Source organism: Streptomyces sp. NPDC005962 (assembly GCF_040629205.1).
Lineage (GTDB): Bacteria > Actinomycetota > Actinomycetes > Streptomycetales > Streptomycetaceae > Streptomyces.
On record NZ_JBEXVE010000035.1, the window covers coordinates 1 to 57,671 of the forward strand.

General features: G+C 70.9%; 33 protein-coding genes (1 of these 33 running past the window's edge). 17 read left to right on the forward strand and 16 right to left on the reverse strand.

Annotated features, from left to right (window positions below; all coding sequences use genetic code 11):
- The 4 genes from ABZ370_RS37390 to ABZ370_RS37405 all read right to left on the reverse strand — a co-directional run.
- Window positions 1–16,253, reverse strand: a 16,253-nt coding sequence (locus ABZ370_RS37390; protein WP_358630716.1) for a type I polyketide synthase, incomplete at its 3' end; no start/stop codon positions are given.
- A 304-nt stretch (window positions 16,254–16,557) separates the two neighbouring features.
- Entirely contained in the window at window positions 16,558–18,099 is a 1,542-nt protein-coding gene (locus ABZ370_RS37395; protein WP_358630719.1) for a PH domain-containing protein, read from the reverse strand.
- Entirely contained in the window at window positions 18,096–18,596 is a 501-nt protein-coding gene (locus tag ABZ370_RS37400; protein ID WP_358630722.1) for a PH domain-containing protein, read from the reverse strand. The genes ABZ370_RS37395 and ABZ370_RS37400 overlap by 4 nt, the downstream gene beginning before the upstream one ends.
- 69 nt (window positions 18,597–18,665) lie before the next feature.
- A complete protein-coding gene (locus ABZ370_RS37405) occupies window positions 18,666–19,313 on the reverse strand; it encodes a hypothetical protein (protein ID WP_358630725.1) in 648 nt (215 codons plus the stop codon).
- 171 nt (window positions 19,314–19,484) lie between these two features.
- On the opposite strand from ABZ370_RS37405, the gene ABZ370_RS37410 reads away from it, so the two are divergent.
- Window positions 19,485–20,729, forward strand: coding sequence for a sensor histidine kinase (locus ABZ370_RS37410; protein WP_358630727.1), 1,245 nt, complete (start codon window positions 19,485–19,487; stop codon window positions 20,727–20,729).
- Complete coding sequence (locus tag ABZ370_RS37415) at window positions 20,722–21,390, forward strand: response regulator transcription factor (protein WP_358630730.1); 669 nt, start codon at window positions 20,722–20,724, stop codon at window positions 21,388–21,390. Before ABZ370_RS37410 ends, ABZ370_RS37415 begins: the two co-directional genes overlap by 8 nt.
- 21 nt (window positions 21,391–21,411) lie before the next feature.
- Here the strand turns inward: ABZ370_RS37415 and ABZ370_RS37420 are convergent, their stop codons facing one another.
- The 9 genes from ABZ370_RS37420 to iolC form a co-directional block, all read right to left on the reverse strand.
- On the reverse strand, window positions 21,412–24,225 hold the full coding sequence (locus ABZ370_RS37420) for an AAA family ATPase (RefSeq protein WP_358630733.1): 2,814 nt from the start codon (window positions 24,223–24,225) through the stop codon (window positions 21,412–21,414).
- Window positions 24,226–24,340: 115 nt separating this feature from the next.
- A complete protein-coding gene (locus ABZ370_RS37425) occupies window positions 24,341–25,102 on the reverse strand; it encodes an alpha/beta fold hydrolase (RefSeq protein ID WP_358630736.1) in 762 nt (253 codons plus the stop codon).
- A 122-nt stretch (window positions 25,103–25,224) separates the two neighbouring features.
- Window positions 25,225–27,339: an FUSC family protein gene (locus ABZ370_RS37430; RefSeq protein ID WP_358630739.1), complete on the reverse strand. Its 2,115-nt coding sequence runs from the start codon at window positions 27,337–27,339 to the stop codon at window positions 25,225–25,227.
- A 74-nt stretch (window positions 27,340–27,413) separates the two neighbouring features.
- Complete coding sequence (locus ABZ370_RS37435; RefSeq protein WP_358630742.1) at window positions 27,414–27,857, reverse strand: hypothetical protein; 444 nt, start codon at window positions 27,855–27,857, stop codon at window positions 27,414–27,416.
- 161 nt (window positions 27,858–28,018) lie between these two features.
- Window positions 28,019–29,515, reverse strand: a complete 1,497-nt coding sequence (locus ABZ370_RS37440) for a CoA-acylating methylmalonate-semialdehyde dehydrogenase (RefSeq protein WP_358630745.1) — start codon at window positions 29,513–29,515, stop codon at window positions 28,019–28,021.
- Window positions 29,516–29,543: 28 nt separating this feature from the next.
- Complete coding sequence (gene iolD / locus ABZ370_RS37445) at window positions 29,544–31,421, reverse strand: 3D-(3,5/4)-trihydroxycyclohexane-1,2-dione acylhydrolase (decyclizing) (protein WP_358630747.1); 1,878 nt, start codon at window positions 31,419–31,421, stop codon at window positions 29,544–29,546.
- Window positions 31,418–32,332 (reverse strand): 5-deoxy-glucuronate isomerase, encoded by a 915-nt coding sequence (gene iolB, locus ABZ370_RS37450; protein ID WP_358630750.1) that lies wholly within the window; start codon window positions 32,330–32,332, stop codon window positions 31,418–31,420. The genes iolD and iolB overlap by 4 nt, the downstream gene beginning before the upstream one ends.
- Window positions 32,333–32,365: 33 nt before the next feature.
- Entirely contained in the window at window positions 32,366–33,244 is an 879-nt protein-coding gene (locus ABZ370_RS37455) for a deoxyribose-phosphate aldolase (protein ID WP_358630752.1), read from the reverse strand.
- Between the two features lie 43 nt (window positions 33,245–33,287).
- Entirely contained in the window at window positions 33,288–34,235 is a 948-nt protein-coding gene (iolC, locus tag ABZ370_RS37460; protein ID WP_358630755.1) for a 5-dehydro-2-deoxygluconokinase, read from the reverse strand.
- A gap of 292 nt (window positions 34,236–34,527) precedes the next feature.
- Here iolC and ABZ370_RS37465 point away from each other — a divergent pair, with 292 nt between their 5' ends.
- The 8 genes from ABZ370_RS37465 (at window position 34,528) to ABZ370_RS37500 (ending at window position 42,051) form a co-directional block, all read left to right on the forward strand.
- The gene (locus ABZ370_RS37465) at window positions 34,528–35,538 is read left to right on the forward strand and encodes a sugar ABC transporter substrate-binding protein (protein ID WP_358630758.1); all 1,011 of its coding nucleotides are present in this window, start codon (window positions 34,528–34,530) and stop codon (window positions 35,536–35,538) included.
- Between the two features lie 7 nt (window positions 35,539–35,545).
- A complete protein-coding gene (locus tag ABZ370_RS37470; RefSeq protein WP_358630761.1) occupies window positions 35,546–36,616 on the forward strand; it encodes an ABC transporter permease in 1,071 nt (356 codons plus the stop codon).
- 5 nt (window positions 36,617–36,621) lie between these two features.
- The gene (locus ABZ370_RS37475) at window positions 36,622–37,530 is read left to right on the forward strand and encodes an ATP-binding cassette domain-containing protein (RefSeq protein WP_358630764.1); all 909 of its coding nucleotides are present in this window, start codon (window positions 36,622–36,624) and stop codon (window positions 37,528–37,530) included.
- A gap of 174 nt (window positions 37,531–37,704) precedes the next feature.
- Window positions 37,705–38,625, forward strand: a complete 921-nt coding sequence (locus tag ABZ370_RS37480; RefSeq protein WP_358630767.1) for a sugar phosphate isomerase/epimerase — start codon at window positions 37,705–37,707, stop codon at window positions 38,623–38,625.
- A gap of 61 nt (window positions 38,626–38,686) precedes the next feature.
- The gene (locus ABZ370_RS37485; protein WP_358630770.1) at window positions 38,687–39,706 is read left to right on the forward strand and encodes a Gfo/Idh/MocA family oxidoreductase; all 1,020 of its coding nucleotides are present in this window, start codon (window positions 38,687–38,689) and stop codon (window positions 39,704–39,706) included.
- A gap of 92 nt (window positions 39,707–39,798) precedes the next feature.
- Window positions 39,799–40,656 (forward strand): sugar phosphate isomerase/epimerase, encoded by an 858-nt coding sequence (locus ABZ370_RS37490; RefSeq protein ID WP_358630773.1) that lies wholly within the window; start codon window positions 39,799–39,801, stop codon window positions 40,654–40,656.
- A 23-nt stretch (window positions 40,657–40,679) separates the two neighbouring features.
- Window positions 40,680–41,702, forward strand: coding sequence for a Gfo/Idh/MocA family oxidoreductase (locus tag ABZ370_RS37495; RefSeq protein WP_358630776.1), 1,023 nt, complete (start codon window positions 40,680–40,682; stop codon window positions 41,700–41,702).
- 139 nt (window positions 41,703–41,841) lie between these two features.
- Window positions 41,842–42,051, forward strand: a complete 210-nt coding sequence (locus tag ABZ370_RS37500; protein ID WP_358630779.1) for a MerR family transcriptional regulator — start codon at window positions 41,842–41,844, stop codon at window positions 42,049–42,051.
- Between the two features lie 39 nt (window positions 42,052–42,090).
- On the opposite strand, the gene ABZ370_RS37505 is transcribed toward ABZ370_RS37500, so the two are convergent.
- Window positions 42,091–44,442 carry an MMPL family transporter gene (locus tag ABZ370_RS37505; RefSeq protein WP_358630782.1) on the reverse strand — a complete coding sequence of 784 codons (2,352 nt, stop codon included), beginning with the start codon at window positions 44,440–44,442 and terminating at the stop codon, window positions 42,091–42,093.
- Between the two features lie 176 nt (window positions 44,443–44,618).
- On the opposite strand from ABZ370_RS37505, the gene ABZ370_RS37510 reads away from it, so the two are divergent.
- From ABZ370_RS37510 to ABZ370_RS37520, 3 genes are all read left to right on the forward strand, one after another.
- Window positions 44,619–45,269, forward strand: coding sequence for a TetR/AcrR family transcriptional regulator (locus tag ABZ370_RS37510; protein ID WP_358630785.1), 651 nt, complete (start codon window positions 44,619–44,621; stop codon window positions 45,267–45,269).
- A gap of 139 nt (window positions 45,270–45,408) precedes the next feature.
- Window positions 45,409–45,630: a heavy-metal-associated domain-containing protein gene (locus tag ABZ370_RS37515; protein WP_358630788.1), complete on the forward strand. Its 222-nt coding sequence runs from the start codon at window positions 45,409–45,411 to the stop codon at window positions 45,628–45,630.
- Window positions 45,627–47,915, forward strand: a complete 2,289-nt coding sequence (locus tag ABZ370_RS37520) for a heavy metal translocating P-type ATPase (RefSeq protein ID WP_358630791.1) — start codon at window positions 45,627–45,629, stop codon at window positions 47,913–47,915. The genes ABZ370_RS37515 and ABZ370_RS37520 overlap by 4 nt, the downstream gene beginning before the upstream one ends.
- Before the next feature lie 370 nt (window positions 47,916–48,285).
- Here the strand turns inward: ABZ370_RS37520 and ABZ370_RS37525 are convergent, their stop codons facing one another.
- On the reverse strand, window positions 48,286–49,590 hold the full coding sequence (locus ABZ370_RS37525) for a citrate synthase (RefSeq protein ID WP_358630794.1): 1,305 nt from the start codon (window positions 49,588–49,590) through the stop codon (window positions 48,286–48,288).
- Between the two features lie 174 nt (window positions 49,591–49,764).
- Window positions 49,765–51,972, reverse strand: coding sequence for an ATP-dependent RecD-like DNA helicase (locus ABZ370_RS37530; protein WP_358630797.1), 2,208 nt, complete (start codon window positions 51,970–51,972; stop codon window positions 49,765–49,767).
- 221 nt (window positions 51,973–52,193) lie between these two features.
- Between ABZ370_RS37530 and ABZ370_RS37535 the strand changes: the two genes are divergently transcribed.
- The 4 genes from ABZ370_RS37535 to ABZ370_RS37550 all read left to right on the forward strand — a co-directional run.
- Complete coding sequence (locus ABZ370_RS37535) at window positions 52,194–53,210, forward strand: LacI family DNA-binding transcriptional regulator (RefSeq protein ID WP_358630800.1); 1,017 nt, start codon at window positions 52,194–52,196, stop codon at window positions 53,208–53,210.
- A gap of 116 nt (window positions 53,211–53,326) precedes the next feature.
- Complete coding sequence (locus ABZ370_RS37540) at window positions 53,327–54,880, forward strand: sugar ABC transporter ATP-binding protein (protein ID WP_358630927.1); 1,554 nt, start codon at window positions 53,327–53,329, stop codon at window positions 54,878–54,880.
- Complete coding sequence (locus ABZ370_RS37545) at window positions 54,870–56,819, forward strand: substrate-binding domain-containing protein (protein WP_358630803.1); 1,950 nt, start codon at window positions 54,870–54,872, stop codon at window positions 56,817–56,819. The genes ABZ370_RS37540 and ABZ370_RS37545 overlap by 11 nt, the downstream gene beginning before the upstream one ends.
- 188 nt (window positions 56,820–57,007) lie before the next feature.
- Window positions 57,008–57,671, forward strand: the 5' portion of a protein-coding gene (locus ABZ370_RS37550; protein WP_358630805.1) for a ribokinase. 263 nt of this gene lie beyond the right edge of the window; only the first 664 of its 927 coding nucleotides appear in the window; the start codon lies at window positions 57,008–57,010; its stop codon lies beyond the right edge, outside the window.

Consider the following 57,671-nt stretch of genomic DNA (forward strand, 5'->3'; position numbering starts at 1 on the left):
ATGGTGTGCGCGTTGGTACCGCTAATGCCGAACGCGGACACGCCCGCGCGACGCGGACCGCCGGTCTCCGGCCACTCCACCCGCTCGGTCAGCAGCGAGACCGCTCCCGCCGACCAGTCCACGTGCGGCGACGGCTGATCCACATGCAGCGTCTGCGGCAGCACACCGTGCCGCATCGCCATCACCATCTTGATGATGCCCGCGACACCGGCCGCCGCCTGCGTGTGACCGATATTCGACTTGATCGAGCCCAGCCACAACGGCTGCCCGTCAGACCGCTCCCGGCCGTACGTGGCCAGCAGCGCCTGCGCCTCGATCGGGTCACCCAGCGTCGTCCCCGTACCGTGGGCTTCCACCGCGTCCACATCACCAGCGGACAGCCCCGCACCCGCCAGCGCCTGCCGGATCACCCGCTGCTGCGACGGACCATTCGGCGCCGTCAGACCATTCGACGCACCATCCTGATTGATCGCCGAACCCCGCACGACCGCCAGCACCGGATGCCCATGGCGCTGCGCGTCCGACAGCCGCTCGACGAGCAGCATGCCCGCGCCCTCGCCCCAGCCGGTGCCATCCGCACCGGCCGCGAACGCCTTGATACGCCCGTCCACAGCCAGCCCACGCTGACGACTGAAGTCGATGAAGTTATCGGGAGTGGACATCACCGTGACACCACCGGCAAGCGCCATCGAGCACTCACCCGAGCGCAGCGCCTGCACCGCCATATGCAGCGCCACCAGCGACGACGAACACGCCGTGTCCACCGTCACCGCCGGGCCCTCCAGCCCGAAGGTGTACGCCACCCGGCCCGACACCACACTCGCCGCGTTACCCGTACCCCAATGGCCCTCAAGCCCGTCAGACGCACGCTCAAGGGACAGGTAGTCCTGTCCGTTGGTTCCGGCGAAGACGCCGACCTGCTGACCACGCACCGTGGCCGGGTCGATGCCCGCCCGCTCGAACGCCTCCCACGACGTCTCCAGCAGCAACCGCTGCTGCGGGTCCATCGCCAGAGCCTCACGCGGTGAAACCCCGAAGAACGACGCGTCGAAGTCGGCCACGTCGTACAGGAAGCCGCCCTCACGCGTGTACGACGTCCCCTGCCGGGCAGGGTCCGGGTCGTAGATCCCGGTCAGGTCCCAGCCACGGTCGGACGGGAACTCCGCAATCGCGTCCCCACCCGCCGACAGCAGCTCCCACAGCTCCTCGGGCGAACGCACCCCACCCGGGAAACGGCAGCTCATCGCCACAATCGCGATCGGATCGTCAGCCACGGCAACCGTCGGCGCGACCACACCACCGGTCACCGCCACATCCGCGCCCAGCAGTTCGGTACGCAGATAATCCGCGAGAGCCGACGCCGTCGGATAGTCGAAGATCAAGGTCGCGGGCAGCTGAACACCCGTCGCCGCGATCAGCCGGTTACGCAGCTCCACTGCGGTGAGCGAGTCGAAACCCAGCTCACTGAAGGCCCGCTCGACACCGATCGACTCCGAACCGTCATGCCCCAGCACCGCGGCCACCTGGCCCCGGACCACATCCAGCAGCAACCGGTCCCGCTCGGCCTCACCCAACCCGGCCAGCCGCGCGACCAGCCCACCATCTTCAGACGCACCAGCAGTGCCCTGCCCCGACTGCGCCACATCCGCGAAGTCCGCGATGAAGCGGCTCGGCCGCACGGCGGTGAAGTCCGGCGCGAACCGGGCCCACTCGATGTCCGCGACGGCCACCGCCGCGTCGTCCAGATCCAGCACCCGCTGAAGGGCGGCAACCGCCACCTCGGCGTCCATCGGCGGCAGACCACCACGCCGCAGCCGCTGCTCCAGACCGTCGTCCGCAGCCATACCACCCTCGGCCCACGGACCCCAGGCAACCGACGTAGCAGGCAGACCCGCAGCACGCCGACGCTCAGCCAACGCATCCAACGAGGCATTGGCGGCGGCGTAATTACCCTGACCCGCAGCACCGAACGTGCCACTGATCGAGGAGAACAGCACGAACGCGGACAGGTCCAGCTCACGCGTCAGCTCATCGAGGTGCGCCGCAGCGGACACCTTCGCCCGCAGCACCGTCGTAAAACGCTCGGGGGTGAGCGCGTCGAGCACACCGTCGTCCAGCACACCCGCCGTGTGGAACACACCGGTCAGCGGCGACTCCTCCGGCAGAGAAGCCAGCAGCTCCGCGAGCGCATCACGGTCGGCCACATCACACGCCGCCACCGTCACCCGCGCACCCGACGCCGACAGCTCATCCCGCAGCTCCACCGCACCCGGAGCCTCCAGCCCACGACGACTGGTCAGCACCACATGCTCGGCACCATTCCCCACCAGCCAACGCGCCACATGCGCACCCAACGCACCCGTACCGCCCGTCACCAGAACAGACCCGGCACCCGGCGACCAGGAGTCACCGGTCGACGCGGGCGCTGTGGCCCGTACGAGGCGGCGCCCGAACACGCCCGACGCGCGCACCGCCACCTGATCCTCGCCACCGGCCCCGGCCAGCACCTCCGCCAGCCGCGCCACCGCGCGCTCATCAGCCTCAGCGGGAAGGTCGACCAGACCACCCCAACGCTCGGGCAGCTCCAGCGCCGCGGCCAGGCCCAGACCCCACGCCTGCGCCTGATCCGGGCTGACCGCACCGTCCGAACGCCCCACGGCCACCGCACCCCGCGTGGCCACCCACAACGGCGCACCCACACCCGCGTCGCCGAGCGCCTGCGTCAGCGCCGCCGTACGCAGCAGCGCGTCGCCCTCGGCGAGGGCCAGCAGGGACACCACACCGGTCACGTCGTCGCCGGTCGCCACGGCGGCGGTCAGCTGTGCGGCCACCGCAGTCCGGTCGTCGTCGGCGGTCAGCTCGACCCGCGCCACGTCGACACCACGGTCGTCCAGCATCCCGACGACACCGTCCGCCCACGCGGACCCGGTCGCCTCAGTCGGTACGACGACCAGCCAACGGCCGCTCAGAGAAGCCGTAGCGCGGTCGGTGACCGGCTTCCACGACACCCGGTAACGCCAGCCATCCACCGTCGAGCGCTCCGACTGCCGCCGCCGCCACAACGACATCGACGGCAGCAGCGCCTCCAGCGCGCCATTGTCCTCGGCACCAAGACCCAGCGTCGCCGCGAGCGACTCCAGATCCCCGCGCTCCACCGCCGCCCAGAAACCGGCGTCCACCGCGTCCAGTGCCGTGGCACCGGAGGTGGCGGTGGCCGTCGATACATCCAGCCAGTAGCGCCGCCGCTGGAAGGCATACGTCGGCAGCTCCACGCGCCGCGCACCGGCCCCGGCGTAGAACGCCTCCCAGTCCACGGCCACGCCCCGAACCTGCAACGCGGCAAGGGCACCGGCCAGCGTCCCGGCCTCCGTACGCCCCTCACGCAGAACGGCGACGAAAGCCGTCGCGGCCGCGTCCTCGGTGAGACAGTCCTGCCCCATCGCGGACAGCACACCATCCGGGCCCAGCTCAAGACAGGTGGTCACACCCTGAGCCTCAAGAGTGCGGACACCATCGAGGAAACGGACCGCTTCCCGGACATGCCGCACCCAGAAGTCAGCGGACGTGATCTCCTCAGCGGAGACCAGCTCACCCGTCAGGTTGGACACGATCGGAATGCGCGGAGCCGCATACGACAGCCCCTCCGCCACCTCACGGAACGCATCCAGCATCCCGTCCATACGCGGCGAATGGAACGCATGGCTGACCGTAAGCCGCTTGGTCTTACGCCCCTGCGCCTCGAACGACGCAGCGACCTCAACAACAGCGTCCTCGTCACCCGCGATGACCACCGACGACGGCCCGTTGAGCGCAGCGATGCTCACCCGCTCACCGAGCAGCGGCGCCACCTCGTCCTCCGACGCCTGCACCGCGACCATCGCGCCACCAGCCGGAAGCTCCTGCATCAGACGCCCACGAGCAGCCACCAACTTCGCCGCGTCCGCAAGCGACAGCACACCCGCCACATACGCGGCAGCCAGCTCACCAATCGAGTGCCCGGACAGGAAATCGGGCCGCACACCCCACGCCTCGACCAACCGGAACAACGCCACCTCAACCGCGAACAACGCAGGCTGAGTGAACCCCGTCTGGTCGAGCACCGAGGCATCGTCCCCGAACAGCACATCCCGCAGCGGCCGCTCAAGGTGCGCGTCCAGCGCTTCGCACACCGCGTCCAGCGCCTCCGCGAACACCGGATAGGCCTCGTACAGCTCACGGCCCATCCCCAGCCGCTGGCTGCCCTGGCCCGTGAACAGGAACGCGAGCTTTCCGGCGACCGGCGAGCCCTGCACCACACCCGTGGCCGGTTCGCCGGAAGCCAACGCCTCCAGAGCACGCAGGAAACCCTCACGCCCGTCGGCCACCAGCACCGCACGGTCCTCGAACGCGGTACGCCCGGTGGCCAGCGTGTAGCCGATGTCGGCGAGGTCGTCCATCTCGTCGGCGACGCTCAGCCGATCGCGCAGGCGGCGGGCCTGGTCGCGCAGCGCCTCCTGGCCCATGGCCGACAACGGCCACGGCAGCACACCACCGGGGACGTCCCACGCGGACACCGTGGCCGGGGCCTCGATCGCCGGGGCCTGCTCGATGATGGTGTGCGCGTTGGTGCCACTGATACCGAACGACGACACACCCGCGCGACGCGGACGGCCCTCGATCTCCGGCCACTCCCGCGTCTCCGTGAGCAGCGAGACCGCGCCATCCGCCCAGTCGATCTTCGAGGACGGCGCGTCGACGTGGAGGGTCTGCGGCAGCTCGCCGTGCCGCATGGCCATCACCATCTTGATGATGCCCGCGACACCGGCGGCGGCCTGCGTGTGGCCGATGTTGGACTTGATGGACCCCAGCCACAGCGGCTGGTCCTCGGACCGGTCGCGTCCGTACGTGGCCAGCAGCGCCTGCGCCTCGATCGGGTCACCCAGCGTCGTCCCCGTACCGTGCGCCTCGACCACGTCCACATCGCCGGTCGTCAGCCCGGCGCTGGTCAGCGCCTGCCGGATGACCCGCTGCTGCGACGGACCGTTCGGCGCCGTCAGACCATTCGACGCACCATCCTGGTTGATCGCCGAGCCACGCACCACGGCGAGCACCGAGTGACCATGACGACGCGCGTCCGACAGCCGCTCCACCAGCAGCATGCCCGCGCCCTCGCCCCAGCCCGTACCGTCCGCAGCCGCTGCGAACGACTTGCAACGGCCGTCCGTGGCCAGGCCCCGCTGACGGCTGAAGTCCACGAACGTCTCCGGCGTGGCCATGACCGCCACACCACCGGCCAGCGCCATCGAGCACTCACCCGAGCGCAACGCCTGAATCGCCAGGTGCAGCGCCACCAACGACGACGAACACGCCGTGTCCACCGTCACCGCCGGGCCCTCCAGCCCGAAGGTGTACGCCACCCGCCCGGAGGCAATACTGCCCGCGTTGCCGGTGCCGATGTAGCCCTCGACACCATCCGGGATGTCGGCCGTCCCGGTGAGGTAGTCGTGGTACATGACGCCCGCGAACACACCGACCTGCTGACCACGCACCGTGGCCGGGTCGATGCCCGCCCGCTCGAACGCCTCCCACGACGTCTCCAGCAGCAACCGCTGCTGCGGGTCCATGGCAAGGGCCTCACGCGGCGAGATCCCGAAGAAGTCCGGATCAAAGTCGGCGGCGTCGTGCAGGAAGCCGCCCTCACGCGTATACGAGGTACCCGCGTGGTCGGGGTCCGGGTGGTACAGGCCGTCCAGGTCCCAGCCACGGTCGACGGGGAAGCCGGAGATGCCGTCGCCACCTGTGGCGACGAGGTTCCACAGCTCCTCGGGCGTGCTCACACCGCCCGGGAAACGGCAGCTCATGCCGACGATGACGATCGGGTCGTCGGCCACCGCCGACACCGCGCCCGTAACCCCGGTGGCAGCGGGTGCCACGGCCTCCTCGGCACCCAGCAGCTCCTCGCGCAGATAGCCCGCGAGGGCGGTCGGCGTCGGGTAGTCGAAGACGAGCGTCGCCGGAAGCCTCAGCCCGGTGACCGTCTTCAGATCATTGCGCAGCTCGACCGCCGTCAGCGAGTCGAAGCCCAGCTCCTTGAACGCCCGCCCGGCCTCGATCACATCGGCGCCACTGTGCCCCAGCACTGCGGCGACGCGCCCGCAGACCAACTCCAGTAGCTCACGCTCCTGTTGGGCCCGCGCGAGCCCGGCCAGGCGCCGTACGAGCGAGGAGCCGTCGGCCGTGGCGGCCGCGGTGGCCGCCCGCCGGACCGGGGCCCGCACCAGGCCGCGGAAGAGGGCCGGAACGGTGCCGGTCGCGGTGGCTTCGGTGCGCAGCCCCGCGTAGTCGAGCCGCATCGGGAACAGCACCGCCGTGCCGTCGGCGCGCGCCGCATCGAAGAGGGCAAGCCCCTCGTCAGCGGCGATCGGAGCACCGCCGCCACGCGCGATACGCCGCAGACCCACCTCGTCCAGCCCGCTGCCCATGCCCGCACCGGCCCACAAACCCCAGGCCAGAGCGGTGGCCGGAAGCCCCTGCGCCACACGCTGCTGCGCAAGCGCCTCCAGGAAGGAGTTGGCGGCCGCGTAACTCGCCTGTCCCGGCGCGCCGAACACTGCCGCCGCACCGGAGAACAGCACAAACGCCGACAGGTCAGCATCGCGCGTCAACTCATGCAGATTCAGCGCCGCATCAACCTTCGGACGCAACACCCCAGCCACCCGCTCAGGCGTCAACGAACCAAGAATGCCGTCATCCAGCACACCCGCCGTATGCACGACGCCGGTCAGCGGATGCTCAGCCGGAACCGACCCCAGCACACCAGCCAGCGCGTCCCGATCCGCCACATCACACGCCGCCCACGTCACGACCGCACCGGCCGCCGTCAGCTCGGCAGCCAGCTCATCCGCACCATCGGCGTCCGCGCCGCGACGGCTCACCAGCAGCAGCCGCCGCACACCATGAGCCGAAACCAGATGACGCGCGAAGAGACCACCCAGAGATCCCGAGGCACCGGTGATCAGCACCGTGCCGTCCTCATCAAAGGACGGAACGGAATCGGCGTCGGTGTCGTTGGTGACCGGCACCCGGGCCAGCCTCGGCGCCAGCACCACATCCCCGCGAAGCGCCAGCTCCCCCTCGTCCACGCCCAGCGCCACAGGCACCGAACCGTACGAGTTCTCGTCGCCGTCCACGTCCAGCAACACCAGACGGCCAGGGTTCTCCGACTGCGCGGAACGGAACAAACCACGCACAGCGGCCTGCGACAGATCCACCACACCCGCACCCGGCACGGTCTCCACCGCGCCCCGCGTCACCAGCACCAACCGCGCCCCGACAAACCGCTCATCAGCCAACCACGCCTGAAGCAAAGTGAGCATGCCCTGCGTGGCCTCGTGCACGGCCGGTGCGTCGCCACCGCCACCAAGACCGGCCACCACCACGGTGTCCGGCACGGACACCCCGGCGTCGACAGCCGCACTCAGCGCCGACAGATCGCCATAGGCCGCCACCCGAACCCCGGGCCCGAACCCGTCCTGCAGCGCTCCCGACTCCTCGGCATCCGCGCCGAGCACCGCCCAGTCGCCCGTTGCCGCACCCGCAGCGGCCGCCGGAACCGCCGACCACTCCAGCCGGAACAACGACTCATGCAACCCACCCCGCGCCGCACGCACCTGGTCAGCCGAAGCCGCCCGCAACGCCACCGACTCAACCGTGGCCACCGCACGACCCGTACCGTCAGCCACCAGCAGCGACACCGCATTCGACGACCGCTCCGACAGCCGCACCCGCAGCGCACCAGCCCCGGCCGCGTGCAACTGCACACCACTCCACGCGAACGGAAGCAGCGCACCCTCCGCCGACGCCGTCTCACGGGCAGGGGTGCCGACGCCGATGGCATGCAGCGCGGCGTCCAACAGGGCCGGGTGCAACCCGAACCGCTCGGCCTCGGCGCCCGACGTCAGCGGCGCGTCCTCGGGAAAACCGACCTCGGCGTAGAGGTCTCCACCGAGCCGCCACGCGCCCTTGAGCCCCCGGAACACCGGCCCATAGCCGAGCCCCTCCCCGGCCAGCTCCGCATACAGCCCGTCGACCGCGATCGGCGTGGCACCCTGCGGCGGCCACACACCAAGCTCCTCCAGGTCAGCACCCCGAACGCCGACCGCGAGCACACCGGTGGCATGCCGCGTCCACGGCTCCGCCCCCAGCGCGTCCTGCCGCCGCGAATGCAGACTGAACGAACGGCCACCGGACTCATCCGGCCCCTCCACAACAAGCTGCACCCGCACCCCAGTGTGCTCCGGCAACACAAGCGGAGCTTCCAGAGTCAATTCATCCAACCGCTCACAACCCACCTGGGCGCCCGCCGCGCTCGCCAGCTCCACAAAGGCCGTACCGGGCAGCAGCACGCTGCCCATGATCACGTGGTCGGCGAGCCAGGGGTGGGTACGGGTGGAGAGCACCCCGGTGAGCAGGAGGCCATTGGCGTCCGCGAGCGCGACGGCGGCGCCGAGGAGCGGATGGCCGATGTCGCCCAGCCCGATCGACTCCGGGTCGCCCGCCGCGAGGGCGGCGGCGTTGGGCCAGTAACGCTGCCGCTGGAAGGCATACGTCGGCAGCTCGGCGGGCTCGATGCGGGCGCTCGTTCCGCCGAAGACGGCGTCCCAGTCCAGCGGCACACCACGGACGTACGCACGCGCGACGGCGCCCGTCAGCGCCTCGGCCTCGGGACGGTCCTTGCGGCAGACGGAGACGAACGCGGCGTCCTGGTCGCCGGTCACACACTCCTGCGCCATGGCGGTGAGCACACCGTCCGGACCCAGCTCCACGAACGTGGTGACGCCCTGCGCCTCCAGAACACGCACACCATCGAGGAAACGCACAGCCTCCCGGACATGCCGCACCCAGAAGTCAGCAGTCGCGATCTCCTCAGCGGAGACCAGCTCACCCGTCAGGTTGGACACGACCGGAATACGCGGAGCCTCGTACGACAGCCCCTGCGCGACCTCGCGGAATGCCTCCAGCATCCCGTCCATACGCGGCGAGTGGAACGCGTGGCTCACTGTGAGCCGCTTGGTCTTACGACCCTGAGCCTCGAACGACGCAGCGACCTCAACCACAGCCTCGTCGTCACCCGCGATGACCACCGACGTGGGCCCGTTGAGCGCGGCAATGCTCACCCGCTCACCGAGCAGCGGCAGCACCTCATCCTCCGACGCCTGCACCGCGACCATCGCGCCACCAGCCGGAAGCTCCTGCATCAACCGCCCACGGGCGGCCACCAACTTCGCGGCGTCCGCGAGCGACAACACACCCGCCACATGCGCGGCGGCCAGCTCGCCAATCGAGTGCCCAGAGAGGAAGTCCGGCGTCAACCCCCACGCCTCGACCAGCCGGAACAACGCCACCTCGACGGCGAACAGCGCGGGCTGGGTGAAACCGGTCTGATCCAGTACAGCCGCGTCATCCCCGAACAGCACATCCCGCAGCGGCCGCTCAAGGTGCAGATCCAGATGCGCACACACCTCGTCCAACGCATCCGCGAACACCGGGAAGGCGTCACACAGCTCACGACCCATCCCCAGCCGCTGGCTCCCCTGCCCCGTGAACAGGAACGCCACCTTGCCCTCGGCGACCGAACCCTCGACCAGGCCCGCCGCGGACTCGCCCGCTGCCAGAGCGTCAAGCGTCCGCAGCAGCTCATCGCGGTCACCAGCGCTGAGCACCGCACGCCGCTCCAGAGCAGCCCGGCCGACGGCCAATGCCTGGGCCACATCGAGCAGCCCCGACTCCGGACGCGTCTCGACAAAGGCCCGCAGCCGCGCGGCCTGCTCCCGCAGCGCCTCCGCGTTCTTGGCCGACAGTACGAACGGCAGCACACCGCCCAGACCACGACGCGGCTCGGCCACCTCAACCTGCTCGTCGACCGGCGGCGCCTGCTCGATGATGGTGTGCGCATTGGTACCGCTGAGCCCGAACGACGACACACCCGCGCGACGCGGACGGCCCGTCTCCGGCCACTCCCGTGCCTCGCTGAGCAGCGACACCTCGCCCGCCGACCAGTCCACGTGCGGCGACGGCTCATCCACATGCAACGTCTGCGGCAGCACACCATGCCGCATCGCCAACACCATCTTGATGATGCCCGCAACACCGGCCGCCGCCTGCGTGTGCCCGATATTCGACTTGATCGAGCCCAGCCACAACGGCTGCCCGTCAGACCGCTCCCGGCCATACGTGGCCAGCAACGCCTGCGCCTCGATCGGGTCACCCAGCGTCGTACCCGTACCGTGCGCCTCCACGACATCCACGTCACCGGCCGACAGCCCCGCACCCGCCAGCGCCTGCCGAATCACCCGCTGCTGCGACGGACCATTCGGCGCCGTCAAACCATTCGACGCACCATCCTGGTTGATCGCCGAACCACGCACCACCGCCAACACCGGGTGGCCGTTCCGCCGCGCGTCCGACAGCCGCTCCACGAGCAGCATGCCGACGCCCTCACCCCAGCCCGTGCCATCCGCACCGGCCGCGAACGCCTTGATACGCCCGTCCACAGCCAGCCCACGCTGACGGCTGAAGTCGACGAACGCCTCCGGCGTGGACATCACCGTGACACCACCGGCAAGCGCCATCGAGCACTCACCACTCCGCAGCGCCTGCACCGCCATATGCAGCGCCACCAGTGACGACGAACACGCCGTGTCCACCGTCACCGCCGGGCCCTCCAGCCCGAAGGTGTACGAGATCCGCCCGGACACCACACTCGCCGCGTTACCGGTACCCACGTGGCCCTCAAGGCCCTCGGGCGAGGTGGACACGAGCCCGACGTAGTCCTGCCCGTTGGTCCCCGCGAAGACACCGGTACGGCTGCCACGCAGCGCCACCGGGTCGATGCCCGCCCGCTCGAACGCCTCCCACGACGTCTCCAGCAGCAACCGCTGCTGCGGGTCCATCGCCAGGGCCTCACGCGGCGAAATGCCGAAGAACGACGCGTCGAAGTCGGCCACGTCGTACAGGAAGCCGCCCTCGCGCGTGTACGACGTCCCCTGCCGGGCAGGGTCCGGGTCGTACAGCCCGGCCAGATCCCACCCACGGTCGGACGGGAACTCCGCGATCGCGTCCCCACCCGCCGTCAACAGCTCCCACAGCTCCTCGGGCGAACGCACCCCACCCGGGAAACGGCAGCTCATCGCCACAATCGCGATCGGATCGTCATCGACGGCCACGGCCACATCGCCGGACTCGGCCGTGGCGATCTGGGCGGCGCCGACCAGCTCCGTCCGCAGGTACTCGGCCAGCGCGGCCGACGACGGGTAGTCATAGATGAGCGTGGCGGGCAGCCGCAGATCGGTGGCGGCGCCGAGCCGGTTGCGGAGTTCGACGGCGGCGAGCGAGTCGAAACCCAGCTCCTTGAAGGCGCGCCCCGCCTCGACCGCTTCGGCCCCGTCGTGCCCCAGCACGGCCGCGACGTGCGTCCGGACCAACTCCAGCAGCGCGCCATCCTGTTCGGCACGCGGCAGACCGCGGAGCCGCTCCCCCAGGGGAGAGGCGGAGTCGGCGTCGGTGATCACACGCCCGGCATTCGGCCCGGCCACGGACCGCGGCGGTGCGGCGACCTCCGGCAGGTCGGCGATCAGCGGGCTCGGCCGTACGGCGGTGAGCGTGCCGACGAAGCGGTCCCAGTCGACGTCCGCGACCGTCACGCACGTGTCATCGACGTCGAGCGCCTGCTGAAGTGCGGCCAGCGCCAGCTCCGGCGCCATCGGCGGCAAGCCCTCGCGACGCATGCGCCGCTCCAGCGCATCGTCCGCCGCCATGCCGCCGTCGGCCCATGGCCCCCACGCGATGGACGTCGCCACCAGGCCCTCGGTACGCCGCCGCTCGGCGAGCGCGTCCAGGTAGGCGTTGGCCGCCGCGTAGTTGCCCTGCCCGGCCGCACCCACCGATCCGGTGATCGAGGAGAAGAGGACGAACGCCGAAAGGTCCAGGTCACGCGTCAGCTCGTCCAAGTGGCGCGCGGCATCGGCCTTCGCACGGAGCACCGGGGCGAACCGCTCAGCCGTGAGCGAGTCCAGTACGCCGTCGTCCAGGACACCGGCCGTGTGGATCACGCCGGTCAGGTCCGGAAGCCCGGCCAGCAGCTCCGCCAGCGCGTCCCGGTCCGCCACATCACAGGCAGCCACGGTCACCCGCGCACCCGACTCCACCAGTTCATTCCGCAGCTCCACCGCACCCGGAGCCTCCAGCCCACGACGGCTGGTCAGCACCACGTGCTCGGCGCCACCCGCCACCAGCCACCGGGCCACCCGCGCACCCAGCGCACCCGTACCCCCCGTGACCAGCACGGAACCTGCGCCCGGACGCCACGAACCACCCGACGACGCAGCCGCCGACGCCCGCACCAGCCGACGCCCGAACACACCCGACGCCCGCAACGCGACCTGATCCTCGCCACCGGACCCGGCCAGCACCCCCGCCAACCGCGCCAACGCACGCTCATCAGCCTCAGCGGGCAGATCGACCAGACCACCCCAACGCTCCGGCGACTCCAACGCCGCCACCCGGCCCAGACCCCACAGCTGCGCCTGCCCCGGAACAACGGAGGCGTCGGAACGCCCCACCGACACCGCACCCCGCGTGGCCACCCACAACGGCGCGCCCACACCAGCATCGCCCAGCGCCTGCGTCAGAACAGCGGTACCCAGCAGCCCGTCAGCGCCCCCAAGGGCCAGCAGCGACACCACGCCCGTCACCGCCACATCGCCGACCGAGGCCCGCAGCCGCTCGGCCACCGCGCCCCGGTCGTCGTCCCCGGCGCCCAGCTCGACCTGACGCACCTCGACGCCACGCCCAGCCAGCATCCGCACCACACCCGCGGACCACACACCCTCGGCCTCACCAGCCGGAACCACCATTACCCAGCAACCACCGGCCACCCCGGCCGACCGATCCCGCACCGGCCGCCACGACACCCCGTAACGCCAGCCGTCCACCGTCGAACGCACGGCCTCCTGCCGCCGCCACGACGACAACGCGGGCAGCACCTCACCCAACGACAGCCCCGGGTCCACCTCCAGCTCCGCGGCCAGCGCGGCCACATCGCCACGCTCCACCACATCCCAGAACCGCCCATCGACCACACCACCCGAAGCGGCGACGGCCGCCGTGGCGACAGGGGCGTTGAGCCAGTAGCTCTGCCGCTGGAAGGCGTACGTGGGCAGATCGACCGTCGTCGCGCCCGTACCGGCGTACGGGGTGGCCCAGTCGACCTTCTTGCCACGTACGTACGCCAGCGCCACGGCCGCCGTGAGCGTCTCGGCCTCCGGGCGGGAGGCGCGCAGCACGGGCGCGTACCGAGCGTTGTCGGAGCCGGAGTCGCCGTCGGCCAGGCAGTCCTGTGCCATGGCGGTGAGCACGGCGTCGGGGCCGAGCTCCAGGAAGGTGGTGGCGCCCTTGTCGGCGAGGGTGCGGACGCCGTCGAGGAAGCGCACCGCGTCGCGGACGTGGCGTACCCAGTACTCGGGCGAGCACAGCTCCTCGGCGGTGGCGACCTGCCCGGTGACGGTGGAGACCACGGTGATGCGCGGCGGTGCGTACTCCAGCACCTGGGCGACGCGCCGGAACTCGGCGAGCATGTCGTCCATGAGCGGCGAGTGGAACGCGTGGCTGACGGTGAGCCGCTTGGTCTTCCGTCCCCGCGCCTCGAACGACGCCGCGACCTCGGCGACAGCCTCCTCGTCGCCGGAGACGACGACGGAGGTGGGGCCGTTCACGGCGGCGATCGAGACCCGCTCGCCGAGCAGCGGCGCCACCTCGTCCTCGGAGGCTTGCACCGCGACCATCGCGCCACCGGCCGGAAGCTCCTGCATCAGTCGCCCGCGCGCCGCCACGAGCGCGGCGGCGTCCTCCAGGGAGAACACCCCGGACACGTGGGCCGCGGCGATCTCGCCGATCGAGTGTCCGGCGAGCAGGTCGGGGCGCAGCCCCCAGGACTCGACGAGGCGGTAGAGCGCGACCTCGACGGCGAACAGGGCGGGCTGGGTGTAGTCGGTGCGGTCGAGGAGGGCCGCCTCGGGCGATCCCTCCTCGGCGAAGAGCACGTCGAGAAGCGGGTGTTCCAGCTGCTCTTCGAGGTACCAGCAGGCGTCGTCGAGGGCTTCGGCGAAGACGGGGTAGGTGTCGTACAGCTCGCGGCCCATGCCGAGGCGCTGGCTGCCCTGTCCGGTGAACAGCAGCGCGAGCTTTCCGGCGGCGGGGGCGCCCTGGACGACGGACGGGGCCTCGCCGCCCTCGGCGAGGGTGCGCAGCGCGGCGAGGGCGCCGTCGCGGCCGTCGCGGCCGTCGGCGAGGAGCACGGCGCGCTGGTCGAAGGTGGCGCGGGTGGTGGCCAGCGAGTGGCCGATGTCGGTGAGAGCGAGCCCGGGGTGGGCTTCCAGCAGCGCGTGCAGCCGTGCGGCTTGGGCGCGGAGGGCGTCGGTGGTCTTGGCCGACAGGACCCAGGGCAGCACGGCGGGCGCGGGGGCCTCGGCACTCTGCTCGTCGGCGGCGGGTGCGGCGGCGGGGGCGGGGCCCTCGACACTCTGCTCATCGGCGGCGGGCGGCTGTTCGATGATGGCGTGGGCGTTGGTGCCGCTCATGCCGAAGGAGGAGATACCGGCACGGCGCGGACGGTCGTTCTCCGGCCAGGGCCGTGCCTCGGTCAGCAGCTCGATGTCACCGGCGGTCCAGTCGACGTGCGGGGTCGGCTCGTCGATGTGCAGGCTGTGCGGCAGCACCCCGTGGCGCATCGCCATGACCATCTTGATGATGCCGCCGACACCGGCCGCGGACTGGGTGTGGCCGATGTTGGACTTGAGCGAGCCGAGCCACAGCGGCTGGTCGGCCGCGCGCTCCTGGCCGTAGGTGGCCAGCAGCGCCTGGGCCTCGATGGGGTCGCCGAGGGTCGTCCCGGTGCCGTGGGCCTCGACCGCGTCGACCTCGGCCGCCGACAGTCCGGCGTTGGCGAGGGCCTGGCGGATGACGCGCTGCTGGGCGGGGCCGCTGGGGGCGGTGAGCCCGTTGCTGGCGCCGTCCTGGTTGATGGCCGTACCCCGCACCACGGCCAGCACCCGGTGGCCGTTGCGCTGCGCGTCGGACAGCCGCTCGACGAGCAGCATGCCGACGCCCTCGCCCCAGGCGGTGCCGTCGGCGCCGGCGGCGAACGGCTTGCAGCGGCCGTCGGCGGCGAGACCGCGCTGGCGGCTGAAGGCGATGAACGAGCCGGGGTTGGCCATGACCGCCGCACCACCGGCGAGCGCCATCGTGCACTCGCCCGTGCGCAGCGCCTGGACGGCCAGGTGGAGCGCCACCAGGGAGGAGGAGCACGCGGTGTCGACGGTGACGGTGGGGCCTTCGAAGCCGAAGGTGTAGGCGATACGGCCGGAGGCGACGCTCGCGGCGTTGCCGGTGACCAGGTAGCCCTCGAAGCCCTGCTCGGCCTCGTGGAGGCGGGGGCCGTAGTCCTGGGTCTCGGCGCCGACGAACACACCGGCCCGGCGGCCCCGCAGCGACTGCGGGTCGATCCCGGCCCGTTCGAAGACCTCCCAGGAGGTCTCCAGCAGCAGCCGCTGCTGCGGGTCCATCGCGAGGGCCTCGCGCGGCGAAATGCCGAAGAACGCCGGATCGAACTCATCGGCGTCGTGCAGGAATCCGCCTTCGCGGGTATAGCTGCTGCCCGCCTTGTCCGGATCGGGGTCGTAAAGCCCGTCGAGATCCCAGCCCCGGCTCACCGGAAATTCGGAGATGACGTCTTTTCCGCCCGCGACGATTTCCCAGAGTTCTTCGGGGGAACCGGCCGAACCGGGGAATCGGCAGCTCATTCCGACAATGGCGATGGGCTCGTCGGCGGCGATCGGGAGCGTATCGGAGTCGTCCGAGGGGGCGTCGGAGACATCGTCGGCGCCGAGCAGTTCGGTCCGCAGACGGTGGGCGAGGTCGGCCGGGGTGGGGTGGTCGAAGGCGAGGGTGACCGGCAGCCGCAGTCCGGTGGCGGCGGTCAGCCGGGCGTGCAGGTCGACGGTGGCGAGGGAGTCGAAGCCCAGGTCGAGGAAGGGGCGCTCGGGGTCGAGGACGTCCGGTGCCTTGTCCTTGAGGGCCTGTGCGACGACCTCGCCGACCCATGCGGTGAGGGCTTCGGCACGCTCGGCTTCGGGGAGGGCGGCGAGTTCGTCGCGCCAGGGGGAGGTTCCGTCGGGACCGGCGACCGCTATTTCCGTGTGCTCGGGCGTCAAATCCACGGACTCACTCACCATCACGCGCCCCATTACCTCGCAAGACATACACCTAGACCGTAGGTCAGCCTTACACAGGGCAGGACGGCAGGATACCCCTTCAAACCCCCTATGGACCCCTATTGTTCCTTTGGGGTCCCGTATTCGCCGACCGTCCCGTAATGGCCGCGCTTAGCTCACCAGAATGCATGAGAATTCCGGTGACGACAAGGAGTTCGAGAAAATCAAGGGCAGGTGTTCAGAGGTGGAGGGGCGGCCTTTCGGTCCGCCCCTCCACCTCTCGGGGGATCGCCAGTTGGTCAATGGGTGGTCAGCCGCGGTCCGGGGCCCGCTCGATGAATGGGGCGAGCAGCCCGGGCACCGTGGTCTCGGCGAGGGCGATCCCCTGGCCTTCGGTCAGGTCGTACACGTGGTAGACGCCCTCACCGGCCGAGGTGGTGGCGCCGACGGTGAGGAGCCCCGCCCGGCGCTGGAAGGGCGTGCGGGAGATCTTCCAGCCGATGATCGCCTCGCGCTGGAGGACGACGGTGCGGTGGGCGAACGTCCCGGCGGAGGTGACCAGATAGCGGCCGCGGAGCCCATGGCCGAGGGTGCGGTAGGCGTTGAAGGCGAACGCCACCAGGATCGGCACCAGCGCCACACCGGTGATCACACCGCCGATGACGAGCCCGGTGCTGAGCCACAGCCCCAGCCCCACCGGGACCGCCGCGATCAGGACCGACCAGATGAGGGCGCGGTTGATACGGCGGCGCAGGGCGGCCCTGGGGTGCCGGAGGAGGCCCTCGCGCTCGATCAGGCCGGGCTCGTCCACCGGCAGCGCCTCGGCGGCGACCCGCACGGCCTCGGCGCGCGGGACGGGAGAGGTCAGGGCGCGACGGCTGCGGTTCTCGTCCTCGCCGCCCAGGCCGCTGGCGACGGCGTTGAGCTTGGCGCCCCTGGCCCAGCGCAGCGGGATGGGCTCGACGAGTTCGAGGCCGCGCAGATTTCGTTCCGCGATGGTCACGGAGCGGGTGGCCAGCAGCCCGCGGCGGATACGGAGCGCGCCGCCCTCTTCGCGGCGCAGTTCGTAGCCCGCCCAGTTCTCGATGAACGTGGCGGTGGAGCCGACCATGCCGAGGGCGACGATGACGAGGACGGACACCAGGATTCCGTACCAGAGCGGAACGGAGCCGAAACGGTGCTCGATGTCCTTGACGATGCCGAGTTCGAGCGGGTTGACGTGCATCTCGTTCAGGGTGCGGTACACACTGCCCGCGGCGATGAAGACACCGCCGACGCCCCAGATGGTGAGCGGGCCGTAGCGCAGCCAGGACCAGTCCAGTCGGCAGAGCACACCGTCGTTGTCGGCCGCCGCGGGAGAACGGCCCGCGTCGCGCAGGGCGATGATCCGGCGGCGCAGCTCCAGGGCCTCGGCCTTGGTGATGCCGTCGAGGGCGAGCTTGCGCGCGACGGCGTCGCTCTGCTCCCCGCTGTCGATCCGCAGCGTGGTGAGTCCGAAGACCCGGTGGACCGGGTTGGCGGTGAGGTCGACGCCGCGGATGCGGCCGACCGGGATCGAGCGTTCGCTGCGGAAGAGCAGGCCCTTGCGCAGCTCGAAGCGGTCCTCGGTGAGCCGGTAGCGGGTGGTGAACAGCCGCATCAGCCCGATGCCGCTGATGACCAGGAAGGTCACGAACAGCGACGCGAGGGTGATGATGATCTGGAGGTTGGTCTTGCCTCCGGTGACCGCGAGGCTGGCGAGGAACATGGCCAGCGGTGCGCCGAGGATGGACAGGTTGACCAGGAGCAGCCGGCTGTTCAGCCTCCCCCAGTCCTGGTCGACCGAGGGGGACACGCTGGTATCGGGTGTCATGTGGCGTCCTCCGGCACCGACTCGACGCGCGCGGCCAGGTACTCGACCAGGTCCTGGGCGACCTGGTGGTCGATGCCCTTGATCTTCACCGCGCCCGAGGAGGAGGCGGTGGCCACGGTGACGCCGGAGAGCCCGAACATCTGCTGTAGCGGACCGCGCAGGGTGTCCACCGTCTGGACGCGGGACAGCGGGACGACCCGCCACTGCTGCCACAGCCACCCGGAGGCCGCGTACACGGCCTCGTCGGTGGTCTCCCAGCGGTGCACCCGGTAGCGCCACGCGGGCATGACGGCCATGTAGAGCAGCCCGGGGACGCACGAGATCAGCGTGGCCCACATGAAGAACTCACGCGTCGGGGGGATGGTGGCCCACAGGATTCCGAAGGTGAGGGGCAGGGGCAGGGCGAACAGTGCCGACTGCAGCGTCCACCAGCCGATCGCACGGCGGTCGACCCGGTGACGAGGCGGCCGGAGCCTCAGGTTGTCATGGCGTTCCACTGTTTCACCCTGCTCTTGCTTCGGATGGGGTGCCGGGCGCGGGCCCGGCGGGGTTGGCGGACTATGAAATCAGGCTTCGGCCGACGCCTTGTCCGCGGCCTGCTGGCCGTCCGCCGTCTGCCGGCTGTCCGCGGTCTGCTGACCGACCGGGGCCTGCTGGCTGTCCGGAGCCTGCTGGGGCAGCTGGCCGCTCCCGGCCTCCTGGGCCCTCAGCTTGCGCATCTTGGCCAGCAGGACGGCCGTACGCGTCAGCACCATGGCCAGCGCCATGAAGATGAAGGCGTTGGAGTAGGTGTCCTGACCGGTGATCCCGTACTCGATGGAGAACTTGATCAGGCCCATGGGGAACCAGTGCTCGGCGCCGTAGACGAAGATGATGCGCCCACTGGAGAGGATGATCCACACCACGGCGTAGCCGATGCCGCCGATGGTGTACAGCGCGCCCGAGGCGGCGTCCCGGTAGGCGGGCAGCAGCGCTCCGGCGATCAGACCGCAGATGACACCGATGCCGATGCCCACGAGCTGCAGGGACAGGTCGTTGTCGCCCGTGGTCGGGAAGGAGTGGACGAAGATCGCGATGACCACGGCCACGGCGATGATCGAACGCGCCATCCGCATAGTGGTGATGCGGCGGCGGCCGAGGTCGGTCGCCAGGACGATGGTCAGAATCGTGCCGCTGGCGATCAGCGCGGCCATGAACTGGCTCAGCTGTGGCATATTACGACGTTCTCCAAGCCGATAGGGCGATGTGCTTCGTGGTGTGACAGCTGGCTGTCCCACCGGGATCAACGCTAGAAGCGGGCCATGCGGCGCGCGACGACTGAACGGTGGGTTCCGGCTGTCAACCGACCGGTGGACACGGGGGACACCCGTGGTAGTACTGAGCCCGTGCGCAATCACTCCCCGGGGGACGACTCGCCGACCGGCGCGTATTACGGTCCCGAGTCCGGCACCCGCTGGTTCGGCCTCTGGGACGGCTTCTTCGCCGTCACCTACGTCGTCACCGCCGTCCTGCTCCTCCTCTCGGACGGCTCCCAGGTCGACCACTCCCTCCCGATCGCCGCGCTGACCCTGACCGTGCCCTGGTACGCGGCGGTCGGCCGGTCGCTGATGATCGAGGCGAGCTACGGGCCGCGGAACCTGGTCTTCGCGCTGGGCCTGGTGGCGCTGTTCTGCGCCACCACGGCGTTCAGCCTGATCGGCGCCTTCGCGCTGTTCGCGGTCATTCCGATGCTGATCATGAGCCTGCCGATGGGACCGGCGGTCGCGCTGGCCACGGTGGCCAATCTCTGCCCCGTGCTGGTGGTGGCGGTCATCGGTGAGGAACTGGGCCTGAACGTCTGGGAGGTGGTGCCCATCTCCCTGCTGAGCATCGCGCTGTCGTTGCTGCTGGGCATGTGGATCAAGCGGGTGGTGCGACAGAGCAAGGAGCGCGGGCTGCTCATCGAGGAGTTGCGGCGCAGCCGGGAGCGGGAGGCCCGGCTCTCCCACGAGGCGGGCATCTCCGCCGAGCGCGAGCGGCTGGCGCGGGAGATCCACGACACCCTGGCACAGGGGCTGACCAGCATCATCAGCCTGGTGCAGGCGGCCGAGTCGGAGGTGCGCGGCGCACCGGACCAGGCGGTGAACCATCTGTCGCTGGCCGGGCGGGTGGCCACGGAGTCGCTCGCCGAGGCCCGGGACTTCGTGGCGGCCCTCACCCCGCCCGCGCTGCGCGGCGGCTCGCTGGCGCAGGCGGTGCGGCGGCAGGCGGACGGGCTGATCGCCGAGACCGGCCTGGACGTGCGGTGCTCGGTCAGGGGCGACGAACAGCCCCTGCCGATGGCGGTCAGCGTCGTCCTGCTGCGCTCGGTGCAGGAGGCGATCGCGAACGTCCGCAAACACGCCAAGCGGGCCCGTACGGTGGACGTGGTCCTGGTCTTCGACGAGAACGGCGTCCGGCTGCTGATCCGCGACGACGGCGAGGGCTTCACCCCGGACGGCACGCAGGAAGGGTACGGGCTGCGCGGGATGCAGGCCCGGATGGAGGAGATCGACGGAATGGCGTCCATCACCAGCAGCCCCGGGCGGGGCACCACCGTCGAGGTGAACGTGCCGGCGGCAGCGCTGGCCGGGGAGGCAGTGCATGGCTGACGAAGCGCCGGGCGGACCGGGCGGACGTAGCGGGCCCAGCGCGCCTATCAGGGTTCTGCTGGCCGACGACCACCCCGTGGTGCGGGAGGGCTTGAGCGCCATGCTGGAGTCCGCCGACGGCATCACCGTCGTCGGGCAGGCCGGTTCCGGTGAGGAGGCGGTGGTCCGGGCGGTGGAGCTGCGGCCGGACATCATCCTGCTGGATCTGCGCATGGGCGGGATGGACGGGGTCGAGGCCACCACGCAGATCCTGCGGCAGGCGCCCGGCTGCAAGGTCGTCATCGTGACCACCTACGAGGACGACTCGGACATCCTGCGCGCGGTGGAGGCGGGCGCCGCGGGCTATCTGCTGAAGGGCAGTTCACGCCAGGAGCTGATCGGCGCCGTACAGACCGCCGCGCGCGGCGAGACGGTGCTCACCCCGTCCCTCGCGGGCAAGCTCTTCCGCAGCCGGGTGGCCGAGCCGTCGCCGCTCTCCGGCCGGGAGCGCGAGGTGCTGCGGCTGGTCGGCCAGGGGCTGACCAACGCCGAGATCGGCGGCAAGCTGTTCGTGGCCGAGGCCACGGTCAAGACGCATCTGCTGCGGTCGTTCAAGAAGCTCGGCGTCTCCGACCGCACGGCCGCGGTGATGACGGCCATGGAGCGCGGACTGCTGTCCTGACGGCCCTCAACCTGACGGCCCTCAAAGGGTCCCGGTCAGGCTGCTGTCGGAGAGCTTGGCAGGCAGGTCGCGGCGGCGCTTGACGTTCAGCTTGCGGTAGATGCGGGTCAGGTGCTGCTCCACCGTGCTGACGGTGACGAACAGCTTGGAGGCGATCTCCCGGTTGGTGTTGCCGTGCGCGGCCAGCACCGCGATCCGCACCTCCGCCTCGGTCAGGGCCTCCACGTCGCGCTGCGGTTCGGCGTCCCCGCCGGGCTGGGCGGGTGCCGGGGCGAGTTCGCCGGTGTCCGCCTGCCGGGGCATCAGCTCCCGGCACAGCGGCTCGGCGCCGCAGGTCTTGGCCACGTGCCACGCCTTGCGGACGAAGACCCGGCCCCGGTTGAAGTCGCCCATCGCGCGGTAGGCGCGGCCGAGTTCGCCGAGGGCGACGGCGAGCTGGATGCGGTCGTCGCCGCCCTCCAGGATCTCGACGGCCTCCTTGAGCCGGGGCAGCCGCCGCCTGAGCTGGTCGGTGCGGGCCAGGACGACCAGCAGGCCGCCGCGCAGCCGCGTGCTGCGGATGCCGCGCCGCAGCTGCTCCTCGGCCAGACTCCGGGCGCGCGCCGGATCGCCCAGGGCGAGCCAGGCCTCGGCGGCGTCCAGCCGCCACGGCGAGACCAGGGACATGTCCATCTCCCAGGCCTCGATCAGCTCCCCGCAGGCCGTGAAGTCGCCGAGCGCGGCGTGGTAGCGGCCGGTGGCCAGGTGGCAGCGGCCACGGGCGCGCAGGTAGTACAGCCCGGGGATGGTGCGGAAGAGCCCGTCGGGGAGCGGCTGTTCGAGCAGCGCCATGGCCTCGTCGTAGTGGCCCATCCCGGTCTCGGCCTCGATCAGGGCGGACAGCGGCAGGCCCAGCCCCACGCCCCAGCCCGGGGCGGGGATCTGCGCCAGGGCGCTGCGCGCCTGGTGCGCGGCCACCTGGAGATCGCCCTGGCGCAGCGCGATTTCGGCCCGTACGGCGGACAGCACCGCCTGCCAGGCGGGGACGCTGCGGGAGGAGCACTCGCCGAGCAGCCGTTCGCACCAGGACAGGGCGAGGTCCAGGCGGTCGACGACGACGAGCGCGTACAGGGCGATGACCAGCGGCTGGAGGGTGTTGTCGCCGAGGTGGTAGCGCTGCAGGACGCGTTCGGCCTCGATGACCGCCTGGTCGGCCCGGCCCTCGGTGAAGGCGGCGGTGAGGGTGGCGGCGGCGTGCGCGTGGGCGAGGTCGGCCACGTCGTGGGGGGAGCCGGTGGCTTTCGCGGCGCCCGCGCCGAGGGTGGGGAGGCGGTCGCGCAGCGGCGGGCTGAGCATCGTCAGCCACTGGACGGAGGCCGAGAGGGCGGCGCTCATCGCGGGGTCGCAGCCGTCGGCGGCACCGGGGCCCGCCGTGCGGCTCAGGGCCGTGATGGCGTCGGCGGCCGTGTCCAGCCGTCCCGACCAGGCGAGGTACGAGGTGATGGGGGCGACGTCGCGCGGGGCGAGCCAGCCCTGCTCGGCCTCCTCGGTGAGCGAGGGCAGATACCCCTCGGCGACGGCCGGGCCGACCCGCCAGGCGACGCTGACGAGCCGCGCCTTGAGGGCGGTGCGCGTGGGTCCCGGCTCGCATGCGCGGTGGGCGTGTTCGAGGCAGCGGAGCGCGACGTCGAGTTCCTTCTGCACCAGCGCGTATTCGGCGGCCTCGCGCAGGACCGGGACGGTCCAGGGCTCGCCGTCCTGGTGGGCGCGGACCAGGTGGCGGGCGACGTCGAGCGCGGAGGCGCCGTCGGCGTGCAGCAGCCGGGCGGCCCGGGCGTGCAGGTCGTGGCGGACGGCGGCGGGAGCCGCGTCGAGTACGGCGGTACGGGCCACCTCGTCGCGGAACCGGCCGTGTTCCAGGATGGCGCACTCGTGCAGGTCCTGGACGCCCTGTTCGACGGTGCCGACGCTCAGCTCGAGGAGGCTGCTCAGGCGCCGGGGGGAAACTGCGTCACCGAGGACGGCGACACCCCGGGCGATCGCCGCCACATCGGGCTCGCCGCGGTACAGACAGCCGACGACGGCCTGGGCGAACGCCTCGCCGGGCGCGGGGCGCTGCAGGGCCTCGCCGTGGTCGCCTCCGGCCCGCCAGTCGTCCAGCAGGGCGCGCAGCAGCAGCGGGTTGCCGCCGGAGACGCGGTGGCATTCGGGGGCGAGCCGGGAGGCGACGGTGGCGGACAGGGTGTTCGACAGCGCCTCGGCGACGCCCGCCTCGGTGAGCATGGGCAGCCGCATGCGCACGCAGTTGGGCTGGCGCAGCAGTTCGGCGTGGAAGGTGAGTTGCCGCTGGCGCAGCCGGGGGGATTCGGTGAGGACGATGAGAACCCTCGCCTGGCGCACCCGGCGCGCGAGGTGGAGAAGGAATTGCAGGGAATGGTCGTCGCCGCAGTGCACATCGTCGACGGCGATCACGAGCGTGCGTTCGTCGACCAGCCGCAGCAGCACCGAGGAAATCTGGGACATCACATGCATACGTGCCGCGGCGGTGCTCTCCGGGCCGATCTCGGCAAGCAGGGTGACCGCCTCGGAGCGGACATCCGGGGGCATGGCGGCGTTATCGAAGATTTTCCGGAGAATCCCGAAAGGCAGTTCGCGTTCGGCCCGTGAACCGGCCACTTCGAGGAGCAACGCGCCGCTCTCGATCGCCTGTTCGGCAAAGCTGTCCAGCAACCGGGTCTTCCCACTGGCCACCGCGCCGCTGACAAGCGCCAGCCGGCCTCTGCCCTGCGTCGCGCCGTGCAGCATTTCACGCAGGACGGAGAGGCGGCTCTCCCACTCGAAGAGGTTTGCGGGCACAGGACTGATCCCCCGATGAAGCATCACCACACGCTCTCGGCCGGTGACGCCGAGGGCCCGAAAGGTGACGCATGGCGATTGTTGCGTTTCGGTCGTGCGATACGAATCAACCGGGTCAGGGCTTTGATGCGGAAAGCGCCCCGGACACCAGACTCGTGATTTCCGCTTGATGGTTGGCCAAGAAGAAGTGACCGCCGGGGAAGACCCTGATGTCGAAGTCTGCGGTGGTGTGCTCCCGCCACGCCTCCGCCTCGTCCCGGCTGGTCCTGGGGTCGCTGTCGCCGGTCAGCACGGTGATCGGGGCACGGACGGCGGCGCCGGGCTCGGAGCGGTAGGTCTCGACCGCCTTGTAGTCGCCGCGAATCGCGGGCATCACCATGCGCAGAATCTCCTCATCTCCGAGGACCCGCGCATCGGTTCCGCTCAATACCTTCATTTCGCGCACGATGCCGTCATCGTCACGGCGGTGGACATTCTCGTCCCGGTATCGGGACGGCGCCCGGCGGCCGGAGGCGAAGAGGGCGACCGGGGAGAACTCCGGATCGGCCGCCTCCAGCCTGCGCGTCACCTCGAACGCGAGGACGGCGCCCATACTGTGGCCGAAGAAAGCGATCGGCAGATCGAGCCAGGGCTTCAACTCGGCGGCGATGGCGTCCGCGTACTCGCCGATGTTTTCGATCCGCGGGTCGAGACGCCGGTCCTGACGCCCCGGATACTGCAGGGAGAGGACGTCGATACCCGGCGAAAGCGCCTGGGACACCGGGAAGAAGAACGACGCCGAACCCCCGGCGTGCGGCAGGCAGACCAGCCGCACCCGGCTGTCGGGTGCCGGGTGGAACCGTCGTATCCAGACGCTGTCTTCTCGCTGAGCACCCATGTACGTGAAAAGTCTTTCCCTCATCAGGTTCGCGGTCGCGACAGCCGCTCACACATCAGAGGATGCGCCGGAACAGGCTGCCCCTCAACGTTCTAACACGACAGTAGATGTAGGGGGCACCCCTAAGCCGAGGGGTCACCCCCACGGTCTTGGAGCGCGTGCTGCTGCCGCGCGCCCCCCGCGAGCGCCTGCGCCAGGTCGTCCAGCGCCTCCGTCAGCAAGTCGGCGCTGCGCACCGCGACTCCCGGCCGCTCCCCGGCGCGCTCCTGCCAGCCCTCCAGCGACTCCTGTACGGCCGTCCAGTCCAGCGGCCGCCGCTCCCGTACCGCCTCCACCGCCTTCGGCACCGCCGTCCGCAGCGCCGCGGCGAACTCCTCGGCCTCCTTCGACGGAGCCGCGTCACGGTCCGGAAGATGCGCCTCCAGCAGCATGGTGACCCGGCCTGTGGTGGACAGCGCGGTCTGCGCCGCCTGCGCCGCCCGGCGGCCCATCCCCCGGTGGCGCACCGGCTCCCGGCGGGCCCGCGCCTCCAGCTGCTCGTACTCGCTGCGCGCCGCCCGCGCGTCCAGCAGCGCCTCCCGCACCTGGCGGGGGCGGCGGTCGGCGGGGCGGGCGTGGGCGTCGAAGACGGCGATGGCGTACTGGCCGTTGGTGGCCAGCCACTCGGCCAGCCGGTCGCGCAGCAGCGGGGTCTCCCAGGCGGGGAAGACCACGTACGAGGCCATCGCCATCAGCCCGCCCAGCAGCGTCAGCGCCACCCGCGCCTGGACGGTCTGGCCGACCTCCGCGCCCGCGATGCCGAGCAGGAAGACCACATACGCGCTCACACACAGGGAGGCCACGATGAAGCCGGTGCGCAGCAACATGAACATGCAGGCCGCGCACACCACGGCCAGCGCGGCGCTCACATACGGGTCCGGGTGGGCCAGCGTCACCACCAGCCCGCCGATCAGGACCCCGGCCAGAGTGCCGCAGAAGCGGGCGACCCCGCGCGAGAAGGTCTGGCCGAAGTCCGGGCGCAGCACCATCACCGAGGTGAGCGGCGCCCAGTAGCCGTGGCCGAACGGCAGCATGGCGCCCAGCAGATAGCCGCAGACCGCCACCACGGTCAGCCGCACCGCGTGCCGCAGGATGCGCGAGTCCCAGCGGGCCTCGCGGCGCAGGGCGCGCAGCGCCACCGGCACCAGGCCGGGGACGGTGGGGCGGGGCAGATGGCGGCGGGCCTTGGCACCCTCGGCGGTCACCGCCTCCACCGGCTCGTCCGAGGACTCCACGACGTCGTTCACCAGAGCCATCAGCTTCAGCGCGGCACGGCGGGCCGCCCCGTTGAGCATGGGACCGCTCTCCGGCACCTCCAGCACCGCCATCGCCTCGGGCGGCAGCCGGACCGGCTTGCTCCGGCGGATGGCGTGGGCCACCGCGTCCAGCACGGTGGCGGTCGCGGCCAGCAGCTCCCGCACCCGGTCGCGCTCGGGTCCGAGCATCGGGGCGCCGACCACCGGGTCGGCCATCGAGGCGAGCACCGGCCGGATGCGCTCGGCCAGCAGCCGGTAGCCGCGCAGCTGGCCGGGGCGCCGCTTCGCCTCGCGCGGGGTGACGGCGGCGGCGCTGCGGGCGTCCATCAGCGGCTGCGGGTCGAACGGCGCCTGCGGGTCGTGGCGCAGCCGCCGGGCGTAGTCGGCCACGGCGGCGAGCGCGTCCGCGAGGGCGTCGCGCTGCACACCCCAGGGCCGCACCGGGAAGAGCAGGATCAGCGCGGCCTGGACGACGCCGCCGACGCCGATCAGCGCGGCGTGCTCCAGTGCGCCGAGCACCGAGGTGGGGAGGGTGACCGTGACCAGCATCACCGCGATCATCTGGGTCGACACCAGCCCGGAGACCGGGCCGACCGCCCACGACATGCCGGTCACCAGCGTCCATACGGCGAGCATCACGACGAAGGTGGCGGTGTGGGCGGCGGCCAGGTAGCCGAGGAAGGTGGAGATCGCGAGCAGGGACGCCGCGGCGAGCGCCAGCTCAGGGCGGGGCCGCCAGCTCTTCTGGAAGATGGCGATCCCGGCGGAGAACGCGCCGAACGCCGACGACACGGCGAGGGTCGGCGAGCCGAACCAGAGGGTCAGTCCGACGACGATGGCCACACCGCAGGCGCCACGGACCGCGACCAGCGGCTCCAGCCGGATGCGCTCGATCGTCAAACCGGTCTGGGCCGTCTGCTTCAGCGCGTGTGACCAGCTCATACGCCGAGACTACGACCTTGATCTGGAAGCGAGGAACCGGCCGTCTCCGGCTGATTCCTCGCTTTCCCGCTCTTTCAGCCCTCGGGTGTGCCGCAGTCCACGTTGAGCAGCTCGATGGGCCGGGTCGCGTCGAGGTCGACGTACGCGGTGAAGGACGCGTCAGGGCCCTGGCCCCAGGACGTGGTGATCGTCGCCCAGCCGACCCGGGCGGACTGGGCCGTGGTCACCTCGCCGACCTCGATGTCCCGCGGCTCGTTCTGCGCGCACAGCAGCAGGTCGTAGTCGGGGGTCTCGGCGATGCGCTCCTTGAGGAAGTCGGAGACCAGGTTCTCGCGCTCCCAGGGACGCGGGCCGTGGTTGCCGTAGAAGCCCTCCAGGAAGTGGTGGATCTCCTCGGCGGTGAAGCGGCCGTTCGGATCGGTCTTCACGCCGTGCGAGGCGGCGGAGGCGGGCGTGCCCGCGGCCAGCACGAGGCCGAGGCCGAGCGCGGCCACGGAGCAGCGAAGGGTGCGAAGCATAAGAGATCCCCCTGAATACGGTCGTGTGCCCATTGTTCGGGCGAACACTCAAGAAGACCTGCAACAGGGGTCGATGGTTGTGCCCTGTGGCGGGGGAATCCAGCACGGCGAAACCCCCGCCGGACGGTGTCCGGCAGGGGTTCTCCGATGTACTGCCCGGGTCAGTGGTTCTTGGGGAAGCCCAGGTTGATGCCGACCTCTTCCGACGGCTCCGGCCAGCGGGTGGTGACGACCTTGCCGCGGGTGTAGAAGTGCACCCCGTCGTTGCCGTAGATGTGCTGGTCGCCGAAGAGCGAGTCCTTCCAGCCGCCGAAGGAGTGGTAGCCCACCGGCACCGGGATCGGCACGTTGATGCCGACCATGCCCGCCTCCACCTCCAGCTGGAAGCGGCGGGCGGCGCCGCCGTCGCGGGTGAAGATCGCGGTGCCGTTGCCCCACTTCGAGGAGTTGATCAGCTCGATGGCCTCGTCGTAGGTCTCGGCGCGGACGACGCACAGCACCGGGCCGAAGATCTCGTCGCGGTAGGCGTCGGCGGTGGCGGGGACCTTGTCCAGCAGCGAGACGCCGATGAAGAACCCGTTCTCGTGGCCGTCGACCGTGTAACCGGTGCCGTCCACGACCACCTCGGCGCCCTGGGCCGCGGCGCCGTGGACGTACCCGGCGACCTTGTCCCGGTGCTCCTTGGTGATCAGCGGGCCCATCTCGGAGGACGGGTCGTTGCCGGGGCCGATGCGGAGCTTGGCGGCGCGGTCGGCGATCTTCTTCACCAGGTCGTCGCCGATGTCGCCGACGGCGACCACGACGGAGACCGCCATGCAGCGTTCACCGGCCGAGCCGTAGGCCGCGTTGATCGCGTTGTCCGCGGCGAAGTCCAGGTCGGCGTCGGGCAGCACCAGCATGTGGTTCTTGGCGCCGCCGAGGGCCTGCACCCGCTTGCCGTGCTCGACGGCCTTGGACTGGATGTACTTGGCGATCGGAGTGGAGCCGACGAAGCTGACCGCGGCGACGTCCGGGTGCTCCAGCAGCCGGTCAACGGCCACCTTGTCGCCGTGGACGACGTTGAGCACGCCGTCCGGCAGCCCCGCCTCGGACGCCAGCTCGACCAGCCGGAGGGAGGCCGACGGGTCCTTCTCGCTGGGCTTGAGGACGAAGGTGTTACCGCAGGCGACGGCCACCGGGAACATCCACATCGGCACCATGGCCGGGAAGTTGAACGGGGTGATGCCCGCGACGACACCCAGCGGCTGGCGGATCGAGGCGACGTCGACCCCGGTGGAGACCTGGGTGGACAGCTCGCCCTTGAGCTTCTCGGCGATGCCGCAGGCCAGCTCGACGATCTCCAGCCCGCGGGCCACCTCGCCGAGCGCGTCCGAGTGCACCTTGCCGTGCTCGGCGGTGATCAGCTCGGCGATCTCGTCGCGATGGGCGTCCAGCAGCTCGCGGTACTTGTAGAGGATCGCGGAGCGCTTGGACAGCGAGATGGTGCCCCAGGACCGGAACGCCTCCTTCGAGGACGCGACGGCCGCGTCGACCTCCTCGACCGAGGCGAGGGAGACCCGGGTGTCCTGGCCGCCGGTGGCGGGGTTGAACACCGGGCCGTGGTTGCCGGACGTGCCCTCGACGGACTTCCCGCCGATCCAGTGGTTGACGGTCTTCATGGGTGCGGAGCCTTTCTCTAGAAAAACGTCAGAGGTGGCGGCGGCGGCCGGCGGCGTGCCGGTCGTAGTTCTCGCGGGCCTTCACGGCGGCCGGGCGGGTCGCGGTCTCGGCGACAGGCACATCCCACCACGCCTGGGCGCCGGGTGCGCCCGACACTGTGCCGGCCGTTTCGGTCTCCACATAGACACATGTGGGACGGTCCGAGGCGCGGGCCGCCGCCAGCGCCTCCCGTACTTCGGCCACGGTCGAGGCGCGCAGCACCTCCATGCCGAGCGAGGCGGCGTTCGCGGCCAGGTCCACGGGGAGCGGATCGCCGGTGTACGTGCCGTCGGCGGACCGGAAGCGGTAGGCGGTGCCGAACCGCTCGGCGCCGGTCTCCTCCGACAGACCGCCGATGGAGGCGTAGCCGTGGTTCTGGAGGAGGACGACATTGATGTTGATGCCCTCCTGGACCGCGGTGACGATCTCGGTCGGCATCATCAGGTACGTACCGTCCCCGACCAGCGCCCACGCCGGGGTGCCGGGAGCCGCGAGCCGTACGCCGATGGCGGCCGGGATCTCGTAGCCCATGCAGGAGTAGCCGTACTCCAGGTGGTACTGGCGGGGCGAGCGGGCCCGCCACAGCTTGTGCAGGTCGCCGGGGAGCGAACCCGCCGCGTTGATCACCACGTCGTCGTCGCCGACGACCGCGTCCAGCGCGCCCAGTACCTGGGTCTGGGAGGGGCGTACGGAGGCGTCCTCGGCGGCGTACGCGGCGTCCACCCGGCGCTCCCACGCGGCCTTGCCGGTGCGGTACTCCGCCTCGTACGTCGTATCGACCCGGTGCCCGGCCAGCTCGGCGGTGAGCGCCTCAAGACCGGCGCGGGCGTCGGCGACCAGCGTGGTGGCGCTCAGCTTGTGGGCGTCGAAGCCGGTGATGTTGAGGTTGAGGAACCGGACATCCGGGTTGGCGAAGAGCGTCGCGGAGGCGGTGGTGAAGTCGCTGTAGCGGGTGCCGACCCCGATGATCAGGTCCGCGGTGCGGGCCAGATCGTCGGCGACGGCGGTGCCGGTGTGCCCGATGCCGCCGATGTCGGCCGGGTGGTCGTACCGCAGCGACCCCTTGCCCGCCTGAGTGGAGGCGACCGGGATGCCGGTGGCGTCGGCGAACGCCTTCAGCGCGCCCTCGGCCTCGCTGTGGTGGACACCGCCGCCCGCGACGACCAGCGGCCGCCGGGCCTCGCGGATCGCCTGCGTCGCGGCGGCGGTCTCGGCGTACTCCGGGGCGGGGCGGCGCACCCGCCAGACCCGGTCGGCGAAGAACTCCTCCGGCCAGTCGAACGCCTCGGCCTGCACGTCCTGCGGCATGGCCAGGGTGACCGCGCCGGTCTCGGCCGGGTCGGCGAGCACCCGCATCGCGGCGAGCGCGGCGGGGATCAGCGCCTCGGGGCGTACGACGCGGTCGAAGTAGCGGGAGACCGGGCGCAGCGCGTCGTTGACGGACACATCGCCCGCGTACGGCACCTCCAGCTGCTGGAGTACGGGGTCGGCGGGCCGGGTCGTGAAGATGTCGCCGGGCAGCAGGAGCACCGGCAGCCGGTTGACGGTGGCCAGCGCGGCGCCGGTGACCAGGTTGGTGGCACCGGGCCCGATGGAGGTGGTGACGGCCTGGGCGGCGAGCCGGTTGGACTGGCGGGCGTAACCGACGGCGGCGTGCACCATGGCCTGTTCGTTGCGGCCCTGGAGGTACGGCATGGTGTCCTGCCCGGCCTCCAGCAGCGCCTGGCCGAGCCCGGCCACGTTGCCGTGGCCGAAGATGCCCCAGGTGGCGTTGATCAGACGGTGCCGCTGCCCGTCCCGCTCGGTGTACTGGTGCGCCAGGAACTCGACCAGGGCCTGGGCGACGGTGAGGCGGCGGGTGGTCATCGGGCGTCTCCTGCGGGAGCTTCAGGGGCTTCGTACAACGGAAGGCGGGGGTCGACGGGCTGGTCGGGCCAGGTGGAGCGAATCCAGCCGTGGTCGGGGTGGTCGCAGATCAGCCACGCGCGGTCCTCCCCGGGGCCCGCCATGACGTTGAGGTAGTACATGGCGTGGCCGGGCGCGGCGATGGAGGGGCCGTGCCAGCCGTCCGGGATGAGGACGGCGTCACCAGAACGGACCTCGGCCAGCACATCGGTGCCGCGGCCGCGGCCGGAGGGCGAGACCCGCTGGTAGCCGACGCCCTCGTTGCCGTGGGCCTCGGCGATCTCGAAGTAGTAGATCTCCTCCAGCTCGCTCTCCTCGCCGGGGCGGCACTCGTCGTGCTTGTGCGGCGGGTACGAGGACCAGTTGCCGCCGGGGGTGAGCACCTCGACGGCGATGAGCTTGTCGCATTCGAAGACGCCTGCCGCGCCGAAGTTGTTGACCTGGCGGGAGCAGTTGCCGGTGCCGCGCAGCTCGACGGGGACGGCGGAGGCGGGCCCGTAGCGGGCGGGCAGCCTGCGCTCGCAGCGGGCGCCGGTGAGCGCGAAGCGGCCCCCGGCGCCGCTGGCGATCGTGGCGTGCGCGTCGCGCGGGACGTACGCGAAGTCGGTCACTCCGCTGAACACGTTCTCTCGGCCGTGCAGTTCGAACGTCTCGCCCTCGGTGATCACCGTGCAGCCGCCGCTGAGCGGCAGCACGATCCACTCGCTGTCGCCGGTGGCCAGCTGGTGCGAGCCGCCGGGCGGCAGGTCGAGCACGCGCAGGCTGGAGTAGCCCCAGCCGGCCCGCCCGGGATCGATGTCCAGCGCGTACGGGCCGTCGGCCGCCTTACCGGCCTGCACATGGAAGCCAAGGGAAGATTCGTTGATGGTCATGGCGTCAGTGTTTCCTCCGGTTCCGGGGCCGCTTCACAGCAGGCCGACGGCGGTGTCCACGGCGGTCTCCACGCTGCCCTCCGCCGGGTAGAGCAGCGAGCGGCCGACGACCAGGCCCTGGACGGTGGGCAGGGCGAGGGCTTTGCGCCACTTCTCGTACGCCCCCTCCTGGTCCTTCCCCACCTCGCCGCCGAGCAGTACCGCGGGCAGCGTGCTGGTCTCCATGACGGCGGCCATCTCGTCCGGGTCGTCGGTGACCGGCACCTTCAGCCAGGTGTACGCGGACGTCCCGGCGAGCCCGGAGGCGATCGCGATGGACTTGGTGACGGCCTCGGCGCTCAGGTCGTTGGAGACCCTGCCGTCTATCCGGCGGGAGATGAACGGCTCGACGAACACCGGCAGCCGCCGCTCCGCCATCTCGTCGATGGCGCGGGCCGTGGTGAGCATGGTGCTGAGCGACCCGGCGTCGTCGTAGTCGACCCGCAGCAGCAGCTTCCCGGCGTCGAAGCGGAGCCGGTCGATGTCCTGGGGGCGGTGACCGGTGAAGCGGTCGTCCAGCTCGAACGAGGCACCGGCCAGCCCGCCGCGGTTCATCGAGCCCATGACGACCTTGCCGTCGAGGGCGCCGAGCAGCAGCAGGTCCTCCAGGATGTCGGCGGTGGCCAGCACGCCGTCGACACCCGGGCGGGACAGCGCCACGCACAGCCGCTCCAGCAGATCGGCCCGGTTGGCCATGGCCAGCTTGTGCCCGCCGACGGCGAGGGCGCCGCGCGCCGGGTGGTCGGCGGCCACGATCATCAGTCGGCCGCTGTCGCCGATCAGCGGGCGGCGGACCCGGCGGTCGGCCGCCTCGGCGATGGCCTCCGGGTGGCGGCTCCGCACCGTCACAAGGTCGGAGATGCTGATGCTCAAGAAAAGCTCCCTACATAGGGTCCGGCAGAACGGCCGAACCGCCTCACGATTGGCTGAGCAGGGCCTCGACCTCGGCTTCCGTCGGCATCGCGGAGGAGCAGGCGAGGCGGGACGCGACGATCGCGCCCGCGGCGTTGGCGTACCGCATGATCCGTTCCGGGTCCCAGCCCGCCAGCAGCCCGTGGCACAGGGCGCCGCCGAACGCGTCGCCCGCGCCGAGCCCGTTGACGACCTCGACCGGGACGGGCGGGACCTCGGTGGAGGTGCCGTCGCGGTGCACGGCGAGGACTCCCTTGGGGCCCTGTTTGACGACGGCCAGCTCGACGCCCGCGTCCAGCAGCGCCTGGGCGCAGGCCTTCGGCTCCCGTACACCGGTCGCGATCTCGCACTCGTCCACGTTGCCGACGGCGACGGTGGCGTGGCGCAGGGCCTCGGCGTAGAAGGGGCGCGCCGTCTCCGGGTCCTTCCAGAACATGGGGCGCCAGTCGAGGTCGAAGACGGTGATGCCGCTCTTGGCGCGGTGGGCGAGGGCGGTGAGGGTGCTCTCGCGGCTGGGCTCCTCGCTGAGGCCGGTGCCGGTCATCCAGAAGATCCGGGCGGCGCGGACCGCGTCGAGGTCCAGCTCGTCGGGGTGGATCTCCAGGTCGGGGGCCTTGGGGCGGCGGTAGAAGTAGAGCGGGAAGTCGTCGGGAGGAAAGATCTCGCAGAAGGTGATCGGGGTCGGGTAGTCCTCGACCGGCGTGACGAAGCGGTCGTCGACGCCGAACCCCTGGAGTTCCTGGTGGATGTACTCGCCGAAGGGGTCCGCGCCGGTACGGCTGATCACCGCGGAGCGGTGGCCGAACCGGGCCGCGGCCACCGCGACGTTGGTCGCCGACCCACCGAGGAACTTTCCGAATGACTCCACCTGCGGCAGCGGAACTCCGGTCTGCAGTGGGTAGAGGTCCACTCCGATGCGGCCCATCGTGATCAGGTCGTACGGCTCACTCATGCGTGCCCCTTCGGGAAAGACGCAGCTCAGGATTGTCGTGCGCGAACACCGGGTCCCGCCCGGCCCCTTCAGGTCTAGACGCGCCCGGGGCCCGCTGTCAAGCATTTGTCATTACATTCGGACGTAACCACGAGAGCCGCCGTGGAGCCGCCGCCCACGCGTTATCGCCTCGTTACGTCCAGATGAAATGTTGTCATGACAAACCCTTGACAGGTAGAGGCCGCGAGGAGTTGGCTCCCCCTCATGCAACGGCTCTGTTAACACAGACCTGGCTTGAGAGGTGCTGGAGCAGATGGACCTCAGATTCGACCGACGCCGCCGCGCGGGACTCACCGCCATCGCCGCGATAACGGTTCTCCTCGCAACAGGATGCAGCAGTGGAGGCGGCAAAAAGGCCCAGGACTCCGCGGACGGCATCTCCGCGGGCAAGGCCAACACCCCCCGAATGAAGATCGCGATGATCACCCACGCCGCCCCCGGTGACACCTTCTGGGACACGGTCCGCAAGGGCGCCAAGGCGGCCGCGGCCAAGGACAACGTCGAACTCATCTACTCCAGCAATCCGAACGGCGGCGACCAGGCCAACCTCATCCAGAACGCGATCAACCAGAAGGTCGACGGCATCGCCGTCACGCTGGCCAAGCCCGGTGCGATGAAGGGCGCGATCGCCAAGGCCGAGAAGGCCGGAATCCCCGTCGTCGGGTTCAACTCCGGCCTGGAGGACTGGAAGTCCCAGGGGTTGCTCGAATACTTCGGCCAGGACGAGAACCTCGCCGGACAGGCCTTCGGCAAGCGCCTCAACCAGATGGGCGCCAAGCACAACATCTGTGTCATCCAGGAGCAGGGCCATGTCGCCCTGGAGGCCCGCTGCGCGGGTGTGAAGAAGACCTTCAAGGGCAAGACGGACACCCTCTACGTCAACGGGACCGACATGCCGTCGGTCAAGTCGACGATCTCCGCCAAGCTCAAGCAGGATTCGAGCATCGACTACGTCGTCACGCTCGGCGCGCCGTTCGCCCTGACCGCCGTGCAGTCCGCCAAGGATTCGGGCGGCAAGGCCAAGGTCGCCACCTTCGACCTCAACAAGGACCTCATCGCCGCCGTCAAGAGCGGGGATGTACAGCTGGCCGTGGACCAGCAGCCCTACCTCCAGGGCTATCTGTCGGTCGACTCCCTGTGGCTCTACAAGAACAACGGCAACTTCAGCGGCGGCGGCGAGGCGCCCGTGCTGACCGGCCCCGCGTTCGTCACCAAGGACAACGTGGACAAGATCGCCAAGTTCGCCGAGAAGGGCACCCGGTGATCCGGCCATGACCCAAGCCGCCCCACCCGCCGCCGCCATGCCACCGGCCGCCCCCGCGGCGCGTCCCAAGAGCCGCACCACCGAACGCTCGCTGACCCGCCGGGCTCTGGCCCGGCCGGAGATCGGCGCGCTGGTCGCCGCCGTCGGCGTCTACGCCTTCTTCTTCGCCGTCGCCCCGACCTTCCGCCAGGCGGACTCGTTCGCCACCGTGCTCTACCAGGGGTCGACCCTGGGCATCATGGCGCTCGCCGTCTCCCTGCTGATGATCGGCGGCGAGTTCGACCTGTCCGCCGGTGTCGCCGTCACCTCCTCGGCGCTGACGGCGAGCATGCTCAGCTTCCAGCTCACCGCCAACGTGTGGGTGGGCGTCGGGGTCGCCCTGATCGTCTCGCTCACGGTGGGCCTGATCAACGGCCTGCTGCTGATCAAGACCGGGCTGCCCAGCTTCCTGGTCTCCCTCGCCAGCTTCCTGATGCTCCAGGGCCTCAACCTGGCCGTCACCAAGCTGCTGACCGACAACGTCGCCACCAACGCCATCAACGACATGGACGGCTTCGACTCGGCCAAGGCGGTCTTCGCCTCCGAGGTCACGGTCTTCGGCGTCGATGTGAACATCACCGTGTTCTACTGGCTGGCCTTCGCCGCCCTCGCCACCTGGGTCCTGCTGCGCACCAAGTTCGGCAACTGGATCTTCGCGGCCGGCGGCTCCAAGGAGAGCGCCCGGGCGGTCGGCGTCCCCGTGAACCTCACCAAGATCGCGCTCTTCATGACCGTGGGCTTCGCGGCCTGGTTCGTCGGCATGCACCTGCTCTTCGAGTACAACACCGTGCAGGCCGGTGAGGGCGTCGGCAACGAGTTCTACTACATCATCGCGGCGGTGATCGGCGGCTGCCTGCTCACCGGCGGCTACGGCTCCGCGATCGGCGCGCTCCTCGGCGCGTTCATCTTCGGCATGGTCAACCAGGGGATCGTCTACGCCAACTGGAACCCGGACTGGTTCAAGTTCTTCGTCGGCGTGATGCTCCTGCTCGCCACGCTCGTGAATCTGTGGGTGCGCCGTCAGGCCGCCAGGAGGTGATGGGAATGTCCGCCAACGACCTCACGAAGCCCGCCCCCGACCCCTCCGGATCGGGCTCAGGCACCGGCACCGGTTCCGGCGCCGCCGAGGTGGAGCCGATCGTCCAGCTCAAGGGCGTCGGCAAGCTCTACGGCAACGTCCGGGCCCTGGAGGGCATCGACCTCGATGTCCGGCCGGGCCAGGTGACCTGCGTCCTCGGCGACAACGGCGCCGGGAAGTCCACCCTCATCAAGATCATCTCCGGACTGCACCGGCACGACGAGGGCGAGTACGTCGTCGACGGCAAGCCGGTGCGGCTGAACAACCCGCGCGAGGCCCTCGGCCTCGGCATCGCCACCGTCTACCAGGACCTGGCCACCGTGCCCCTGATGCCGGTGTGGCGGAACTTCTTCCTCGGCTCCGAGCTGACCCGCGGCCCCTGGCCGATCCGGCGGCTCGACATCGAACGGATGAAGGAGACCACCCAGACGGAGCTGTCCGCCATGGGTATCCACCTGGACAACCTGGAACAGCCCATCGGCACCCTCTCCGGAGGCCAGCGGCAGTCCGTGGCCATCGCGCGGGCGGTGTACTTCGGCGCCAGAGTGCTGATCCTGGACGAGCCCACCGCGGCCCTGGGCGTCAAGCAGTCGGGCGTCGTCCTGAAGTACATCGCCGCGGCCCGCGAGCGGGGCCTGGGCGTCATCTTCATCACCCACAACCCGCACCACGCGTACATGGTCGGCGACCACTTCTCGGTGCTGAGGCTCGGCGCCCTGGAGCTGAACGCCGCCCGGGACGACGTCAGCCTCGAAGAACTCACCAACCACATGGCCGGCGGAACCGAGCTGGCCGCCCTCAAACACGAGCTCGCACAGGTGCGCGGGGTCGATGTGGAGGAGCTTCCCGAGGCCGTCAACACCCCCTCGCCGTGACATGACGTACTGACATTACGTCCGAATGTCCTGACGAAGTCTTGACGGCTACCGGCCCGGCCCGTAAAGCTGCCCAAACCAGCATGAAACGCGGGCCTCGACCACCACCGAGAGCAAGCGACCCGCACTGCCCCCTTCCCCGGTCCCCCGACCGGCGAGAGGAGACCCTCTTCCATGACTGCCGCCGCCTCCCCCGTACCCGCCCTGGACCGCCTCCGGGTCGGCTCGGCCCCCGACTCCTGGGGGGTGTGGTTCCCCGACGACTCGCAGCAGGTCCCCTGGCAGCGCTTCCTCGACGAGGTCGCGGAGGCCGGTTACGAGTGGATCGAGCTGGGCCCGTACGGCTATCTGCCGACCGACCCCGCCCGGCTCACCGAGGAGATCAACCGCCGGAACCTCACGGTCTCGGCGGGCACGATCTTCACCTCCCTGCACCGCGGCCCCGACGTCTGGGACGCCACCTGGGAGCACGTCTCCCAGGTGGCGGAGCTGACCCGGGCCATGAACGCCAAGCACCTCGTGGTCATCCCCTCCTTCTGGCGCGACGACAAGACCGCCGAGCTCATCGAGCCGCCCGAGCTGACCGCCGAGCAGTGGCGCCACCTGTCCACCGGCATGGAGCGCCTCGGCCGTGAGGTACGCGAGCGCTTCGGGCTCGACATCGTCGTCCACCCGCACGCCGACACCCACATCGACGGCGAGGAGAACGTGGCCCGCTTCCTCGACGCCACCGACTCCGACCTGGTCAACCTCTGCCTGGACACCGGCCACTACGCCTACTGCGGCGGGGACAGCGTCAAGCTCATCGAGACCTACGGCGAGCGCATCGGCTACCTCCACCTCAAGCAGGTCGACCCGGAGATCCTGTCCGACGTGGTCAAGAACGGGGTGCCGTTCGGCCCGGCCGTCAAGCGCGGCGTGATGTGCGAGCCGCCGAAGGGCGTCCCGGAGCTGGAGCCGGTCCTGACGGCCGCCCAGAAGCTGGATGTGGACCTGTTCGCCATCGTCGAGCAGGACATGTACCCCTGCCCGCCCGACCAGCCGTTCCCCATCGCCCAGCGCACCCGCCGCTTCCTGCGTTCCTGCGGCGCCTGACCCACCGCCCCCTCCGATCCCTTCGATCCTCCGGACGAGCAGAAAGAGAAAAGAGACACCTATGACCCAGCAGGGCACGCTCGGGATCGCCGTCATCGGGACCGGCAAGATGGGCGCCGACCACGTCCGCCGCATCAACGACGTGATCAGCGGCGCCCGGGTGGCGGCCGTGGTCGACATCGACGAGGCGCGCGCCAAGGCCGTCGCCGACACCTCCGAGGGCTGTCAGGCGTTCACCGACCCGGCCGCCGCCATGGCCGCGCCGGGCGTGGACGCGGTACTGATCGCCTCGCCCGGCCCCGCGCACGAGGCCGCGCTGCTCAGCGCGTTCGAGCACGATCTGCCGGTGCTGTGCGAGAAGCCGCTGACCCCGGACTCGGAGTCCGCGCTGCGGGTGCTGGAGGCCGAGCAGCGGCTCGGTCACCGCCGCGTCCAGGTCGGCTTCATGCGCCGCTACGACACCGAGTTCATGAAGCTCAAGTCGCTGCTCGCCTCCGGTGAGCTGGGCCGGCCGCTGCTGATGCACTGCCGCCACCGCAACGCGTCGGTGCACTCGTACTTCACCACCGAGATGCTGATCACCGACGCCGTGGTGCACGAGATGGACCAGTCGCGCTGGCTGCTGGAGCAGGAGATCGCCAACGTCACCGTGCTCAAGCCGACCCCGAACTCGAACGCCCCCGAGGGGCTCGCCGACCCCCAGCTGGTGATCTTCGAGACCACCGGCGGCGCGATCGTCAACGTCGAGATGTTCGCGAGCTGCGGCTTCGGCTACCAGGTCCAGGCCGAGGCGGTCTGCGAGCGCGGTACCGCGCGCATCGGCGACGCCCACGGCATGCTCGTCAACCGCCCCGGCACCTGGGGCGGCGAGATCGCCCCCGACTTCGTGGCCCGCTTCGAGGAGGCGTACGACCGCGAGGTGCAGTCCTGGGTCGACGCCACCAAGCGCGGCGAGGTCGAGGGCCCCAGCGCCTGGGACGGCTACGCCGCGGCCGCCGTGTGCGAGGCGGGCGTGCGTGCCCAGACCACCGGTGAGCGCACACCCGTCGACATGATCGTGCGCCCCGCCTTCTACGCCTGACGTCCAGGGGCGGGCCGGCCGCCGCCACGGCCGGCCCGCCCCTCCGTTTCAGATCCCGCACGTTCTCCCCGCTGGAAAGGTTTCTCCTCCTTATGAAGATCGCCCTCGACCCGCATATGCTGCGCAAGGGGCCGCTGCTCGAACTCCCGGCCCTCGTCGCCGAGCTGGGCTTCGAGTACATCGAGCTGTCTCCCCGAGACGACTTCATCCCCTTCTTCAAGCACCCCCGGGTGGATGACGGCACGGTGCGGCAGTTCCGCAAGGCGCTGGACGCCGCCGGGGTGAAGATCTCCTCCATACTGCCGCTGTTCCGCTGGTCCGGCCCGGACGAGGACGAGCGCCAGGCCGCCGTCCGCTACTGGAAGCGGTCCATCCAGATCGCCGCCGATCTGGGCGTGGACAGCATGATCTCGGAGTTCAACGGCCGCCCCGAGGACCCCAGCCGCAGCGAGGGCCAGTTCTGGCGGTCGATCGAGGAGCTGCTGCCGGTCTTCGAGCGCGAGTCCATCCGGCTGACGCTGGAGCCGCACCCCGATGACTTCATCGAGGACGGGTACGAGGCCATCAACATGATCCGGGGCATCAACCACCCCCAGGTCTCCTACCTCTACTGCGCCCCGCACACCTTCCACCACGGCGATGACGCCCCCGGTCTGATCAAGCACGCGGGCGATCTGCTCACCCACGTGCATCTGGCCGACACCTTCGACCACACCGCGTCCTCGGGCCTGCGGTACATCATCAACCCGCCCGGTTCGACGGCCCGCATCCACCAGCACCTGGACATCGGACAGGGCGAGGTCGACTTCGACGCGCTGTTCGGCGCGCTGCGCGACAACAACTTCGACGGCACGCTGACCTCCTGTGTCTTCGCCTGGGAGGACCGGGCCCGGGACTCCTCCCGCTTCATGCGCAAGAAGATCGACGAGTACCTCTCCACCTGGAAGTAACGGCAGACGGGAACACACCTCATATGCGCATCGGATTCCTCGGCGCGGGCCGCATCGGAGGCTTCCACGCCGCCGCTCTGGCCGGTACGGACGGGGTCGACGACCTGCTGATCGGTGACGCCGACGCCGGGCGGGCCGCCGAAGTCGCCGAGCGCGTCGGCGCCCGGGCCGCCGCCTCGGTGGACGCGGTCTTCGAGGGCGGTATCGACGCCCTGGTGATCGCGACCCCGACCGTCACCCACGCCGAACTGATCACCCGGGCGGCGCGCGCCGGGCTGCCCACGTACTGCGAGAAGCCCATCGCCCTGGACCTCGCGGGCACGGTCCGCGCGCTGCGCGAGGTCGAACAGGCCGGGACCATGCTCCAGATGGGGTTCCAGCGCCGGTTCGACGCCGGATACAGGGCCGCCCGGGAGGCGCTGCGGAGCGGTCGGCTCGGCCGGGTGCACACCCTGCGGGCGGTCACCTCCGACGCCGCGCCCCCGCCGCCGGAGTTCCTGCCCCACTCGGGCGGGCTGATCCGGGACTGTCTGGTGCACGACTTCGACGCCGTGCGCTGGCTGACGGGCCGCGAAGTGGTGGAGGTGTTCGCCTCCGGTTCGGCGGGCGGCGCCGCCTTCTTCCAGGAGGCGGGCGACGTCGACACGGCGGCGGCGCTGCTCACCCTGGATGACGGCACGCTGGTCACCGCGACCGCCACCCGCTACAACGGGGCCGGTTACGACGTACGGATGGAGCTGTCCGGGGACCGCGACCAGTTCGTGGTCGGCCTGGACGACCGGACGCCGTTCACCTCGGCCGAACCGGGCGGTCCCCCCGGACCCGCCCGGCCCTGGGCCAACTTCCTGGAGCGGTTCGAGGCCGCGTACCGGGCGGAGCTGGCGGCCTTCGTCAAGGCGGCCCGGGGCGAGGCGCCCAACCCGTGCTCCGGTCAGCAGGCGCTCTACGCCCTGCTGGTGGCCGAGGCGTGCGAGCTGTCCCGGCTGGAGCACCGCCCGGTGCTGCTCACCGAGATCACCAAACGGATGTCCGACCTGGAGGCGTGAGCCCCGGGGCCGCCGCGTCACCCGGCGGTCACAGGCGTCACATCTCCGCGCGTCTTACGTCACAGGTCTTCAACAGCCCCTAGCCGCCCGTCACCCGGCGTCGTTCACCGGACACAGGCCGAGTGAAAGGGCGCGAGTGATGACCGATCGAAGGCTGTGGTCCTACAAGGAGATCGCCGCACATATCGGTGTGCGGACCGACACCGTACGGTCCTATCGCAAGCACGGTCACATGCCGCCCCCCGACCTCGTGGAGGGCGGCAAGCCGTACTGGTACGCGGATACGATCCGGGCCTGGGTGGCCCGCAGACCCGGCAACCGCCGCACCCGGCGAGATGCCAGGGAGTAGCGGTTACCGGGATCAGCGGGACCAGCGGGGTGAGTGGGTTCAGCGAATGCTCACCCGGTCCCGGCGGCGTTCCTCCTTCTTGCCGGGGCCCGCGTCCGCGTCCGCCTCCCCGGCGGGGCCGCCGGAGGAATCGGCGGAAGAAGGGGTGGAGGGCGCGGACTCCCCTTCGCTCAGCCCGAACCGGGCGTGGAGACGGCGCAGCGGGCCCGGGGCCCACCAGGTGGCCCGGCCGGTCAGCTTCATCACCGCCGGTACGAGCAGACTGCGCACCACCATCGCGTCCATCAGCACGGCCAGGGCGATACCGAGGCCGAGCATCTTGGTGTTGGTGACCCGCGAGGTGCCGATGGCCACCATGACCACGGCCAGGATGAGCGCCGCCGCCGTGATCAGCCCGCCGGTGCGCCGCAGTCCGAATTCCACGGCCGCCTCATGGTCCCCTGATCGCTCGTACTCCTCCTTGATACGGGAGAGCAGGAAGACGCCGTAGTCCATGGAGAGCCCGAAGGCGACGCAGAACATGAGCACCGGCAGGGTGGTCTCTATGTCTCCGGAGCTGGTGAAGGCCAGCGGCCCGGACAGATGCCCCTCCTGGAAGACCCACACCATGGCGCCGAACATCGCGGTGAGGCTGAGCGCGTTGAGCAGCACGGCCTGGAGCGGGATCAGCAGGCTCCCGGTGAGCAGGAAGACCAGCAGCAGGGTGACGGCGATGATGATCGCCCCCGCCCAGGGGACCCGGTCGCCCAGGGATTCCTTGGTGTCGACCAGGACGGCGGCGGTGCCGGTCACCGAGGTCCGGAACGGGGGACTCTGGGCGCGGATGTCCCGCACCAGGTCCTGGGTGGCGGGCTCGACGGCCTCGCCCTTGGGCTGCACGCTGAGATACGCGGCGCCACCGGCCGCGCGCGCCGCCTCGGCCGGGCCGGGCTTGCCCAGCCGGCGGCCGTCCGCGAAGGGACCGGCCGGGCCGTCCACCCGCAGCACTCCGGGGAGAGCGGAGACCTTGGCGCTGTAGTCGGCGAGCGCCGCGGCACCGGGCCTGCCCTCGGCGAGGATTTCCACCCCGCCGCCGGGTCCGCCCGCGAAGCCGTCCCGGATGTGCTGCTGGACCACATGTGATTCGGCGCCGGAGGGCAGCTGGCGGTCGTCCGCGGTGCCGAACTCCACCCGCAGGAAGGGCAGCCCCAGGGCCACCAGACCGGCGACGGTGGCCAGGGCGAAGACCGGGGCGCGCCGCATCACCAGCCGGGCGAACCGGCCCCAGCCCGCGCCCGGTTCGGTCGCGTCGGCGGCCCCCTCGGCGCCCGCGCCGGTGCGGCGGCGGCGCAGCAGCCGGGTGAGGTCCCACTTGTTGACCCGGTCGCCGAGCAGCATGAGCGCGGCGGGCAGCACCACCAGGGCGGCGGCCGCGGCGATGAGCACCACGGCGATGCCCGCGTAGGCGAAGGAGCGCAGGAAGTACTGCGGGAAGACCATCATCGCGGCGAGCGAGACGGCGACGGTGAGCGCCGAGAAGAGCACGGTGCGCCCGGCGGTGCGCAGGGTGGCGGCGACGGCAGGGAGGGTCTCCCCGCCCGCCGACAGCTCTTCGCGGAAGCGCCGCACGATGAACAGGGCGTAGTCGATGGCGAGTCCGAGGCCGAGCGCGGTGGTCAGGTTCTGCGCGAAGACCGAGACATCGGTGAACTCGGTGAGCACGCGCAGCACGGCGTCGGTGCCCAGGATGGCGATGACGCCGATGCCGAGCGGCAGCAGGGCGGCCACCGCGCTGCCGAAGACCATGACGAGCAGCACCAGGGTGACGGGCAGGGCCATCATCTCGGCGCGCAGCAGGTCTTCCTGAATGGTCGTCTGCATCTCCTGCTTGACCGCGAGCGGTCCACCGACGGAGACCTCGACCGGTCCGTGCCGCCCGCGCAAGTCGGGCGCTATGCGCTCCAGCGTCTTGCCCGCGGCCGTCTCATCACCGGTGACGCGCGCGGCGATGAGCGCCTCGCCTCGGTCCTTGCTGCGCAGGGCGGACGCGCCGGTGTCCCAGTAGGAAGTGACGCCGGTGACCGCCTTCTCGCCCGTGAGCTTCTTGACGAGCGCCCGGGCCTCGGTGGCGACCGCCGGGTCGTCGACCCCTCTGCCGCCGCCGTCGACGAGCAGGATGAGGTTGGGCTGGGAGGCGGGGAAGTGCTTCTCCAGCGCCTTGGTGGCGTACGAGGACTGGGAGGCCGGGTCCTCCCATCCGCCGCCGGACAGCCGGTCGGCGACTCCGCTTCCGGCCACGACGGCGAGCGCCGTGAAGAGCAGGGCGACCAGCAGGGACAGCCGCGGCCTGGCGGTGACCAGGCGGGTCCATCCTCCGATCCGCTCGCCGGGCGGCCGGTTGACATCGGTCATGACGCGGTGTCCCCTTCGCATGTGCCCATGCGGCCGCCCCCGCTCGGGCAAGCGGGCAGGCAGGCAGCATGGGTCGCTGATTGCCACTGGACGGCAAACACGAGCGACCGCTCGCATTTCTCAAGAATGCGAGCGGCCACTCGTGTTTGTCAATCGCACATGGGAAGCTGGGGATTGTGACCGAGAGCCAGGCAGCCCGACCCGCGAACCCCCGCCGCAGGCAGGCACGCGGCGAGCGCCGGATTCAGCAGCTGCTGGACGCCGCCGCCAGCGTCTTCTGCCGCACCGGCTACACCTCCGCGAGCACCAACGCGATCGCCCGCGAGGCCGGGGTCTCCCCCGGCACGCTGTACCAGTTCTTCCCGAACAAGGAGGCCATCGCCGTCGAGCTGGGCGACCGCCTCACCCGGCAGATGCGGGACGCCCACGGCGTGGCCTTCACCGAGGAGAACGCCGTGCTGCCGCTCGGCGAGATGCTGGACGTGGTCCTCGACCCGATGATCGAGTTCAACTGCGCCAACCCCGTCTTCCTCACCCTGATCTGCTCTTCCGACACCCCGGGCGCGGTCGCCGACGAACACGAGGCGCTGGCGGCCGCGCTGCAGACCCGGGTCGAGGAGCTGATCGGCACCTGCGCCCCCGCACTGCCCCTGGAGCGCCGCGCGCGCATCGCGACCATGGGGTTCGCCCTGTTCAAGGCCGGGCTGGAGCTGATCCTCTCCCACGAGGGCGAGGACCGGGAGGCGTACATCACCGAGCTGAAGAGCTGCCTGTACGGATATCTGGCCCCGGCCATCGGCACGGAGGCGGCGCCGGTCCGGCACTGACCACCCCTGCCCGGAGCCCTGCGGCACTTCCGGCTTCCGGGAATACCCCCTAGGGGTATAAAGTTGAGATGACAGGAGGCGCTGCGCCAACCGGTGCCCCTCGCGTACCGTCAGCCACTCCCCCACAGAGGAGAAATCCATGAGCTCCGAGGCGAACACCACCACCGCCGTCTACCAGGTGACCGGCATGACCTGCGGCCACTGCGAGGGGGCCGTCGCCGAGGAAATCGGCGCCCTCGACGGCGTCAGCTCCGTCCAGGCCGTGGCCTCCACCGGCCAGGTCACCGTTGTCTCGGCCACCCCGCTGGACGACGCGGCCGTCCGCGCCGCCGTCGACGAAGCGGGCTACGAGCTCGCATGACCATCACGGCCCCCGTTGCCGGGCACGAGGCGCGGGTCGAGCTGGCCATCGGCGGCATGACCTGCGCTTCCTGCGCGGCGCGCATCGAGAAGAAGCTCAACCGGCTGGACGGGGTCACCGCCACGGTGAACTACGCCACCGAGAAGGCCCAGGTGTCCTACGGCAGCGGGGTCGAAGTCGCGGACCTGATCGCCACGGTGATCAAGACCGGCTACACCGCCGAGGAGCCGACCCCCGCCGCACCCGAGCCCGCCCCCGCCGACAGCGCGGAGGCCGCGGCCCCGGCACCGGGTGAGCACGACGCGCTACGCCACCGCATGCTCGTCTCGCTCGTCCTCTCCCTGCCGGTCGTGGTGCTGGCGATGGCGCCCTCGCTCCAGTTCGACAACTGGCAGTGGCTCTCCCTCACCCTCGCGGCGCCCGTCGTCGTCTGGGGCGGTACGCCCTTCCACAAGGCCGCCTGGACCAACGCCCGGCACGGCGCGGCCACCATGGACACCCTGGTCTCCCTCGGCACCCTCGCGGCGCTCGGCTGGTCCGTGTGGGCCCTGTTCTTCGGCCACGCGGGCATGACCGGCATGCGGCACGGCTTCGATCTCACCGTCACCCGTGCGAACGGCTCGTCCTCGATCTACCTGGAGGCGGCCGCCGGGGTGACCACCTTCATCCTCATCGGCCGCTATCTGGAGGCGAAGTCCAAGCGGCGGGCGGGAGCGGCACTGCGTGCCCTGATGGAGCTGGGCGCCAAGGACGTCGCCGTCCTGCGCGGAGGCCGCGAGGTGCGCGTCCCGGTGCGCGAACTGGCGGTCGGCGACCGCTTCGTCGTACGTCCCGGCGAGAAGGTCGCCACCGACGGCACGGTCGTCGAGGGCAGCTCGGCCGTCGACGCCTCCATGCTGACCGGCGAATCCGTCCCTGTGGACGTCGCGGTCGGCGACACGGTCGCGGGCGCGACCGTCAACGCGGCGGGCCGCATCGTCGTGGAAGCCACCCGGATCGGCGCCGACACCCAGCTGTCCCGGATGGCCCGCCTGGTGGAGGACGCGCAGAACGGCAAGGCCGAGGTGCAGCGGCTCGCCGACCGGGTCTCCGGCGTCTTCGTGCCGATCGTGCTGCTGATCGCCGTGGGCACCCTGCTGACCTGGTGGCTGACGACGAAGGACGCGACCGCCGCGTTCACCGCCGCCGTCGCCGTCCTGATCATCGCCTGCCCGTGCGCCCTGGGCCTGGCCACCCCGACCGCGCTCATGGTCGGCACCGGCCGCGGCGCCCAGCTGGGCATCCTCATCAAGGGCCCCGAGGTGCTGGAGTCGACCCGCCGGGTGGACACCGTCGTCCTCGACAAGACCGGCACCGTGACCACCGGCAGGATGCGGCTGCACCAGGTCATCCCGGGACCGCGCACCAGCGAGGACGAGCTGCTGCGGCTCGCGGGCGCGGTGGAGCACGCCAGCGAGCACCCCATCGCCCGCGCCATCGCGGACGGCGCGGCCGAGCGCACCGGGGCGCTCCCGGCGCCCGAGAGCTTCGGCTCCGTACCCGGGCTCGGCGTCCACGGCGTCGTGGACGGACACACGGTGCTCGTCGGCCGCGACAAGCTGCTCACCCAGCGGTCCGTCGAACTGCCGGAGGAGCTGGCCTCGGCCAAGGCCGCCGCCGAGGCGGAGGGCCATACGGCGGTCGCCGTCGCCTGGGACGGGCACGCCCGCGGCGTCCTCACCGTCGCCGACGCCGTCAAGGAGACCAGCGCCGAAGCCGTCACCCAGCTGCGCGCCCTCGGCCTCACCCCCGTGCTGCTGACCGGCGACAACCGGCGGGTGGCCGAGTCGGTAGCCCGTGAGGTCGGCATCGACGAGGTCATCGCCGACGTCCTGCCGGAGGAGAAAGTCGCCGTCGTGAAGCGGCTGCGGGACGAGGGCCGGACGGTCGCCATGGTCGGCGACGGGGTCAACGACGCCGCCGCCCTGGCCACCGCCGATCTCGGGCTCGCCATGGGCACCGGGACGGACGCGGCGATCGAGGCCGGCGACCTCACCCTCGTCCGGGGCGACCTGCGCGTGGCCGCCGACGCGATCCGGCTGGCCCGCCGGACCCTGGCCACCATCAAGGGCAACCTGTTCTGGGCGTTCGGCTACAACGTCGCCGCGCTGCCGCTCGCCGCGGCCGGTCTGCTCAACCCGATGATCGCGGGCGCCGCGATGGCGTTCTCCTCCGTGTTCGTCGTGAGCAACAGTCTGCGACTGCGTTCCTTCACGGCGTCCACGGTCTCCACCAAGTCCCCATAAGCCGCACAACACCCATACACAGGAGCCCCGATCTTCGAATCGGGGCTCTTGCCCTTTTACGCCCGGATATGGCAAGAGACGCAGATCACAGACAACCCAACGTAACCATTGAGGGGGGTCGCGAGTCTAATGGGGCGGTGGGGATACGTCTTGGGGGACGCATCCTGCTACGCGTGGCCGGGGCGACGTACTCGGGGAGCTTTGAGCGGCCCTCCCGTACGTACTCGTCCCGGCGGATCGCGTCCGTACGAGCCCGCAGGGCCCACTGAACGCCCGGGCCGGATCCCGTGGGGGGAATCCGAACCGGGACAAGGGAAGCGCCCCGCTCCGACCCGTGGGGGGATCGGCAGCGGGGCGCTTCTGGCCTTCTTTAGCGCTGTTCCACCGGAACGAAGTCGCGCTCGACGACGCCCGTGTAGATCTGGCGCGGGCGGCCGATGCGGGAGCCCGGCTCCTTGATCATCTCGTGCCACTGGGCGATCCAGCCCGGCAGCCGGCCGAGCGCGAACAGCACGGTGAACATCTCGGTCGGGAAGCCCATCGCCCGGTAGATCAGACCGGTGTAGAAGTCCACGTTCGGGTAGAGCTTGCGCTCCACGAAGTAGTCGTCCGCGAGCGCGTGCTCTTCGAGCTTGAGCGCGATGTCGAGCAGCTCGTCGGACTTGCCGAGCGCGGAGAGGACGTCGTGCGCCGCCGACTTGATGATCTTCGCCCGGGGGTCGAAGTTCTTGTAGACGCGGTGCCCGAAGCCCATGAGCTTCACGCCGTCTTCCTTGTTCTTCACCTTGCGGATGAAGGTGTCGACGTCGCCGCCGGACGCCTGGATGCCTTCCAGCATCTCCAGCACCGACTGGTTGGCGCCGCCGTGCAGCGGGCCCCACAGGGCGTTGATGCCCGCCGAGATGGAGGCGAACATGTTGGCCTGCGAGGAGCCGACGAGCCGGACCGTGGAGGTCGAACAGTTCTGCTCGTGGTCGGCGTGCAGGATCAGCAGCTTGTCGAGCGCGCTGACCACGACCGGGTCGAGGTCGTACTCCTGCGCGGGGACCGAGAAGGTCATCCGCAGGAAGTTCTCGACATAGCCCAGGTCATTGCGCGGGTAGACGAACGGGTGACCGACCGACTTCTTGTACGCGTAGGCCGCGATGGTCGGCAGCTTGGCCAGCAGCCGGGTCGTCGACAGGTTGCGCTGCTTCTCGTCGTGCGGGTTGTGGCTGTCCTGGTAGAACGTCGACAGCGCGCTGACCACGGAGGACAGCATCGCCATCGGGTGGGCGTCCCGAGGGAAGCCGTCGTAGAACCGTTTGACGTCCTCGTGGAGCAGCGTGTGACGGGTGATGTCCTCACGGAACGCCGCGAGTTCGTCGACCGTCGGCAGCTCGCCGTTGATGAGCAGGAAGGCGGTCTCCACGAAGGAGGCGCGCTCCGCCAGCTGCTCGATGGGGTACCCGCGGTAGCGCAGGATGCCCTGCTCACCGTCCAGGTAGGTGACGCCGGATTTGTACGCGGCGGTATTGCCGTAACCGGAGTCCAGGGTCACCAGACCGGTCTGGGCGCGCAGCTTACCGATGTCGAAGCCCTTGTCGCCGACGGTGCTGTCGACCACCGGGTAGGTGTATTCGTCGTCTCCGTACCGCAGTACTACAGAGTTGTCGTCGCTCACGTCATCCCTCACCGACGTCTGGTTCTCTTCCTCGAGGTGCCCTGACTCCCCCCACCTTCCCCTACTCGGGTGATGAGTGTGCACTCGGGGTCGCTTGAAGGGCCTTTTGGCGGCACTGAGTGCCGCCTACACAGCCATCCTGCCCCGTTCGTCACCGTTCGGAAACCCTGTTGACACGCTCGACTCCTATGTCCCGCCGAGCCGGTGATCCAGCGCCGTACAGCGTCTGCCCGCCGAGACGGTTCGCACCGCCTGCCCGAGCGCGCGGCGCGAGCCGACCAGCACCACAAGGCGCTTGGCCCGGGTCACCGCCGTGTACAGCAGGTTCCGCTGCAACATCATCCAGGCCCCGGTGGTCACCGGGATCACGACGGCCGGGTACTCACTGCCCTGGGAGCGGTGAATCGTCACCGCGTAGGCGTGAGCCAGTTCGTCCAGCTCGTCGAAGTCGTACGGCACCTCCTCGTCCTCGTCGGTCAGCACGGTCAGCCGCTGCTCGTCGCTGTCGAGGGAGGAGACGACTCCCACCGTGCCGTTGAAGACCCCATTGGCCCCTTTCTCATAATTGTTGCGGATCTGCGTCACCTTGTCGCCGACCCGGAAGACCCGGCCGCCGAGACGCCGCTCCGGGAGGTCCGGCCGGGCCGGGGTGATGGCCTGCTGCAACAGTCCGTTGAGCGTGCCCGCGCCCGCCGGGCCACGGTGCATCGGGGCGAGTACCTGCACGTCACGCCGGGGGTCGAGGCCGAACTTCGCGGGCACGCGGCGGGCCGCGACATCCACCGTGAGCCGCCCGGCCTCCTCCGTGTCGTCCTCCACGAAGAGGAAGAAGTCCGACAGGCCCTGGGTGATCGGCGGGGCCCCGGAATTGATCCGGTGGGCGTTGGTGACCACCCCGGACTGCTGCGCCTGGCGGAAGATCCGGGTCAGCCGGACGGCCGGGACCGGGCTGCCGTCGGCCAGCAGGTCGCGCAGCACCTCTCCGGCGCCGACGCTCGGCAGCTGGTCCACATCCCCCACGAACAGCAGATGGGCACCCGGCGGGACCGCCTTGACCAGCTTGTTGGCCAGCAGCAGATCGAGCATCGAGGCCTCGTCGACGACCACCAGGTCGGCGTCGAGCGGGCGGTCCTTGTCGTACGCCGCGTCCCCGCCGGGCTTCAGCTCCAGCAGCCGGTGCACCGTGGACGCCTCGGCGCCGGTCAGCTCGGCGAGCCGCTTGGCGGCCCGGCCGGTGGGGGCCGCGAGCACCACCTTGGCCTTCTTGGCGCGGGCCAGCTCCACCACGGACCGCACGGTGAACGACTTGCCGCAGCCGGGGCCGCCGGTGAGCACCGCGACCTTCTCGGTCAGCGCGAGCCGCACCGCCTGGCCCTGCTCGGGGGCCAGGTCCGCACCGGTGCGCTGGGCGAGCCAGCCCAGAGCCGCGTCCCAGTCCACGCCCCGGAAGGCGGGCATCCGGTCCTCCTCGGTGCGCAGCAGCCGCCGCACCTGCCCCGCGAGGGAGATCTCGGCGCGGTGGAAGGGCACCAGATAGACCGCCGAGACCGGCTCGCCCTGCTCGGGGCCGGGCACCGGCTCGCGCACCACGCCCTCGTCGTCGGCGGCCAGCTCGCCCAGGCAGTCGATGACCAGGCCGGTGTCGACCTGGAGCAACTTCACGGCATCGGCGATCAGTTGTTCCTCGGGGAGATAGCAGTGGCCCTGGTCGGCGGACTGGGACAGCGCGTACTGCAGTCCGGCCTTGACCCGGTCGGGGCTGTCGTGCGGGATGCCGACGGACTGGGCGATCTTGTCGGCGGTGAGGAAGCCGATGCCCCAGACGTCGGCCGCCAGCCGATACGGCTCGTTCTTCACTATCGCGATCGACGCGTCGCCATACTTTTTGTAGATCCGCACCGCGATGGAGGTGGAGACGCCGACGCCCTGGAGGAAGACCATCACCTCCTTGATGGCCTTCTGCTCCTCCCATGCCGCGGCGATCATCTTGGTCCGCTTGGGGCCGAGACCCGGGACCTCGATCAGCCGTTTCGGCTGCTCTTCGATGACATCGAGAGTGTCGACGCCGAAGTGCTCGGTGATCCGGTCGGCGATCCGCGGGCCGATGCCCTTGATGAGGCCCGAGCCGAGATAGCGCCGGATGCCCTGCACGGTGGCGGGCAGGACGGTCCGGTAGTTCTCGACGGTGAACTGTTTGCCATATTGCGGATGGGAACCCCAGCGCCCCTCCATCCGCAGCGACTCGCCCGGCTGCGCGCCCAGCAGCGAGCCGACGACGGTCAGCAGATCGCCCGAGCCGCGGCCGGTGTCGACCCGGGCCACCGTGTACCCGTTCTCCTCATTGGCATAGGTGATCCGCTCCAGAACCCCTTCGACCACCGCGAGTTTGAGCATGCACCGACCGTACCGCCGGGGGCGGACAGCGAGTCAGGGCCGACAGCGGGCCTGTGGATAACCCGGGGGCAGGCACTCCGGGCCAGGGGCCGGGACAGCGGCCAGGGCGGAACATCACAATCCAGTTGCGGCCGGTTCCGGCATCTTGCCCCGGCCCCGTGTAATCGATTCCAATCTCCTCGGCGTCATCGATGTAATCGATTCCACGAGGAGGTGGGGCGATGCCGGCCATCAAGGACGTGGCGCAGCGCGCCGGGGTCTCCGTCGCGACGGTCTCCCGGGTGCTCAACGACCACCCGGCCGTCCGTACGGACACCCGGGACAAGGTGCTCGCCGCCGTCGCCGACCTCGGCTACCGGCCCAACGCCGTCGCCCGCTCGCTGCGCACCCATCAGACCCGCGCCCTCGGGCTGGTCATCAGCGACGTGCTGAACCCTTTCTTCACCGAGCTGGCCCGTTCCGTCGAGGACGCCGCCCGGGACCGGGGCTACAGCGTGGTCATCGGCAACGCCGACGAGCGGCCCGACCTCCAGGACCACCATGTCGGCACCCTGGTCGACCGCCGCATCGACGGCCTGCTGGTCAGCCCCACCGACGGCGGCTCCCCGCTGATGCTGGACGCCGCCCGCAGCGGGACGCCCATGGTCTTCGTCGACCGCTGGATCGAGGGCGAGGGACTGGACGAGGTACCCGTCGTGCGCACCGACGGCCGGGGCGCGGTCCGCGATCTGGTGGCCCATCTGCACGCCCTCGGGCACCGCAGGCTCGCCATCATCGCGGGCCCGGCCGCCACCACCACCGGGCGCGAGCGGGTGGACGCCTTCCGTTCCGCCCTGCGCGAGTTCGGCCTCGCCCTGTCCGCCGACCACATCGGTCAGGGCGACTTCCAGGCCGACAGCGGGCGGCGGGTGACCGCGCGCTTCCTCGATCTGCCCGACCCCCCGGACGCGATCTTCGCCACCGACAATCTGATGGCGCTCGGCGCGATGGACGAGATCCGCTCCCGTGGGCTGCGGGTGCCGGACGACGTGGCGCTCGCCGCGTTCGACGACATCCCGTGGTTCGTCCACACCGATCCGCCGATCACCGCCATCGCCCAGCCCACCGGAGACCTCGGCCACGCCGCCGTCCGCGCGCTCATCGACCGCGTCGAGGGGCGGCCCGCCGCATCGGTGACCCTGTCCGCCCGCCTGGTCCCCCGCCGCTCCTGCGGCGAGCCCGAAGGGAGCACGCCATGACCACGACGCCCAGCCCCGAGCCGGAACCGGCGCCGCCCGCGCACGCGGACCACGCGGCCGCGGACCACGCGGCCGCGGAGCGCACGGCCGCGGACCACGGGTCGGAGATCCTGCGGATGGAGGGGGTCCGGAAGACGTTTCCGGGGGTGGTCGCGCTGGACGGCGTCGACTTCGACCTCCGCCGGGGCGAGGTGCACGTACTCCTCGGCGAGAACGGTGCGGGCAAGAGCACGCTGATCAAGATGCTCTCCGGTGCGCACCGCCCCGACGGGGGACGCGTACTGGTCGACGGCAGCCCGGTCCGTATCAACGGGGCGCAGGACGCCGAGCGGTTGGGCATCGCCACCATCTACCAGGAGTTCAACCTCGTCCCCGACCTCAGCGTCGCCGAGAACATCTTCCTGGGCCGCCAGCCGCGCCGCTTCGGGGTGGTCAACCGCACGAAGATGGACGAGCGGGCCGCCGAACTCCTCGCCCGCGTCGGCGTGGACGTCTCCCCCCGGACCCGCGTCCGCGACCTGGGGATCGCCCGGCTCCAGATGGTCGAGATCGCCAAGGCGCTCAGCCTGGACGCCCGTGTCCTGATCATGGACGAGCCGACCGCCGTACTCACCACGGAGGAGGTCGACAAGCTCTTCCGGATCGTCCGCACGCTCCGCGCGGACGGTGTGGGCGTCGTCTTCATCACCCACCACCTGGAGGAGATCGCCGCCCTGGGCGACCGCGTGACCGTCCTGCGCGACGGCCGCAGCGTCACCCAGGTCCCGGCCGCCACCGAACGGGACGAACTGGTCCGGCTGATGGTCGGGCGGTCCATCGAGCAGCAGTACCCGAGGGAGCGCCCGGCGTCGACAAGCGCGGACGCGGACGAGCCGCTGCTGAAGGTCCGGGGGCTCGGCCGCGGCGGCAGCTTCCAGGACATCGACTTCGACGTGCGCGCCGGGGAGGTGGTCGGCCTCGCCGGACTCGTCGGGGCGGGCCGTACCGAGGTCGTACGGGCGCTCTTCGGCGCCGATCCGTACGACACCGGCACCGTCGAGGTCGCGGGCGTGCCGCTGCCCCGCCACGACGTGGTCGCCGCGATGGACGCCGGGATCGGCCTCGTACCGGAGGACCGCAAGGGCCAGGGGCTGGTCCTGGACGCGTCCGTGCAGGAGAACCTGGGCCTGGTCACCCTGCGCGGCGCCACCCGCGCCGGGCTCGTCGACCGGGCCGGGCAGCGGCGCGCGGCGGAGCGCATCGCCGAACAGCTGGCGGTCCGGATGGCCGGGCTCGACCAGCAAGTGCGCACCCTCTCCGGCGGCAACCAGCAGAAGGTCGTCATCGGCAAGTGGCTGCTCGCCGACAGCAAGGTGCTCATCCTCGACGAGCCGACCCGCGGTATCGACGTGGGCGCCAAGGTCGAGATCTACCAGCTCGTCAACGAGCTCACCGCGTCCGGCCACGCCGTCCTGATGATCTCCAGCGACCTCCCCGAGGTGCTGGGCATGAGCGACCGCGTCCTGGTCATGGCCCAGGGCCGGATCGCCGGAGAGCTGACCGCGCGGGAAGCGACCCAGGACGCCGTCATGGCCCTGGCGGTGAAGGACGTCAAGGGCGTCGAAGGAAGCACAGACGGTGCCGGCGAAGGAGTCGGCGTCAACGAAAGGGAGGGCTCCCGTGGCCACTGACACGCTCGCGTCCACGAAGGACCCCGGGAGCCCGGCCGTGCTGCGCCGTGTGCTGCTCGACAACGGCGCGCTGAGCGCCCTGGTGCTGCTGGTGGCGGCCATGTCGCTGCTGTCCGGCGACTTCCTCGACCCCGACAATCTCCTCAACGTCGGCGTCCAGGCGGCGGTCACCGCGATCCTCGCCTTCGGCGTCACCTTCGTCATCGTCTCCGCGGGCATCGATCTGTCGGTCGGCTCGGTGGCCGCGCTGTCCGCCACCGTGCTCGCCTGGTCGGCGACTTCGCAGGGGCTGCCGGTGTGGCTCGCGGCGCTGCTCGCCGTCGCCACCGGTGTCGCGTGCGGCCTGGTCAGCGGGGCGCTGGTGTCCTTCGGCAAGCTGCCGCCGTTCATCGCCACACTCGCGATGCTGTCGGTCGGCCGCGGCCTGGCCCTGGTCATCTCACAGGGCAGCCCGATCACCGTCCCCGACTCGGTGTCCGGCCTCGGCGACACGCTCGGCGGCTGGCTGCCGGTCCCGGTGCTCGTGATGATCGCGATGGGCCTGATCACCTCCGGGGTGCTGGGCCGTACGTACGCGGGCCGCGCGATGTACGCGATCGGCGGCAACGAGGAGGCGGCCCGGCTCTCCGGCATCCGGGTGGGCCGTCAGAAGCTGGTCATCTACGCCCTGTCCGGCGGCTTCGCCGCGATCGCGGGCATCGTGCTCGCCTCCCGGCTCTCCTCCGCGCAGCCGCAGGCGGCGGTCGGCTACGAACTGGACGCGATCGCCGCGGTCGTCATCGGCGGCGCGAGCCTGTCCGGCGGCGTCGGCAAGGCGTCCGGCACGCTCATCGGCGCGCTGATCCTGGCCGTGCTGCGCAACGGGCTCAACCTGCTGGAGGTCTCCGCCTTCTGGCAGCAGGTCGTCATCGGTGTCGTCATCGCGCTGGCGGTGCTGCTCGACACGGTGCGGCGGCGCGCCGGGGCCCGGCCCGCGGCGCCGGGCGCGGCGGCCGGTGGGCCGTCCGGTGGCGGCCGTAAGGCGGCCATGAACGCCGGGAAGTTCGCGGTGGCCGCCGTGGTCGTCGCGGCGTTCGCCTTCGGCTCGTCGCTGTGGCACTCCGGTTCGGGCGGCGGCGCGAAGCCCAAGGTGGGACTGTCGGTCTCGACCCTCAACAACCCCTTCTTCGTACAGCTCAAGGCGGGCGCGCAGGCCGAGGCCAAGCGCGCCGGGATCAGCCTCACCGTCACCGACGCCCAGAACGACGCCTCCCAGCAGGCCAATCAGATACAGAACTTCACCAGCCAGAACATGAAGTCGATCATCATCAACCCGGTCGACTCCGACGCGGCGAGCCCGTCCGTCAAAACCGCCAACAAGGCCGGTATCCCGGTGCTCGCCGCCGACCGCACCGTCAACAAGGCGGACGTCGCCTCCCTGGTGGCCTCCGACAACATCGCGGGCGGCAAGCTCGCCGCCAAGACGCTGGCCGAACGGCTCGGCGGCAAGGGCAAGATCCTGGTTCTCCAGGGCGTCGCCGGTACGTCGGCCTCGCGCGAGCGCGGCCAGGGCTTCGCGGAGGGGCTGAAGGCGTACCCGGGCATCAAGGTCGTCGGCAAGCAGCCCGCGGACTTCGACCGCACCAAGGCCCTGGACGTGACCACCAACCTGCTCCAGGCCCACTCGGGCGTCGACGGCGTCTTCGCCGAGAACGACGAGATGGCGCTCGGCGCGATCAAGGCGCTGGGCTCCAAGGCGGGCAAGTCCGTGAAGGTCGTCGGCTTCGACGGCGAACCGGACGGCCTCAAGGCGGTGCGGAACGGCACGCTGACCGCGACCGTCGCCCAGCAGCCCGAGGAGCTGGGGCGGCTGGTCGTACGGAACGCGATCAAGGCCGCGAAGGGTCAGAAGATCGCCGGGGCGGTCAAGGTCCCGGTGAAGGTCGTCGCGGCGAAGTGACTGTCCGCTGACGCGTATCGGATGACAGGTATCAGCTGACACGTATCGGTTGGCAGATATCGGCTGACACATAGCAGCTGACAGATATCAGCTGACACGTGACGGCTGACATCTGACAGCTGACAGGTATCGGCTGACAGCTGACACATGACGGCTGACAAAATCGCCCGTCTGAAAGGACATACCCCATGCACGACTACGACCTGCTGGTCGTGGGGTCGGCCAACGCCGATCTGGTGGTCGGCGTCGACCGCCGCCCCGGGGCCGGGGAAACCGTCCTCGGCTCCGACCTGGCCGTCCACCCGGGGGGCAAGGGCGCCAACCAGGCCGTCGCCGCCGGGCGTCTGGGGGCCCGTACGGCGCTGCTGGCCCGGGTCGGCGACGACGACTACGGCAGGCTGCTGCTGGACTCGCAGCGGGCGGCCGGGGTCGACACCGTCGGCGTCCTGGTCGGCGGCGCGCCCACCGGGGTCGCACTGATCACGGTGGACCCCTCGGGCGACAACAGCATCGTGGTCTCCCCCGGCGCCAACTCCCGGCTCACCCCCGGGGACGTACGCGGCGCCGGGAGCCTGCTGGCCGCCGCCCGTGTCGTCTCGCTCCAGCTGGAGATCCCGCTGGAGACGGTCGCCGCGGTGGTGCGCGCCGCGGACGCGGGCTTCGGCGACCGGCCCGGGCCGCGCGTGGTGCTCAACCCGTCGCCGCCCGCGTCCCTGCCCGCCGATGTGCTGGCCGCGTGCGATCCCCTCGTCGTCAACGAGCACGAGGCGCGGTATCTGCTGAGCGACCATCCGGCCGGGGACGCCACGGACCCCGAGGCGTGGGCGTCGGCGCTGCTGGCGCGCGGCCCGC

What these genes read in the sequence shown, in the direction of transcription:
- ABZ370_RS37395 (WP_358630719.1), bottom strand. Translation starts at nt 18,099, where the DNA reads ATGACACCCGATACCAGCGTGTCCCCCTCGGTCGACCAGGACTGGGGG.
- ABZ370_RS37490 (WP_358630773.1), top strand. Translation starts at nt 39,799, where the DNA reads ATGAAGATCGCCCTCGACCCGCATATGCTGCGCAAGGGGCCGCTGCTC.
- ABZ370_RS37470 (WP_358630761.1), top strand. Translation starts at nt 35,546, where the DNA reads ATGACCCAAGCCGCCCCACCCGCCGCCGCCATGCCACCGGCCGCCCCC.
- ABZ370_RS37540 (WP_358630927.1), top strand. Translation starts at nt 53,327, where the DNA reads ATGGAGGGGGTCCGGAAGACGTTTCCGGGGGTGGTCGCGCTGGACGGC.
- ABZ370_RS37530 (WP_358630797.1), bottom strand. Translation starts at nt 51,972, where the DNA reads ATGCTCAAACTCGCGGTGGTCGAAGGGGTTCTGGAGCGGATCACCTAT.
- ABZ370_RS37430 (WP_358630739.1), bottom strand. Translation starts at nt 27,339, where the DNA reads ATGAGCTGGTCACACGCGCTGAAGCAGACGGCCCAGACCGGTTTGACG.
- ABZ370_RS37475 (WP_358630764.1), top strand. Translation starts at nt 36,622, where the DNA reads ATGTCCGCCAACGACCTCACGAAGCCCGCCCCCGACCCCTCCGGATCG.
- ABZ370_RS37520 (WP_358630791.1), top strand. Translation starts at nt 45,627, where the DNA reads ATGACCATCACGGCCCCCGTTGCCGGGCACGAGGCGCGGGTCGAGCTG.
- ABZ370_RS37405 (WP_358630725.1), bottom strand. Translation starts at nt 19,313, where the DNA reads ATGCCACAGCTGAGCCAGTTCATGGCCGCGCTGATCGCCAGCGGCACG.
- ABZ370_RS37485 (WP_358630770.1), top strand. Translation starts at nt 38,687, where the DNA reads ATGACCCAGCAGGGCACGCTCGGGATCGCCGTCATCGGGACCGGCAAG.
- ABZ370_RS37535 (WP_358630800.1), top strand. Translation starts at nt 52,194, where the DNA reads ATGCCGGCCATCAAGGACGTGGCGCAGCGCGCCGGGGTCTCCGTCGCG.
- iolD (WP_358630747.1), bottom strand. Translation starts at nt 31,421, where the DNA reads ATGACCACCCGCCGCCTCACCGTCGCCCAGGCCCTGGTCGAGTTCCTG.
- ABZ370_RS37505 (WP_358630782.1), bottom strand. Translation starts at nt 44,442, where the DNA reads ATGACCGATGTCAACCGGCCGCCCGGCGAGCGGATCGGAGGATGGACC.
- ABZ370_RS37465 (WP_358630758.1), top strand. Translation starts at nt 34,528, where the DNA reads ATGGACCTCAGATTCGACCGACGCCGCCGCGCGGGACTCACCGCCATC.
- iolC (WP_358630755.1), bottom strand. Translation starts at nt 34,235, where the DNA reads ATGAGTGAGCCGTACGACCTGATCACGATGGGCCGCATCGGAGTGGAC.
- ABZ370_RS37495 (WP_358630776.1), top strand. Translation starts at nt 40,680, where the DNA reads ATGCGCATCGGATTCCTCGGCGCGGGCCGCATCGGAGGCTTCCACGCC.
- ABZ370_RS37440 (WP_358630745.1), bottom strand. Translation starts at nt 29,515, where the DNA reads ATGAAGACCGTCAACCACTGGATCGGCGGGAAGTCCGTCGAGGGCACG.
- ABZ370_RS37415 (WP_358630730.1), top strand. Translation starts at nt 20,722, where the DNA reads ATGGCTGACGAAGCGCCGGGCGGACCGGGCGGACGTAGCGGGCCCAGC.
- ABZ370_RS37515 (WP_358630788.1), top strand. Translation starts at nt 45,409, where the DNA reads ATGAGCTCCGAGGCGAACACCACCACCGCCGTCTACCAGGTGACCGGC.
- iolB (WP_358630750.1), bottom strand. Translation starts at nt 32,332, where the DNA reads ATGACCATCAACGAATCTTCCCTTGGCTTCCATGTGCAGGCCGGTAAG.
- ABZ370_RS37480 (WP_358630767.1), top strand. Translation starts at nt 37,705, where the DNA reads ATGACTGCCGCCGCCTCCCCCGTACCCGCCCTGGACCGCCTCCGGGTC.
- ABZ370_RS37425 (WP_358630736.1), bottom strand. Translation starts at nt 25,102, where the DNA reads ATGGGTGCTCAGCGAGAAGACAGCGTCTGGATACGACGGTTCCACCCG.
- ABZ370_RS37500 (WP_358630779.1), top strand. Translation starts at nt 41,842, where the DNA reads ATGACCGATCGAAGGCTGTGGTCCTACAAGGAGATCGCCGCACATATC.
- ABZ370_RS37435 (WP_358630742.1), bottom strand. Translation starts at nt 27,857, where the DNA reads ATGCTTCGCACCCTTCGCTGCTCCGTGGCCGCGCTCGGCCTCGGCCTC.